This window comes from Nocardia sp. XZ_19_369, from assembly GCF_015355715.1.
Classification (GTDB): Bacteria; Actinomycetota; Actinomycetes; order Mycobacteriales; family Mycobacteriaceae; genus Nocardia.
The window spans coordinates 171,325-228,224 of sequence record NZ_JACVED010000009.1; the positions used below are offsets into that span (position 1 = coordinate 171,325).

Here is a 56,900-nt window from a genome sequence, read left to right on the forward strand (position 1 = left end):
TCCTTCGGCTCGAACTGCTTGTTGCCGCCCATGTACGGCGCGCCGCGCAGCCGTCCGTCGAGCCCGTACTTCCACAGGTGGTACTGGCAGGTGAAGGCGTCGGTGCGGCCCGCGCCCGGTTCGACGAGCGGCATCAGTCGATGGCGGCAGATCGGTGACATCGCGTGCAGCGCATCGTCTTTCGCACGGGTGACGACCACCGGTTCGCCGGCGATGGAGACGGCAACGTAGTCACCGGTGGTGGCGAGTTGATCGACGTGTGCGACGAGATACCAGCAGCGGTTGAAGATCCGCTCGCGTTCCATTTCCCAGAGTTCGGGTGAGGTGTAGGCGCTGGGCGGCAGGGTGAGCGCGGGCGGATCGTCGTCGCGGTACTGCTGCAGTGCCGCGAGAGCTTCCGCGGTGCCGGATGTGCTGAGCGTAGACATACTGGACCTCCCTGCATGGTTATCGATCGATAACCTCTGGATTCAGGTTATCAACCGATAACCATCCGTCAAGGGGTCGTCGGCAGCACGCAAAATCCGGCCACAGACAGCAGGTCCCGCGCTCCGTCGAAACATGAGCGCGGGACCTGAACAGCTACAGCACTATTGGTTGGTGCGCAGCGCCTCCTCCACGAACTTCGTCGTGTATGTCTTGTGCAATTCGATCCGGTCACGCACCGGCGCCACATTGCGCGAGTACTTGCCGAGGATGTTCAGCACGTTCTGCGCCCCTTCGGGTTTCATCAGACCGTCACCGTTGAACATGCCGACCGAGTCACGAATCGACTGGACGTAGAGGTCCTTTCCGGCGTTCGCGTACTGCGGCGGCATCTTGGCGGCGATCTCCTCCGGGGTGTGCTGCTTGATCCACTGCAAGGTCTGCACGAACGCCGCCGCCAGCTTGCGGACGATGTCCGGGTGCGATTCGACTGTCTCGCAACGCATGTACAGCGAGGTCGCCGGGTACAACCCGCCGAGCGCCACCCGGGTGCCCGCCTCGGTGCGCATGTCGACCAGGATCTCCGCCTCCCCCGAGTTGACCATCTGCGCCACCGTCGGATCGGTGGTCATGCCCGCGTCGATGCCGTTGTGGTTCATGCCCGCGATGAACGTCTGCCCCGCGCCGGCCCGCACCCGGGTGTAGTCCTTGGTGGTCATGCCCTCGATCCCGGTGAGCGCCTGGGTCAGGAAGTCGGTCGACGACCCGAACGAGGTGACACCGAGGTTGCGGCCGCGCAGATCGCGCACCGACTTGATGGTGCCTGCGTCCGCCTTGGCGACCAGCTCCACCTCACCGGGCACGTCGGCGAACTGCACCACCGAGGTGAGGCACTGCTCCTTGGCCTGCAGGTCGACGGTGTGATCGTAGAAGCCGACCACCGCCTGCACATCGCCGGTCAGCAAGGCGGTTTCGGCGTTGGCGCCGGACTGCTCGCCGAGCAGCGAGACGTCGATATCGTTCTTCTCGAAGAAGCCGAGCTGTTTGGTCAGCATGGCGGGCAGGTAGATCACCTTCTCCAAACCGCCGACCATGATGGTGATCTGCGGTCGCCCGTCCGACATCGGGATGGTGCGCGACTCGCGACACCCGGTCACCGCCAGCAGCGCCGCTACGGCGAGGACGACGATCGCGGAGTTCTTGATGTACCTCATCGCTCAGATCCCGTGACTCGACTGTGCCTGCGAGGGACGCCATTTCAGCAGCTTGCCCTCGGCCAGGCCGATCCCCCACTCCGCGAGCAGCGCGATCACCGTGATGATGATCATGCCGGCGTAGATGCCCGCCGAATCGAAGGTGCCCTGGGCGTTGCTGATCAGCAGGCCCAAACCCTTACTGGCACCGGCATATTCACCCACCACCGCGCCGATCAAGGCGAAGCCGAAGGCGGTGTGCAGGCTGGACAGGATCCAGGTAGTCGCGCTCGGCAACACGATCGCGGTGAGCACCTGACGCTTACCGGCGCCGAGGATGCGCGCGTTGTTGATGACGTTGCCGTCCACCTCCCTGGCACCGGTGAACGCGTTGAAGAACACCGCGAAGAACACCAGCACGACCACCGTCGCGACCTTCGAGCTGAGCCCGAGCCCGAACCAGATGATGAACAGCGCGGCGAGCACGATGCGCGGAACCGCGTTGAGCGCCTTGATGAACGGCGCGAGCACGTCGGCCCAGTACCGGCTGCGGCCGAGCAGGGTGCCGAGCACCACGCCCGCGACCGCGCCGATCAGGAAGCCGAGCACGGCCTCCTGCACGGTGGTGAAGATCTGCAGCCAGATCGAACCGAATTGGGTTCCCTCGGTGAACCATTCGACCAAGCGTTCCCAGATCAGCGACGGCTTCGAGTAGAAGAACGGATCGATCCACAGCGTGGCGGTGAGCTCCCACGAGCCGAGCCACACGGCGACCAGCGCGATGCGCAAACCCCAGGTACGCAGCCGCACGCGCCGGGCGTTGGTGCGCACTCGCGCGAGGATCTGCTCCTCGGTCTCGTTCTCCGGCACCGGCGCCGGGGCGGCATCCTTTTCGAGGACGTCATGCGACACGGGAGGCTCCCTTGGCTCGAGCCGCATCGACCTCGTCGCGCAGCGTTTCCCAGATTTCTTTGTAGATATCGCGGAACTCGGTGGTGAGCCGCACCTCTTCGACATTGCGCGGGCGCTCCAGCGCGACGGGGAAGTCGCCGCACACGGTCGCCGGGCTGGCCGTCATGACGACCACCCGGTCGGCGAGCACGATCGCCTCTTCCAGATCGTGGGTGACGAAGATGACCGCCGCGCCGGTGCCCGCCCACACGCGCAGCAGTTCGTCCTGCATGAGCTGGCGGGTCTGCACGTCGAGCGCGCTGAACGGCTCGTCCATCAGCAGGATCTCCGGGTCGTTGACCAGGGTTTGCGCCAGCGCGACGCGCTTGCGCATGCCACCCGACAGCTGATGCGGATAGTAGGTCTCGAACCCAGCGAGCCCGACCTTGTGCACCCACACCGAAGCCTGCTGCCGCGCATCGGCTTTCGACGCACCACGCAGGCGCGGGCCGAGGGCGACGTTGTCCAGCACGGTTTTCCACGGCAGCACCGCGTCCAGCTGGAACATGTAGCCGATGCCGTCCGGGATGCCGGTGACGTCCTTGCCGCGCACCAGCGTCCGGCCCGCCGAGGCGGGTTCGAGGCCGGATACGAGGGACAGGGTGGTCGACTTACCGCAGCCGGTCGGGCCGACGACAGCGACGAATTCGCCGGGGCGGACCGCAAGGTCGAGGTTCTGCACGGCGGTGTGGATGCCGCCACCGGTGCCGGGGAAACGCTTCGTCGCGCTCCGCAGCTCGATGAGTGGGTTGGTCATGGTGTAGCTCCTGCGAGATCGAGGTAGAGCGACCGTACGTGGGCCGGGTCACACCGCGGAGCTTGTGCGCACAAGCCGTGCAAAGTGCCGATTCGCTAGTTCTGCGCATTCTGCTCACGCTCGGCGCGGTGGTCTATGCTGCGCCAATGGCCACTGAGGGCGCGCGGGCCGTGCGATTGAGGACGCAGGTTCTGCTGTTGCAGATCGTGGTGGTCACCCTCACCCTCGGCGTCGCCTTCGCGGTTTTCGGCTACCTCAGCGATCAACGGCTGCGCGACGGATACGGGCAGCGGGCCCTCGCGATCGCGCGCACCGTCGCGGCCGATCCCGCGGTGCGCGACGAGGTGACCCGGTACGCGCCCGGGGCGATCAGCGCCGACCCGCTGCTGCGTGCGCGCCTCGCCGCCGGGCCGCTGGAACGGATCGCCGTCGACACGACGGAGCGGACCGGCGCCTTGTTCGTGGTGATCACCGATGATTCCGGGATTCGGCTGGCGCATCCGGACGCGGCACGGCTCACCGAGCATGTGAGCACCGATCCCTCCGGTGCGCTGGCCGGGCGCGAGGTGATCGCCGAGGAGCGTGGCACGCTCGGCGACTCGGTGCGGGCGAAAGTGCCGGTGCTCGAACCTGATTCGGACCGAATTGTGGGCGCGGTGAGTGTCGGTATTTCCACCGAGGCGGTGCGTGATCAGTTGCTCGACGACTTGCGGACCGCCGGTTTGCTCGTCGGCGCAGCGCTTTTGGTCGGGATCGCGGGATCGATGCTGCTGGCGCGTCGTTGGCGCGGGCTGACGCTCGGGTTGGAGCCCGCGGAACTAGCTGAGCTCGTGCGCGGACAAGCGGCGGTATTGCACGGCATCGGGCGGGGCGTGCTCGCGGTCGATTCTTCTTGGCGCACAACGTTTGTCAATGACGAGGCGCGCAGGCTGCTCGGGATCGACGCGGAGATTGGGCGACCGGTGGACGAGATCGGGCTGACGCCACGGGTACTGGAGGTTTTCCGCGGGCTCGACGAGCAACCCGCGTCGGCAACGGTCGGCTCACATATCGTCGTGGTGGCCGCGCGGCCGGTGCATCGGGACCGGCGCGACCTGGGTGCGGTGCTGACCGTGCGCGACCGGACCGATGTGGAGGCGTTGACCCGCCAGCTCGATGCGGTGCAGTCGATGAGCACGGTGTTGCGGGCGCAACGGCACGAGTTCTCCAACAAGATGCACCTGATCAGCGGACTTCTGCACGGTGGGCGGACCGAGGAGGCGTCGCGGTCGATCGACGAGATGATCGGGGCGGGGCCGCTCGGGGCTGCCGCGCCCGGCATCGACGCGATCCATGATGCTTACCTCCAAGCGTTTCTCGCGGCGAAGGCGGCGCACGCGCGGGAGAGCGGCGTCGAACTGGCCCTCGGGCCCAACACCTGGGTGGACGGCAGCCTGGTCGATCCCGTCGATGTGACGACCGTGCTCGGCAACCTGCTCGACAACGCGATCGAGGCGGTGCGGGCCTCGGGCAATCCGGTCAAGCAAGTGGAAGTAGAACTGGTGCAGGAAGATTCGACCTTGCATATCGTGGTGGCCGATAGCGGCGACGGTGTCGCGCCGGAGCTGATCGATGTGCTGTTCACCGAGGGGACCTCCACCCGCGACAGCCGTGACGTCCCCGGTGGACGCGGTGTCGGTCTCGCGTTGATTCGTCAGATCGCCCGCACGCACGGCGGCGACGTGCGGCTGGCCAGTCCGCGCGGCGACACTCCCCCGCTGACCGGTGCCGAATTCAATGCCCGCATTCCCGAAGTGCTCGTAGACAGCAAGGTGTCATGGCCCCATCAGATTTGACTGTTCTCGTCGTCGACGACGACTTTCGTGTCGCCGACCTGCATGCCGGAATCGTCGACTCCATCGCGGGTTTCGCCGTCGCGGGGACTGCCAACACCTTGGCCGCGGCGCGGGATGTGCTGGCAGCGGGCCCGGTCGACTTAGCGTTGGTCGACGTCTATCTGCCCGACGGTTCCGGTATCGACTTCGTGCGCGAATTACGCTGTGACGCAATGGTGCTGACCGCCTCCACCGACAGCACCGCAGTCCGCGCCGCCCTCTCCGCCGGTGCGCTCGCTTTCCTCGTCAAACCTTTCCCGCACACCGAACTCGCCGCCCGACTGGCCGCCTACGCCCGCTATCGCCGCGTCCTCGCCACCCCGCAGGTGGACAACGCCCGCGTCGACGCCGCCCTGCAAGCCCTCCGCCCGACCACCACCGCCAGCGCCCCCACCACCGTCGCCTCCCCCACCAAAGACCTTGTCCTGCATTCGATCCTCGAAGCAGGCCACCCCCTCTCCGCCGCCGAAGTAGCCACCGCCATCGGCATCTCCCGCGCCACCGCCCAGCGCTACCTCGCCACCCTCGTCGGCACCGGCACCCTCCGCATGAGCCTGCGTTACGGCAGCACCGGCCGTCCGGAACAGGAGTATTCGGCGGCGGGCAGCCAGGCCAGAACCGAGTGAAAGCTGCCCGGGTCGTGCCGGGAAGTGGCGAGCCCAAGGGCCGTGCAGGGGTATTCGGCGGATGCCAGCCAGGCCAGATCAGCGTGAGCGCCACCCGGACTCACGCCAGACGTGGCGAGACCCAAGTCCCCGCAGGAGTACTCGGCGGCGGTCAGCCAGGCTAGGACCGAATGGGGCCTGCGCAGATCACGCGGGGAAGCGGCGAGCCCAGGTTTCGTGGTCGAGGCGGGCGGTGTTGATCACAGTGCTGAGTAGGCGGTACCAGCCGGTGGTGGTGATCAGTTCGAGGATTTGGTCGTCGCGGTAGTGGCTGGTCAGGTCTGGCCACAGGGTGTCGGAAATGGTTGCGGTGTCGTGGATTTCGTCTACCAGGCGGATAAGGGTGGTGTCGTTGGGTGACCACGCCGGGTGGTCGGGGTTGCCTACGGTGGCGTCGATCTGTCCGGGGGTCAGGCCGACCTCGGGAGCTTGGAGTACGGCGTGGATGCCCCATTCGTATTCGGCGTTCGCGCGGGCGCAGGTGCGGAGGATGACGATCTCGCGGTCGCGGGGTGGGAGGCGGCCGTGGCCGAGGATGCCTGCGCCGAGGGGGCGCATTCGGCTGAAGAGGTCGTCGTGAAGGGCGAGGGTGCGGAACAGAGCCAGGGGTTCGATGGCCGTGCCGGGTGGCATCCATTTGCGGAGTTGCGCCTCGATATCAGGAGCGTACGGCGGGGATAGTGGCGTGATGCGCGGAATAGATTCGGTGCTCATGGTCGATCCTCATATCGGACGGCGGTGTATCCTTGCTTCGGAAACAAGAGCAAGGATGGTGGCGATGGTAGCTTCGGAATCCGAAGCAGGCAAGACTCCGGCCGTCGGCAGGCCGGTGCGCGGGTCGCAGACCGGGCGTCCGATCATGGTGTTGCTGGATCTGCTGGGCAGGCGGTGGGCGCTGCGGGTGCTGTGGGAGTTGCGGGACGGGCGGGCGGTGACGTTCCGGGAGTTGCAGACGCTGTGCGGCGGCGTATCGGCCAGCGTGCTCAACGATCGGCTGCGGGAACTTCGCGAGGCGGGGGTGATCGCCGCGGAGCCGAACGGCTACCAGCTCAGTGCGGACGGTCTCGATCTCGTCGCAGCGCTTGCGCCACTACAGGTTTGGGTGCAGCGTTGGTCGGACGAGCCGGAACCCTAAGCGGGAAAACACCATTGCCGCACACTTTCTGATTTGCCGCACAAGGAATCGCATGCGAATTCGTGTGCGTCAAATCAAAAAGTGTGCGGCAAACTGTGGGAGCGCCGCGCATCAAGTCGTGTGAGCACACCGCGGCCCGAATGCGTCACATCGAGCCGGGTGCGGGAGGTCGTGCGGTATAGGCGCAGCACGTCATGTGCGGCACACCAACCGTACGACTACTTCGGCGGAGTACCGATCATCCGCACTTTCTGCCCCTCCCAACGGAATTGGACATGGGTGACGGTGCCGTCCGGGCAGGCACTGCAGCTGCCTGGCGTCTTGTAGGTCAGTCCGACGGTGTCGTCGATGGTGCGGTCGACGTCCAGTGACGTGAACCCGTGCGCCTCGGGCGTCGCGGTCCCGATGTAGGCCCCCTTGTGGAACAGCAAGGCCTGGTTCGGTGAACTCCCCGTCGCCCCTTGCACCGTGATGATCACGGTGGACAAGGTGGCGCACGGGTCGAAGTTCCCCTCGAAGCCGCGCGGGTCGGTGGACCACGGCGCGTGCGTGACCGGTTCGGCGGGCAGCGCGGCGATGGCCGACTGGACCACCGGCGCCGAGAGGTCGACGCCGCAGCGGACGGGCGCACTCGAGGTGGTCGGCGCGGCATTGCGCACGCGGGTCTCCGATGACCCGGCACCACCGTCGGAGGCGCATCCGGCGACGCCCACCACGATTCCGGCACACACGACAAAGACAGGTCGAGCTATCCGCACCACGAGAGATCCTTTTCAGGTCCGCCGACAGATTCGAGTTAGCTCGGAACAGTCTCGCCTATGCGGTCGACGCGGTCGAGGCCGCATTGGCGACCGCGAGGTATTCGATGACCTGATGCAGGTCCGGGTACAGCCGGTGCGCGAGCCTGCGGGACTCGTCGGTCGGCTGCACCAGATCGGGCACGAGGATGCAGCGCAGGCCCGCCGCGCAGGCGGCACGTAGGCCGTTGGTCGAATCCTCCAGCGCCAGTGTGGTTTCCACCTCACCGCCGAGCGCCGCCATCGCCTTGAGGTACGGCTCGGGGTCGGGCTTGCCCTTGGTCACGTCCTGTCGAGTCACGACCACCTCGAACCGGTCGGCGATGCCGGCCAGTTGCAGGTGATGGTCGGCGCGCTCCCGCGACGACGACGTCGCGATCGCCTTGGGCACGCCTTGCGCGTCGAGCGCGTCGAGCAGCGCCACCGCGCCGGGCTTGGTGGTCAGCCTGCCGCCGTCGACGAGCTGGCGCAGGTGCACCTCGTGCAGGTCGAAGTACTCCTCCAGCGGGAATCCCCGACCGTACGCGGCCGCGGCGAGCGTGCGGCAGCGGTCGGCGGGCACGCCGATCATGCTGCGACAGAACTCGGGTGCCATCTCGTAGCCGAGCTCGGCGCCCGCGGAGACCAGCGACTCCATGGCCAGGCTCTCCGAGTCGATGAGCAACCCGTCCATATCGAAAACTACTGCGCGAACAGGGCTTTCGGCGTTCACCCCATGCTCCCTTCCGACTGCGGCGCCAACCGGCGCCGGACCGCGGCCGCGGCACCGTCGCGGGTCATTTCGGCCAAGGCGTCACCGACCTGCCGTTGCACGTTCTCCAGCTCCGGTAGCGTGCCGAAAATATCGGTGCGCTGCAAGAACGCCTGCGCACAGCGGTGCGGGTCGGCGTCGACCAGCACCGCGAGCGAATCTTCCCTCGGGTCGATCAGCTCCATCACCGCGCCGGGGGCGTGGCTCGCGGTGAACCACCGTATCCACGCGGCGATCAGCAAGGTCGCGCCAGGGGTGGGCCTGCCTGCGGCGATGTTGTCGCGCAGGGCGTCGACGACGCGCGGCATCATCTTGTCCGAGCCGTTGCGGCCGATGCGGGTCATGTCCTGGGCGATGGCCGGATTGCGGAAGCGGCGCATCAAATCGTCTACGGTCCTGCGTAATTCGGCGGCCGACAGGGCCAGCGTCGGCCCCTGTTCGTCCAGCATGAACTGGCGGGCCAGCGCCGCGAGTGCCGGATCGGCCGTCGCTTCGGCGATGGTGCGGTGGCCCGCGAGGCCGCCGAGGTAGGCGAGCAGCATGTGCGTGCCGTTGAGCAGGCGAAGCTTGGCCAGCTCGTAATCCTTGACGTTGGCGACGAATTGGGCGCCGCCGAGTTCCCACTGCGGGCGCTCGCCGTCGAAATCCTCGATGGTCCAGGTCATGAACGGCTCGGCCGAGACCGGCGCGAGGTCCTCGATGCCGCCGAGCCAGTTGCGGGCGACCGCGGCGTCGGTGGGCGCGGTCGGCTGCACGATGCGATCCACCACGCTGTTCGGGAACTGCACGTGCCTGGCGATCCACTCGGCGAGATGGTCGTCGCGCAGCAGGGCGAAATCGATGACGGCACGGCGCAGGGTGCTGCCGTTCGCGCACAGGTTGTCGCAGCTGATGATCACCGGCGGGGTGCTGCCCCGCCGGCGGACCAGTTCGAGACCCTGCGCGAGCATGCCGATCGGGGTGATCGGCCTGGTCGGGAAGCGGACGTCGTGGCGGACGCCGGGGCAGTCCACCTCCAACCGGCCGGTGACCGGCGATACGCAGTAACCGCTGGCGGTGACGGTGAGCGTGACGATCTTGACGCGCGGGTCGGCGATGCGCTGCGGCACGCCGATCAGGTCGGTCGGGGCGTGCACGGCCTCGGTGATCGAGCCGACCACCTCCACCCGTGCCGCGCCGTCCTCGTGCAGCAGCGTCGTGTACAGGTGGTCCTGCGCCCGCAGCGCGTCGACGACCGTCGGGCGGTTGATGGCGACGGCGGTGATGCCCCAGCGTGGATCGCCGGTCTCGTTCATCGCGTGCTGGGTGGCCAGGGCCTGGTGCGCGCGGTGGAAGGAGCCGCAGCCGAGGTGCAGGATCCCGGCGGTCAGGCTGCGCGGGGCGAAGCCCGGCCTGGCGACCGAGACGGGCAGGCGGGTGAGCATGTCGGTGGACAGGCGTGGCACCACCTTGCCCGGGATCCGGGACGTCAATTCTGTCCGAGTTTTCTTCGCCGTAATCAGCGGCACACGCATGTGCGGCCTCCGTTGGTTCTACAGAAGGGGCGATATCGAACGCCTTATCAGCATTGACTAAGCGACATTTCAAACGTAGGTGAGGTTGGCCAGTATTTCGACAGCAAACCCCGGATCAGGCAACTGAAGGCACGTTGCAGCAGGTCACCGGGTGTATTGCAAATATTCCGTAAAGCTCCACCTCAGAGCCCACGAATTGACGGTAACTAGCGGGAATACGCGTCGCCAAAATGCACACTCGTGACCTCTGTCACGCAGAGTTATTTCCGTTTTGCCCGTTAGGAAACGCTTTAAGTTTGCTCACAGATTTGCTGAGTAATTGCCGAAATTTGCCAGGAGAATACGGTGTAAACACAGCCGCCACGGGCGGGTGTGGCCGCGGAATGCACTGCGGCAGACCTATTTCCGAATGGAAGCATCCGCACTCCTGCTGACCTGAGGGGTCGCAAGGCGGGTGAGGTCGTAAGCAAGACTAAGGTTGCCTCACAGTTGCCGACGGGCAGTAGTGAGCGGTAGTCAGCGGCCCTTCGGGGCATGGCCCGAATTCCTGGGACGATCCGCTAGCGTCGAGGCATGACGCTCCAGGTCGCTGTTCTCGGGTACGGGTTGGCCGGGTCGGTTTTCCACGCGCCGCTGATCGCCGCCGATCCGCGGCTGCGGGTGGCGGTGGTGGTCACCTCGTCGGCCGAGCGGAAGGCGCAGGCCGAGCGGGAACATCCCGGTGTGCGGGTGGTCGCTACGGCCGACGAACTGTTCGCGAATACCGCCGGGATAGATCTCGTGGTGATCGCTACGCCCAACCGGACGCACGCGCCGCTGGCCAGGCAGGCGTTGGATGCAGGGCTGCCGGTCGTGGTGGATAAGCCGTTCGCGGTCTCGGTCGCCGAGGCCGAGGATTTGGTCGAGCGAGCCGAGCAAGCCGGGCTGGCATTGACTGTCTTTCAGAATCGTCGCTGGGACGGCGACTTCCTGACGGTGCGCGCCCTCACCGAAGCGGGCCGGCTCGGGCAGGTGCGGCGGTTCGAGTCGCGCTTCGAACGCTGGCGTCCGGTGCCGAAGGGCGGTTGGCGGGAGATGGGCGGCGTCGCCGATGGCGCGGGGCTGCTCTTCGATCTCGGTAGTCATCTGATCGATCAGGCGCTGACGCTGTTCGGGCCGGTGGCAACGGTGTACTGCGAGCTGGATCAGCGACGCGAGGGCGTGCAGACCGATGACGACGCTTTCCTCGCGTTGACGCATACCTCGGGCGTTCGATCGCACCTTTGGATGAGTGCTGTTGCGCCGCAACTGGGTCCGCGGTTTCGGGTGCTCGGTTCCCAGGCGGGGTATGTCAGCTACGGTCTGGATCCGCAGGAAAGCGCGTTGCGCGCCGGTCGCCGCCCGGACGACGGTAAGCCTTGGGGCACAGTCGAATCCGAGCACTGGGGCGTCTTCGGTGCCGAGTCCGCCGTGGAGCCGGTCCCCACCATCGCAGGCGACTACCCCGCCTTCTACGCCACACTGGCTACCGCTCTGCTCGACGGTGGGCCCGTTCCGGTCGACCCGCGCGACGCCGTGGCTACACTGCGCGTGCTGGAATCCGCGCGCCGATCTGCCGCCGACGGCGAGGTCGTCACAGCGTGAATCGGCGGCAATCTTAAGGCTCTGCCCACAGTATTTGGACTGGCGACGCGCGCCGCGGATCGATAACGTCGTCACTCGGTGTCGGCTGCGTGTGGGCCGACCGCTCGGCTGAGGAGGAGATCCGCATGGGTTCAACGATTTTCGCGGTGTTCCTGCCGCTGGCCCTGGCCTTGGTGATGTTCGGGCTCGGATTGACCTTGGCCGTGGACGATTTCGCCAGGGTGCTGCGCTACCCGAAAGCCGCGGTGATCGCGCTGCTCTGTCAGATGGTGCTGCTGCCCGCGGTCTGCCTCGGGCTGATCTATCTGTTCCGCCTCGAAGGGGCGCTCGCCGTGGGCATGCTGCTGCTCGCCGCGTCGCCGGGCGGACCGTCGGCCAACCTGTTCAGTCACATCGCGGGCGGCAATGTGGCACTGAACATCACGCTCACCGCGATCAATTCGGTGCTCGCGGTGTTCACCATGCCGCTGATCGTCGCGTTCGCGTTCAGCCGGTTCATGGACGGCGACGGGTCGTTCGGGCTGCGGCCGGACAAGTTCGCGCAGGTGTTCGCGATCGTGCTGGTGCCGGTGGCGATCGGCATGTGGGTGCACCGCCGGTTCACCGCGTGGGCCGAGCGGATGCGCGGAAACGTCAAGATCCTGTCGATCGTGGTGCTCGCGCTGGTCGTGCTCGCCGCCGTGGCGAAGAACTTCAGCACGCTCACCGAGAACATCGGCAAGCTCGCTTCGCTGAGTCTGCTGTTCGCCGTGATCAGCCTGGCGGTGGGGTATTTCGTGCCAAGGCTGTTCGGGATCGATGCTGATCAGGCGATCGCCTCGGCCATGGAGATCGGCATCCACAACGGTGCGATCGCCATCGCCATCGCGAGTTCGGTACTGCACAACGGTGCGATGGCGGTGCCGGGCGCGGTGTACGGCGTGCTCATGAACATCCCCGCGGCGATCGCGGCCTTCCTGCTGGCCAGGTATGTGCGGCACGACCGTTCGGCGCCGCTGTCCAGCGCAACGGCCACGTAGGCGCGACACGGTGACGCATGCCTGGTGAATCGGGCAACTGAACCAGACAGCGTGGCAAGCGGTAGGTAACCTTTCGATGTTCGACATTCGAAGGGAGCCGCATCGCGATGCGACCGCTCGGCGCAGACGATCCGACCCGGATCGGCGACTACCGGCTACTCGGCGTGCTCGGTGCGGGCGGGATGGGCCGGGTGTATCTGGGGCGCAATGCCGGTGGGCGGACCGTTGCGGTGAAGGTGATCCGGCCGGATCTGGTCGGTGACAACGAGTTCCGGGTGCGTTTCCGCCGCGAGGTGACGGCGGCGCGACGGGTCGGCGGCCGGTTCACCGCGCAGGTCCTCGATGCCGATGTCGATGCGAACCCGCCGTGGCTGGCGACTGGTTACGTGGCGGGGTTCTCGCTGACCGAGGCGGTCGAGGAGTACGGGTCGTTCACCGAGAGCCCGCTGCTGGTGCTCGCGCATGGACTGGCCGAGGCGTTGGTCGCCGTGCATGCGGCGGGGTTGGTGCACCGCGACCTCAAACCGTCCAACGTGCTGCTCGCCCTCGACGGGCCCAAGGTGATCGACTTCGGCATCGCGCGGGCGATCGAGGACAGTCAGCTCACCACCACCGGAAAGGTCATCGGCTCACCGGGATTCATGTGCCCGGAACAGGTGACCGGTAGTCCGGTCGGCCCGGCGAGCGATGTGTTCGCGCTCGGCGGAGTGCTGGTGTTCGCGGCCACCGGGCACGGACCGTTCGGGGTCGGCGAGATGGTGCAGATGCTGTGGCGGGTGGTGTACGAGGAGCCCGAGCTCGACGGGGTGCCGGATCGACTGCGGCCGCTCATCGCGGCTTGCCTCACCAAGGACCCCGCCGCGCGCCCAACCCCCGAGCGGATCATCGCCGACCTGCAAGCCCTCGGCATCCCCGGCCGCGGCGGCTGGCTCCCCGGTCCGGCGCTCGAGGAGGTCAGCAGGCGCGCAGTGGAATTGCTCGATCTGGACTCCGGGCCGTTCGACGTGCCTGAGGCGCTGGGCAAGATGGACGCGGATTCGGCGCGCGCCGCCGACACGGTGGCCCAGGCATTTCTCGACCCGAATGTGCGGGCCGCCACAAGTCTTCCAGGGTTCGGGCAAGCCGAACTCGCGCCGCGCTCGTGGTGGCAGGATGCGGGCGAGCCGCCGGGTGCGCCGCGTCCGCCAGGGCAGCCGGGTTCGCCGCAACTAACGGCGCACCCAACGGGGCAGACCCCGAATCCGTCAGGGCAGCCAGCACACCTGCCGGGGCAGCCTGCGAACTCGCCGGGGCAGGCCGCGCAACCGCCAGGACAAACCACAGACTCGCCCAAGCAGACAACGCATCCGCCAGGACAGGGCGCGCACCGGCCAGGACAAACCGCGCACCCGTCAGGGCAGACAACGCACCTGTCGGGTCAGACCGCGCACCCAACGGGACAGACAACACACCCGCCAGGACAAACCACGAACTCGCCGGGGCAGACGACACACCTGTCGGGTCAGACCCCGTACCCGGCAGGGCAGACGACGCACCTGCCAGGGCAGACCACGCCTTCGCCAGGGCGGACGACACACATGTCGGGACCTACCGCGCAGTCGCAGGGACATACGACCTTCATAGCCGGGCAGTCCGCAAACCCGTCCGACCAGACCTATTCCCGTGGCGCACAGGATGTCTCGGCCAACCCGCCGGACGCACAGCACCCCGCACCACGACCCAAGCGTCGCGCCGCAATCATCGCCGCCGCGCTCGCCCTGTGCCTCACAGTCGCCGTCGCCGCCTTCGTGATCACCAAACAGATCGCCCGCGGCCCCGCCGGTTCCGAAACCCAATACACCGACTCCCCCGGCACTCCCGCCGCCGACGTCCCGGACGCGTTCATCGGCGAATGGAAGGGCGTCGTGGAGGACAAACTCGGTAGCTACGACATCGTCTTGACGCTCAACGACGGAGCGCTCGGCACGGAAATCGGCAGTTCCGCCAACACCGGAAATGTCATCGGGCTGAAATGCGGTCGAGCAGAAACACTCACGGATGCGTCGTCGGACACACTCACGCTGATCGCCCGACTCACCGAGGACGGCGGCGGCTGCAACGACGAAGGGGCGACCACCACCGTCCGGCTACAGTCCGACGGCACCTTGTCGTACACCACCCACGGAGTACTCGGCGACATGACGGGAACCCTCACCAAAACCTCGTGACCCGCTTGTGCTACGAGGTTGCTGACGGAGTGGCAGACTGCGAATCATGGATGATGCTTCATCGACCCCGACCATCACTTGCGCGGGACGCGTCCGGTCGCAGGCCGAGGCGCACCAGCGCGCGGGACGGCTGGCGGCCGCGCTCGCGGAAGCGGGAGTGCAGCCCGGGAACCGCGTGGCGATCATGGTCCGCAACGACATCGAGTTCCTCGAGGTGTCGCTGGCCGTCGCGGCGTGCGGCGCGAACGCGGTGCCGATCAATACCCGCTGGCAGGTGCCCGAGGTAGCGCACGTGCTCGGCGACAGCAATGCCAGCCTGGTGGTCGCACACACCGAGTTCATCGATATCGTGGAACGGGCTGTGCCGCAGGACGATACGACCATTCTCGAGATCGTCATGCCGCGCGAGCTACTCGCCGAGGCCGGCCTGGACGCGGCGCTGGCCGAGCCGACCGGCAGGCACCCGACCCTGGAACAGTGGATCGACAGCCACCCCGAGCCGCTGGGCCGCATCGAGGGCGCGCGCGACGATTCGACCGGACTGATCTACACCTCCGGCACCACCGGACGCCCCAAAGGTGTACTGCGCGAACGGATGACGCCCCATCAGTGGTTGACGATCGCGGGCAGCGCGGCCAAGCGGCTCGGGCTCACGCCGCGCGGGCAGGCGGTGATTCCGGGGCCGCTGTACCATGCCAGTCCGAACGGGATCGCGACGCTGGCGATGCGGGTGGGCACCAACCTCACCATCATGACGCGCTGGGATGCCGAGCAGTTCCTGCGGCTGGTCGACGAGCGCCGCATCAATCAGGCCAAGGTTGTGCCGACCATGCTGTCCCGGCTGCTGTCGCTGCCCGAGGACGTGCGCAATCGCTACGACGTGTCCAGCCTGACCCACATCATTCACTCCTCGGCACCGTGCCCGCCTGCGGTGAAGCGGGTTGCGATCGACTGGTTCGGGGATGCGCTGATCGAGTACTACGGCTGTGCCGAAGCGGGCACGATCACGTGGATCTCCGCTCAAGAGTGGCTGGCGCATCCGGGTAGCGTCGGCCGTCCGGCGGACGGTGCGGCGGTGGTGGTCGTCGATGAGTCGGGCGAGCCGCTGCCCGCGGGCGAGACCGGTCAGGTGTTCGTGCGCGGCGCCGATTACTGGCCGCGGTTCCGCTACCTCCATGACACCGATGAATCAGCGAGTCCGGTGCCGGGTTTCCTCGCCGTCGGCGACCGCGGTTACCTGGACGACGACGGGTTCCTCTATCTCACCGGGCGGTCCAGCGAGCTCATCATCTCCGGTGGGGTGAACATCTATCCCGCCGAGATCGAGAACGCGATCATGGCGCTGGACGGTGTCGAGGATGTCGCGGTGTTCGGTATCCCGCACGCCGGTGATCTCGGCGAAGCCGTTGCCGCGCAAGTTGTTCCGCGTCCGGGAGCAGAGCTCACCGAGGAAGGTATTCGCGCGGCGCTGGTCGGGCAGCTCGCCTCGTACAAGGTGCCGAAGGCGCTGCGGATCGTGGCCGAACTCCCCCGCGACGATGCCGGAAAGATCTACAAGCGCCAGCTCCAAGCGGAGATGTCAGCCGCCGGTTGAGGCGCGCCCGGTGCGGCCGTAACCGTTAGAGTGCGGCGGTGGACAGAGCCGAATGGGTCGAACGTGGCACCTCCATCGTCGACCGCCTGACGACAACCCAAACCCAGCCGCCGTGGTGGTTGGTGGCAGGCGCCGGGGTGGTGGCGCTCGTACTGGTCGGATACACCCCGCTGTGGCGGTTCACCCGCAATATCGTGACCATCGCGCACGAGGGTGGGCACGCGCTGGTCGCGCTGCTCACCGGGCGCAGGCTCAACAGCATCCGATTGCATTCGGACACTTCGGGTCTCACCGTGTCGAGCGGAAAACCCTACGGGCTCGGCATGATTCTCACCACGATGGCGGGCTATCCCGCGCCGCCGCTGCTCGGGCTGGGGTTCGCCGCGCTGCTCGGCGCGAGCCGGATCACGCTGATGCTCTGGACCGCCATCTTGCTGCTGGCCGGGGTGTTGATCATGACGCGCAATGTCTACGGCATGCTGACTGTGTTCGCGGTCGGCGCGACCGTGTTCGCCGTGTCCTGGTTCGGCACCGACACGCTGCAGGCGGGTTTCGCCTACCTCGGCGCCTGGTTCCTGTTGCTCGCGGGTGCACGGCCGGTGATCGAACTGCAGCGCGGTCGCTCCCGGCAGTTGCGCAGCCGCTACCAGCAGGACGTCGCCTCCGACGCCGACCAGCTCGCCCGCCTCACCCACCTGCCCGGGCTGCTGTGGGTCGGGCTGTTCGGGGTGGTCGCGGTGGGCTCGCTGCTCGTCGGCGCGGGACTGCTGATCTCGGATATCTCCGGGGTCTGCCTGTCGAGTCTGTCCGGTGGGACCTGCACGTGATCGCGACGCGTCTGCCTAGGCCGACCTGCGCTGGAGCCTGTGGTCCGGGGCGCAGTGCCCACGTCGCCTTCGCGGTGCTTTCCCGACTCGGTGGCCGCCAGCGGGTTTAGCTTTCCGTTTTCGCGGCACGCCTACTCCTGGGACGAATGAAAGGAGTAGTCGGCATGTCGGACGAACTGAATGGGACGCGCGTACTGATCATCACGTCCAACACGGGTGTAGAGCGCGATGAGCTGCTGGTACCGCAGCGGGAGCTGAAGGAAAAGGGTGCCACCGTCGTGCATGCCGCGCCCAAGAACGAGCAGGTGCAGACGTTCGAGCACGACACCGAGAAGGACGTCACCGTGCAGCCGGATTCGGCGTTCGATGAGGTCGAGGTCGATGACTACGACGTGCTGGTGGTGCCCGGTGGCACGGTCAACGCCGACAAGTTGCGTGCGGAAGACCGGGCGGTCGAGCTGGCCAAGGGGTTCGCCGCGGCGGGTAAGCCGATTGCCGCGATCTGCCACGGGCCGTGGTTGCTCGTGGAGGCCGGTCTCACGCCCGACAAGACGCTGACGTCGTACTTCTCGCTGCGCACGGATGTGAACAACGCCGGCGGACGGTGGGTCGATCAACCGGTGGTGCGTTCCGCTGAGGGCGGTTGGGCGCTGATCACCTCGCGCAATCCCGATGATCTCGCCGACTTCTGCGGGGCGATCACCGAAGAGTTGACGGCGAAGGTGTAGATCAGGCGACGTACTCGGGGAGCCGGGCGCCTCGTCACGTGCGTCCCGGCCGCGTCGTCACGTGCGTCCCGGCCGCGTCCTCACGCGCGTCCGGCTGCCGCGTCATCACGCGCGTCCGGCTGCCGCGTCATCACGCGCGTCCGGCTGCCGCGTCATCACGCGCGTCCGGCTGCCGCGTCACCCGCGCAACGCTGCCGCGTCACCCGCGCAACGCTGCCGCCGTCTCGCGTGCCAGCTCCGCCGGATCTTCGGTTGCGTCGACTGCGGTGCCGCGCTCATCGTCGGCCAGCGGCTCGAGCGCGGCGAGCTGGGAGTCGAGCAGGCTCGACGGCATGAAATGTCCGGTGCGGTCGGCCATTCGGTGTGCGAGTTCTTCGCGGGGCGCGGTGAGATGCAGGAAGAACGCGGTGGGTGCTGCGGCGCGCAGTCGGTCACGGTAGGCGCGTTTGAGTGCTGAGCAGGTGATGACGCCGCCTCGCTCGCCGCGTTCGGCCATCCATGCGGCAACCGCGTCCAGCCAGGGCCACCGGTCGTCGTCATCCAGCGGGATCCCGGCTGCCATCTTCGCGATATTCGCCTCGGGATGGAAGTCGTCGCCCTCTGCGTATTCGACGCCCAGTTCGGCGGCCACCGCGCGGCCGACCGTCGACTTGCCGGACCCCGACACCCCCATCACCACGACGACAGGCAGGTCTCGCTCCGACACACCGGCTCCTTTGCTCGTTGCGCGCCACCTGAGGGTGGTGCGCCATGCCTGAACCGACATTAGCGCGGGCGTCAGCTGATCTGGTCGGGCACGTCGGCAGTACGAGCGGCCCGGCCGGGCCCGCTGGCACTACAACCGGTCTGGCCCGGCATGCCGGCACTCCAACCGGTCTAGCCCAGCATGCCGGCACTCCAACCGGTCCGACCGGGCACGTCGGTACTACACCAATTCGATCTGAACGGGTCCATGGGCGCTAGAACAGCCCCACGCGTGCGAGCTTCGGTTGGGCGTCATGGTATGGCGGCAGTGATCAGTTCGGCGATCGCGCGGCGAGTGTCGTCGTCCACCGGCAGCAGTGGTGGTCTCGGGTCGCCGGCGTCGATGCCGAGCGAACGCAGTCCCGCTTTGACGGTTCTCGGCAGTCCGTCGCGGGTCAACGCGGTGAGCAACGGCTCCAGTTGTTCGAAAAGCTTTGTTGCCGCTTCGGTTTCGCCAGCTCGCAGCAGTCGCCACACCTCGGCGATCTGCTCGGGCACCAAACATGCTGCGGCCGTGCACCATCCTGCCGCTCCGGCGTCGAATGCTTGCAGCGCGAGCCGATTACTGCCGTTGAAGAACGGCACGCTCATCCCACCGAGTTCCGCGATCCGGCGCATCCGCGCGATATCACCACTGGATTCTTTGATCATCGTGATGTTGTGCACGCCCGCAACGAGATCCACCAGAAACTCCGGCGACATGTCGATGCCGCTGGTGCCGGGATTGTTGTACGCCATGATCGGCAGCGCTACCGCCTCGGCTACCGCGGTGAAGTGCCTGCGCAGCTCGTTCTCGGTCAACCGCCAGTAGGCCACCGGCAACATCATCAGCGCTGTCGCGCCCAGCCGTTCGGCGAGCCGGGCGCGCGCAATCGTTCCCGCCGTGGTCAACTCCGACACCCCGACCACGGTCGGCACCCGCCCGTCGACCTGCTCCATACAGATTGATGCCACCGCCGCCCACTCCTGATCGTCGAGGTACGCGCTCTCCCCCGTACTCCCCAGCGGCGCAACAGCATCCACTCCCGCGTCGACCAGCCGATCCACCAGTGCCCGCAGCACCTCCTCATCGACCTTGCCACTATCGGCACTGAACGGCGTTACCGGATAGGCCACAATCCCCGAGACAGACTCACTCATCGACACTCTCCAATCCGCACCCCATCATCCCGGGGCCCCCGGCCGTACCGGATGGAAACGTTCTCGGGCACCATGGTGATCATGGACTTGCGCATCTTCACCGAGCCGCAGCAGGGTGCGAGCTACGACACGCTGCTGACCGTGGCCAAAGCCACCGAGGACCTGGGATTCGACGCGTTCTTCCGGTCCGACCACTACGCCGCGATGGGCGGCGCGGATGGCCTGCCCGGCCCCACCGATGCCTGGATCACCCTCGCCGGGCTGGCCAGGGAGACCAAGCGGATCCGACTGGGCACGCTGGTGACCGCTGCCACCTTCCGGCTGCCCGGACCGCTGGCGATCCAGGTCGCCCAGGTGGACCAGATGTCGGGCGGGCGGGTGGAGCTCGGGCTCGGCAGCGGCTGGTTCGCCGAGGAGCACGCCGCCTACGGAATCCCTTTCCCCGCAGACAAATTCGCGCGGTTCGAGGAGCAGCTCGCGATCATCACCGGCTTGTGGTCGACGAAGCCGGGTGACAAGTTCGACTTCGACGGCGAGCACTACCAGCTGACCGACTCCCCCGCGCTGCCGAAGCCGGTGCAGGATCCCGTGCCGGTGCTGATCGGCGGACACGGCGCCACCCGCACGCCGCGGTTGGCCGCACAGTACGCGACCGAGTTCAACATGCCGTTCTCCTCGATCGAGGACAGCGCTGCCCAGTTCGGGCGGGTTCGCGCGGCCGCCGAGGCGCGGGGACGCAGGGCCGACGACCTGGTCTACTCGAACGCGCTCGTCGCCTGCGTGGGTGCCGACGATGCCGAGGTGGCGCGGCGGGCCGCGGCGATCGGCCGCGAGGTGGACGAGCTGAAGACCAACGGGCTGGCCGGTTCGCCCGCCGAGGTGGTCGACAAGATCGGCCGGTACGCCGAGATCGGCGCACAGCGGATCTACCTGCAGATTCTGGACCTCGCCGACCTCGACCACCTCGAGTTGATCGCCGAACAGGTGCAAGCGCAGCTCTGACCGCAGCGAGATCGGACGCCCCATGGAGACCGGACAGCCGAGCCGGACGGCCCTCGCCACCGCGTACGCCCGCGCCTACCACCAGGTCGCACCCGAGCCACGGGTACTCACCGACCCGTTGGCGGCGGCGACCGCGGGGGTGCGTACCGAGGAGCTGAGCGAGGCGGCAGTCGCCCCGCCCGGCGAATCGGCGGCCGACGCCGCTCTGCAACGGCTACGACGCCTGTGTTTGGCGGCCCGGTCCCGCTTTGCCGAGGACACCATCGCCGACGCGGTGGCCGACGGAGTGCGGCAGGCGGTGAGCCTGGGCGCAGGCCTGGACACGTTCGCCTACCGCAACCCGCATGCCGGGCTGCGCGTGTTCGAGGTCGATCATCCCGCGACGCAGACGTGGAAGCGCAGGCGGCTGGCCGAGGCCGCGATCGAGGTCCCCGATTCGCTGACCTTCGCGCCGGTCGACTTCGAAACCGCCACGCTCGCGCAGGGTTTGGCGGCGGCGGGCTTCGCACGCGACGAACCCGCCGTCTTCCTCTGGCTGGGTGTCGTGATGTACCTGGCCCCGGACACAGTCCGGGGCACGCTGCGCTACATCGCCGAGCACGCGGCCCCGGTGCGTTTGGTCGCCGACTACATCGGCCCGCCGTCGGCGGCCGCGCCCGAGTATCGGGCGGCACTCGCGGCCAGGGCGGAGCGGGTCGCCGCCCTCGGCGAGCCGTGGCTGAGTTACTTCACTGCGCCCGAGATGACGGCGGAATTGCGTGCCGCGGGCTTCACCCACATCGACGACCGCAACTCGGCGGACGTGCTCGCCGACTTCATCGGCCGGGCCGAGCTCGGCCCGGACCCGGATCTGTTGAACTCCCGCATCGTCCGCGCCAGCCGCACCTGATCAACGATCAAGCGGCGCATGGTCGCTCATCGGCCAGGTGACGAAGCGGCGGACCGAAACGGGCTCGGGTGGTAGTCGGGTGTGCGCTCGACGGTGAGCGGGCGCCGGCTACTCCGCAGCGCCGGCAATGAATTCGCTGAGCGCTTCGGGCGCACCGAGCATTGCCGGTGGGGACTTCGATGGCGGTGGCGTTCATGCGGCCGGCCATGTCGCGTGAGCGAGTCCACGCGACTGTGAAATCGGGGTTCGCATCGGGGTGGTTCCCGATGCGGGCGCACTCGGCAGATCCGTAGCGTCGACGTCATGATCGATATGGTTCGTCGTCGATTCCGGGCGGGTGCAACACTTTTCGCATTGACCGCGACCTTCGCGACGTCAGCGTGCACGTCATCGACGACGGCTCCCGAGCGGCCGGTTGCGGGTCACAGCGGGAAAATCGAGACGGTTGCACAGCAGCGCCTCGACGAACGTACTGTCGATCTCACCGTGCGGTCGAATGCCCTCGCGCAGGACACCACGGTTCGACTGCTCACCCCACCCGGCTGGCACGATCGCACCCCGGAGCGCACCTGGCCGGTGCTGTACCTGCTGCCTGGCGGCGACGGCGACCACACCAGCTGGACCACCGACACCGGCATTGCCGAGACAGCGCAGCTGCGAGACGTCCTGATCGTGATTCCCGGAATGCCGATGTTCGGGTTCTACACCGACTGGGCCGCCGGCGGGTCGAGAATCGAGTCCTTCCACCTCGACGAGATGATTCCGCTGCTCGAACGCGACTTCGGCGCGAGCCGGAAGCGGGCGATCGCGGGTATCTCCCAAGGGGGTTACGGCGCACTGAAATACGCCGCCCTGCGGCCCGGTATGTTCGGCGCCGCCGCCAGCTACAGCGGCTGGCTGCACCCGCTTCGACGCCCCGAGGTGGTCCTCGGTGCCGCTACCTTCCTCGATATCGACGGCACCGCATTGTGGGGTGACCCGGTTCGCGAACGAGCGCGATGGATGGCCAACGACCTCTACCATCTGGCCGGCAAGCTGGTGGGGATCCCCGTCTACCTATCCAGCGGTGACGGCTCTCCCGGTGAATTCGACCCGCCGGACCTGCCACGTGAATCCCTCTTCCCGGCAATCGACAGGCTCGCGGGCGAATTCCCCGCCAGCATGGTCGACCCGACCGAGGCAGTCATGGGTGAAAGCACCCGGCTGGTCGCCGACCGCTTGCAGGCATTGCACGCCACCGTGACCACCCACCTGACCGCCGGCACCCACAGCCCGCCGTACTGGCACGACAACTTTCACCGCTCGCTGCCGATCCTGCTCGACGCGCTGGGGGTCCGATAGACCAGCACCATGCGTCGGGGGCGTCGATCGGCCCGTGGCCGTCACCAGATGCCAGTGGCTGCTCGGCCAGCATCACCCCAGCGGCCTGTTGGTCGGCAGATTCACGAAGCTCGGCGCGGCCGGATCCAGTTGCAGGGACTGCGGTTTCAGTTCGGTGTTGTTGAGCAGGGGCCGGAAAGGCAGTCCTTTCGGGGAGTTTCCGGCGAAGACGTCTACGCGTAGTCGATGTCCGGGCTGGAGTGCGGCTTGGATCGGGATGACGGCGATGTCCAGGGTGACGGGTTCGCCGGGTACCACGGGCAGCAGGGTGTCGAGGGTGATCGGGTTGTAGGGGGCGGTGTAGTCGCCGTTGGGTGCGCGGGTGCTTTTCGCCTCGTCCACGGCGCGCATCGATGCGGTGAGTTGGCCGGTGCTCAGCACGGTCGAAGTTCCGTCGGGGGCAACGTCGTTCACGGTGACTGCCCAGTATCCGTCGGTCGCGTCGTGCACGGTGTTGAGGTGCACGTTGATCGGGCCGGAGAGGGTGGTCCGTTCGGTGACCGGTGGGCTGGTGAAGGTCAGTGCGTTGCGTTCGGCGATGCGAGAGTCCTTGGCGCACATGTCCAGTACCGCGGTGATGCCTGCGGCGCCCTGGGCGGTGTCGCGGGAGCAGACGGCGGTGAGGCCGGGGGCGACGGTCAGCGTGCGAAATGCGGCGGGCTTTGTCGCGGACAGGGATCCGTCGTGCACGCTTTCGGCGGTGCCGCTGGGCTCGGCGGACAGGTAGACCCGTCGGTGGGTCATGTCGGTCTGCGGGAACTGTTTCATGGTGACCCAGCCGCCGCCCTGCTCCCAGACGGTCACCGGGCCGAATCCGTCGATGCCGTGGTCGATGTCTTTGAGCCACTTGTCGAACCACACGCGCTGCAAGACGTCCAGTCGCGCGGGGCCGCCGGGCGCGCCGGTGCCCGCGCCGGGATTCGCGTGATAGGTGTCGCCGACCAGTAGACGTTTCTTGTTGGCAGGCAACGGGATCGCGTTGAAGAGGGTGGTCGCGCTGTTGGCGAAGATGTCGTGCCAGCCGCCATAGACGAAGGTGGGCACCGTGATTCGTTCCGGATGGCCCAGAATGGCCTGCCGGAAGTCGCTGTCGTCGTCCAGCGCGGCGGCCAGCGTCTGCGGGATCTGGTCGAGCGACGGTGTGAGCAACGCCTGGGTGAGCAGGTCGACGTTGGTGGACGGATCGGCCAAACGGTCGCTCAACCAGCGCCAGTCGAAGGTGCCGTTGAGCATCGAGCGCACGTCGGGGATCAGCTTCGACTGGTTCACATTGCTCAGCCAGAGCGGCAGGAAGGTGGTGCCGACGCCGCCGCCGGGCGCGACGACGTCGCGCATCAGGTCGCTGCCCGGCTCCACCGGGAAGATGGCTTTCAGTGCGGGCGGGGCGTTCTCGGCCGCACGGAGCTGGTTGATCCCCGCGTAGGAGCCGCCGCTCATGCCGACTTTGCCGGTGGACCACCGCTGGACCGCGGCCCACTCGAGCACTTCGCGGGTGTCCTGCTGTTCGCGGGCGCCGAGGGTGTCCCAGATGCCCTGGGAGAAGCCGGTGCCGCGCACATCGGCGACGACCAGCGTGTATCCGCTGCGAATCAGGTTGCGGTCGAGGCCGAGGACGGTCTGCACGGTGCCGCCGTCGAGCGCGTGTAGTAGATCGCCGAAGCCGCTGATCGGCGTCCCAGTAAGGTTCATCCGGCGCAGCGAGTCCAGGACGAGCGGCTGCAGGCCAGGTGCAGCCAGCGCCGAGTCGACCAGGTTCGCTATCAGTTTGGTGTACGGGGTGAGGTTGACGATGGTCGGCAGTGGACGCTGTTCGACCACGCCGTCCGCGTTCACCGGGCGGTAGACATTCGCCTTCAGCACCACGCCGTCGCTCATCCGGATCGGCACGTCCCAGTCGATGTGCACGTCGGCGTACGGCTGTGGCCCGTCGTGCAGTGCCGTCCAGCGTTCGCTGTGCGTGCCGGGGTGGGCCGTGGCAGAGCCCATCGCAAACCCGCCGCCAACCACTACCATCGAAAGGACCGTCGCCAGTCGAGCCGCACGGACAAACCGTTGTGCCACTTGCTGCCCCGAAAACATCCTTCTCCTCGACCGATGTGCCGCTTGTTGATTGGGCTTCGCAATGTCGAGGCACAACATAGCAATCTGTTCGCAAATGTCCGGGAGGTACGGCCCGGTCGGTTTGTCGGGTTGTCGCGAGGCGGCTATCCGGTTGTGCGATATCGCATTTGCCCGAATTCGGCGTGGAGATACCAAGCGGTTGGGTTTAAGAATGTCGCCGGGTCGACACTGCTGCGCGGCTCAGTCGCGCCGTTGCCCGCAAAGCCGCGCGGAGTGCTGCGGCGAGGCCTACCTTGGTGGGCATGACGCCGCTGCAGCGCTATATCGCGGAAGAAATCGCAGCCGATCATGCCGACGGCCTCTTGAATCGCCGGGAGGCGCTACGCCGCCTCGGGCTACTCGGTTTCGGGGTTCCCGCGGCGGCCGCCTTGCTCGCCGCCTGTTCCAGCGGGGACAACGAGCAACCCGCTAGCTCACAACCACCCGCTCCCACAACGGTATCCGCGCCGCCAGGGTCGAGCTCCGCCCTGCCGACTACGCCGATTACCTTCCAGGGACCGGACAATCGCGAATTGCAGGGTGCCTGGGCCGGGAGTCCGGAGCCGCGCGGTGGCGTGCTCGTCATCCATGAGAACAAGGGTCTCACCGACCATATCCGTTCGGTGGCAGGGCGATTCGCCGGAGCCGGATACTCGGCCCTCGCCATCGACCTGTTGTCCGCGAAGGGTGGCACCGCGACGTTCACCGATCCGGCGGCGGCGACCGCCGAGCTCAGCAAGACCCCGCAGCAGCAGTTGCTCGCCGACCTGCGCGCCGGTCTCGACGAACTCGGGCGGCGGGTGCCGGGCAAGAAGCTGGGTGCCACCGGCTTCTGCTTCGGCGGCGGCCTGGTCTGGCTCCTGCTGACCGCCGGGCCTGCCGCCCTCGCCGCTGCCACGCCCTTCTACGGGCCCTTCCCCGACAACGGCGATTTCGCTGCGTCCAAAGCCGCTGTGCTCGGGGTCTACGCGGCGAAGGATGCTCGCATCGATGCGACCCGCCCGGCCGCCACGGCCGCACTCGAGCGGGCGGGCACGCCGCACGAGATCTGGGTCGCGCCGGATGCCGATCACGCGTTCTTCAACGACACCGGGCCACGCTATTCGCCTGCGGCCGCCGAGGAGGCTTGGCGGCGTGTACTCGGTTGGTACGGAACACATCTGGGCTGATCGGGCGGCGGGTCACCAGGTCAGGTAGTCCTGGATCGGCGCGGGATCTGTTGCCACAACGCCGATGTAGCCGTCGGGGCGGACCAGTACCAGCGTGCCTGGTCCAGCCGGATCGATGTCGTAGTTGCGGAAGGCCGAGCCGACGGTGAATGTGGCGTCGGTGGCAATACTCGGTTCGATCACTCGCGCTCGGACCCGATCACCTTGTGCACGAACGACTTCGGCGACCGACGAGGCAGTATCCGCGCCGAACCCTAGCAGCGTGCAATGGGGACCGCGGAACAGATCGAACAGGCGGCCCGCCGCGCACTGAGCGTCGGGCGCACGATCACCCGCCCGCACCGCGCCGGGGTTCTCGCGCAGATCCACGGCCAGCGGTCCGCCACGGTAATTGAGCTTCAGCTGGAAGATGTCCGGGCTCCCCTCCCCTGGCTCCGGTGCGCGGAAATTGCGACGGTGCGAGTGTGTCGTCACGTCGAGGACCTGTGCCGCGATCGGAAACCGCTCGTCCTCGTAGGTGTCGAGCAAACCGTCCGGGGCGCCGACAGCACGGCCGCCAACTTCCAGCCGAGGTTGTAGGCGTCCTGGATGCTGGTGTTCAGCCCCTGCCCACCGGCCGATGAATGCACGTGCGCCGCGTCGCCCGCCAGAAACACCCGGCCCACTCGAAAGCGGTCCACCATACGGACATTCACGCGGTACACCGAGATCCAATTCAGGTCGAACAATCGGATGTCCGATCGGCCGGACCGCTCGTCGAGCATCTTCCGCGCGGCCGCCACCGTCAGTTCGGGCACCTCGTCGGCGGTCATCGAAGCGACGAACTGGTAGTAGTCGGTCCCCGGCATCGACCACAGCGAAAAGCGTTCCTGCACATCGCCGGTGGTCAGGATGTGACAATAGGTGCCGGTCAGTCCCTCGGCCCTGACGTCGCCGATCAATGTCCGCTCGGTCTCGAAGGTTTCGCCCTCGAAGCCGACGCCGAGCGCCTTGCGCACGAAACTGCCGCCGCCATCCGCGCCGACCAGATACCGCGCGCGTACTCGTTCGAGTGTGCCGTTACGGCTGAGCGTCGCCGTGACGCCTGCGTCGTCCTGGACGAAATCGATCAGCTCCGTGGCCATTTCGACCCGGCCGCCGAGTTCGAGCAGCCGGTCCCTGAGCAGTTCGTCGGTGCGCCACTGCGGCAGCAGCCACGCGTCCGGATACGGCACGCCGTGGTCACGCTCGACCGGTGCGATCGCGAGCATGTCGTGCAGCGTCCGCGTCCACTGCATCTGTGTGCCCTGGTACATGCGGAACGACGGGAACGGCGCTCCCGCCGCCAGCACCGCGTCGAGCACACCGAGATCGTCGAAGACCTCCAGAGTCCTTGGCTGTAAACCCTTTCCGCGCGATCCAGGAAAGAGCCGCGTCGCCTTGTCCACCACCAGGCAGTCGATGTCGCGCCGGGCCAGCTCGCAGCCGAGCGTGAGCCCGGTGGGGCCGGCGCCCACGATCAGGACCTCGGTGGTCGTCATCTGTCTTCCTTCGTCGAAAAAGTGCGCGTGAGGATCGGGAGCAGTAGTTCATCGACCAGGTCGGTGAGGAACGCGCGGTCGAGCGGCTCGCCGAGAAACATCCGGCGCATGATCTGCCCCTCCGATACCTGGTGTGCCAGTTCGGTCGCGGCGCCTTCGGGCAGTTCGCCGCGCGCGACGGCGCGGTCGACGACGGTGCGGAACGGGCCGAGGTCCTCGTCGGCCACGTGGGCGCGCAGGGCGTCGCCGAGTTCGGAATCCACGCGCATGGCATGCATCAGGCCCGTCATCATGGTCACGTAGTGGTCGTCTACCTGCGCGGTCAACGCGACCAGGGCTGCGATCAGGTCGTCGCGCACCGTCCCGGTGTCCGGTATCTCCGCCACGTACGCCACGTCGTGCGCGTCCATCGCGGCCTTCACCAGGGCGGGCTTTCCCGGCCACCGCCGATAGATGGTCGCCTTGCTCGCCTGCGCCCGAGCCGCGACGGCGTCCATTGTCATTGCCGCGTAACCGATTTCGCCAAGCAGCTCGACGGTGGCGGCGAGTATCGCCTGTTCGCGTTCCGCGCCCCGGACCACAGATCCTCCAAGTGAACGGTACGGTTTCGTTCTCTTGGAAGGTAGCGCAAGTCCGCCGATCGGCACAAGGCCGACGGTGCGCTACGGAGTTTGATCGCCGAGTGCGACGTCCCGGCAAGCCGCCAGCAGCGGCTGCAACCGCTCCATAGCGTTGGTGCGCACGGCGAGCACCGTGGGCAGCGCGAGCACGCCGGGCGTGCAGACCGGCAGGAAGGCCACCCGGCTGCTGTGCAGCAGGCGAGCGTGCGGGGCGTAGAGGACGGTCCAGCCTGCGGCGCCCGCGCCGAGCGCGGCGAGGGTGTCCTGGATCGACACCTGCTCGGGGCCGAAGACCGGTTCGAATCCCGCCTTGCCGCAGGCGGTCAGCACGAGATCGTCGAGCAGGGCGTTGTTCTGCCGGTTGGTCAGGTAGAGCGGCAGCTCGGCGAGCTGAGCGAGATCGACACACCGGTCGGTGGCCGAGGGGTGGTCGGCGGGCAGCGCGACGACCAGTTCGTCGTACCACACCGGGATCTGCTCCACGCCCTCCGGCGCGGTCACCTCGCCGCGCAGAAAGGCCGCGTCCCATTCGTATTCGGACACTTTGCGCAGTCGCTGCCCCAGGGCCGCCGAGGTCAACTCCACCTTCACCCCGGGCGCGTGTTGTTTGAGGGCGACGAGCAGCCGCTCCAGCCGTTCGCCCATCCCCCGGCTGGTCCCGATGCGCAGCACGGTCGGCGGGGTGAGGAAGTCGGCGACGCTGGTCCGCGCGCGCTTCTCCGCCGCGAGCACCTTCTTCGCGGCAGGTAGGAACGCCGCCCCGGCCTCGGTGAGCCGGACGCTACGAGGCGAGCGTTCCAGCAGCACCACACCGAGCTCGCGTTCGAGCCGGCCGAGCTGCTGGCTGACCGACGATTGCACAATCATCAGTCGTTCCGCCGCCCGGCCGAAATGTAGCTCCTCGGCCACCGCGACGAAATACCTCAGTTGACGAAGTTCCATGACCTCAACGTGGTTCGGGGACAAGACTGGGTCAGGCTACCGCCCGTGCTGCGCGGCCAACCGATGCGGCTTCGTCCCGCGCGCCGCGGGCACTGGAAATGGTGTCGGAGGTGCCCACATGGGTATTAGGAATGTCATGTTTGCGCGTCGTGGTGCGGTCGGTGTGGTGGGCACCGTATTTCTGGTCGTCGTGCTGTGCGGGTGCGACAGCGCGGACCGGACCGAACCCGCTCCCCCGACGGTGCACAGCACCGCGCCCAGTGAGCCCTCGAGCGCGGCCGATCTCGGAGCCGCAGAGGAGATCGCGCACGGCATCGAGGTGCCGTGGGGGCTGGCCTTCCTGCCCGACGGCAACGCCTTGGTGGCCGAGCGGGATACCGGGCGGATTCTGCGGATCGGGCCGGGTCACCCGCCGGAACAGGTCTATGAGCTGCCCGGCGTCGTCGCGCGTGGCGAAGGTGGGCTGCTCGGATTGGCGTTGTCACCGCAGTACAACGAAAACCGCTACCTCTACGCCTATTTCACCGGGGACACCGACAATCGGATCGTACGATTCCGGCTCGATGGACGGCCGGAAGTGGTGTTCGACGGGATTGCCAAGGCCGGCAATCACAACGGTGGGCGGATCGCGTTCGGGCCGGACGGGATGTTATATGTCGGGACCGGCGACGCGGGACAGACCGCGCGGTCGCAGGATCCGGCGAGCCCCAACGGGAAGATTCTTCGGCTGACGCCGGAAGGAAAACCCGCGCAGGGTAATCCGACCCCGGGATCGCCGGTATACAGCCTGGGGCATCGCAATGTGCAGGGACTGGCGTGGGACCGCACCGGGCGGTTCTTCGCGGCGGAGTTCGGGCAGAACCGATTCGACGAGATCAATCTGATCGAGCCGGGACGCAACTATGGTTGGCCTGCGGTGGAGGGGAAGGGCGGCACGGACCGCGGATACGTCGAACCGTTGACGACGTGGACTACTGCGGAGGCGTCACCCTCCGGCATCGCGATCGCCGGAGACACACTCTATGTCGCAGCGTTGCGCGGTGCCCGATTGTGGACCGTGCCGCTGCGCGACGGCACCGTCGGGCGGCCCCGAGATATGTTGCGAGACAGATACGGTCGGCTACGCACAGTCATGGTCGCGCCCGACGGAGCACTTTGGCTCACCACCTCCAACACCGATGGTCGCGGCGATCCAGGCCCGAATGACGATCGCGTCCTTCGCTTCCCGGCGCGGTGAGCACCAGGACTCCTGGCCGCAGACTGTTTCGTCCTTCGGCACGGCGCCCTTATGCGGAATAGCCGAGGATGCGCCGAATTCCCCAGTTGAATTGTCGGTTATTCGATGCATAGTAATCGCTGCCGGAAGCGCGTAGGCTGAGTTCACTGCTCCAGCCGGCGACATCATCAATGTTTCCATTGCTGGCAGATGAGTCAAAGCGTGGAAGACTGTACGAGTGTGTCAATGTTTCGATATTCTATCGAGACACATCACGGACACACGCCGCAAAAATATGTTACCGAAAGTTTCCCGACGGCAACATGTTTCATAGATCGGCTGGAATCGTACCGGCAAAACACTCTCCGCTGAATCTCGATCTCCAACGCTGACGAAGACGGCGAATCAATGACTTGTCGATTGAATCGATGAGCCGGTGAATACGCCGTGGCACGCGTACTCGCATTCCTCCGTGTCGAACCGGAGGCATCAAATCTCGCCAGCTCGGCCGGTGCCGATACATCGGCCCCAGCGCATCAGCGCTTCAGCAATCGGAGAACGACCATGAATACAACGCTCACCACACGCACCCGCATCGCTGCCCTGCTGGGCGGCCTCGTGCTGACCACCGGCACCATGATCGCCGTGGCACCGCCGACCTTCGCGGCTGCCTGCGTCACCGTCCACGGCGCCAACGGCGCACCGGGCACCCCGACCAATCCAGCAGGCGGTGCGGGTGGCAACGGCAGCGCCGGTGCCAAGAACTGTCCAGGAGGTAACGGAGGCAACGGCGGCAACGGCTACGGCGGCGGAGCCGGTGGCGCGGGCGGCATCGGCGGCACTGGCGGACTCGGCGCCTCGGGTGTAGGCGGGTCCGGCGGCACCGGCGGGCTCGGCGGTCCGACCGCGGGCTCAGGCGGCGCGGGCGGCGCAGGCGGCAACGGCGGCGCGGGTGCAAACGGCGGCTCCGGCAGCGCAGGCGCGGCAGGCGGTGCGGGCGGCCTCGGCGGTAACGCCCTTGCCGTGGCAACCGGTGGCGCGGGCGGGCGTGCGGGCAACGGCGGCAACGCCAGCGGCACCAACAACAACGGTGGTGCGGGCGCTCGTGGTGGCAACGGCGGCAGCGGTGCCCTCGGCACCGGCGGAGCAGGCGGCAACGGCGGCAACGGCGGAGCCCAGACCGGCACCGGCACCCTCGGCGCGTGCGGCAGCGGCGGCAACGGCGGACCGGGCTTGGTCGCAGGGGCGCCAGGCTCCGACGGCAGCGGCAGCGGAGTCTGCTGACGCAAACACCCACCCCTGAGTACAGGCGGGCCACACCGCAACCGCGCGGTGTGGCCCGCTTTCCGGATTCATCCGAGGCGGTGCGAAAAAATTTCTCGCGGACAGCGATTAGTTCTCGCGCGGGGCTCCGTCCTATCCCTTGAACGCGCTTCCAACCCAGCGCGACCGACCAGAAGGACCAGAAATGACCACCGCGAACCCCACCGCCAACTTCTCCGACAACGCCACCTACCGTCCGGGCAAGGTCCGGAACCGTGTGCTGTGGACCCTGCAGATCCTGCTCGGCCTGTTCTTCATCATCGCCTCCGGCGGGCCGAAGCTCGTCATCCCGAACACCCTGATGGAGAACGCCCCCGAGAATCTGACCATCCCGCTCGGGCTGCTGATCTTCATCGGCGTGGTGGAGGTCGCGGGTGGTATCGGTCTGATGGTGCCGCGGCTCAGTGCCCTGGCCGCCGCGGGTCTGTCCGTGCTCACCGTGCTCGCCGCCGCGACACAGGCTTTCATCGCCGACAAGCCGGCGATGGCGATCTTCCCGCTGGTGCTTGCCGCGATCTTCGCCTGGATCGCCTACGAGCGCCGCGCCACGATCACCGATCTGCGCAACTCGCTCTCGCGATGACACATCTATAAAGCACGACCGGCGATCGGTGGCCTACCCACCGATCGCCGTTCGTGCGTTCGCGGATCGTCGCCGTCGGGTTGGCGGCGACCGATCCAGCGGCCATCTGGTCCGCGGTGCACCGGCCAGTTTCGGGCGCCGCGCCAGGTGGCCGTTGTCGCGTCCGACTGTGCTGCTTCGTTGGCAATCTCGTTGGGCAAGAAGGGCATCGGCCCCGGCAGCTCAGTCGAACATCGGGACGCGGACCGCACGACCCAGCCGCCAGACCGCGTAGGTCAATGGCACGCCGGGGCGGTAAGCCAGGTGGGTGACCGAGGGGGCGTCGAGGACCTGGAGGTCCGCTCGGGCACCGACCCGAATGACGCCGACGTCGTCGCGGCGTAGTGCCCGCGCGCCGCCCGCCGTGGCGGCGTGCACGGCCTCGGCTATCGAAAGTCCCATCTGCAGTACGGCGGTGGCGACGCAGAAGGCCATCGAGGTGGTGTAGGAGCTGCCGGGGTTGGCGTTGGTGGCCAGTGCGACGGTGGCGCCCGCGTCGAGCAGGGCGCGGGCCGGGGCGAGGCGCTGCCTGGTAGACAGGTCACAGGCGGGTAGCACGGTGGCGACGGTGTCGGAGGCGGCGAGCGCTTCGATGTCCTCGTCGGTCAGGTAGGTGCAGTGGTCGACGCTCGCGGCGCCGTGGCGCACCGCGAGTTGGACGCCGGGGCCCTCCCCCAGCTGGTTGCCGTGCACGCGCAGGCCGAGGCCGCGGGCGTGCGCGGCGCGCAACACCCGATCGGACTGGTCCTGGTCGAAAGCGCCTGTCTCGCAGAAGACATCGGCCCAGCGCACGTAGGGGGCGACGGCGTCGAGCATCTCCCCGCACACCAGGTCGACGTAGGCGTCGGCGTCCATGTCGGACGGGACGAGGTGCGCGCCGAGGAAGGTGACCTCGTCGGCGGCGGCCGCGGCGAGCCGGGCGGAGCGGAGTTCGTCGGCGACGCTGAGCCCGTAGCCGGTTTTGGTTTCCAGGCAGGTGGTGCCCTGGCGCCGCGCTTCGGCGATGTGGCGGGCCAGGTTGACCGACAGCTCGTCGTCCGAGGCGGCCCTGGTGGCGGCGACGGTGGTGGCGATACCGCCCGCGCGGTACGGCCGCCCGGCCATTCTGGCTTCGAATTCGGCGGTGCGGTCACCGGCGAAGACGAGATGGGTGTGGCTGTCGACCCAGCCGGGCAGGGCGGCCCGGCCGTCGAGGTCGATGCGGTCGTCGGCGGCGGGCGCGGCAGCGGCCGGGCCGATCCAGGCGAAGCGGTCGCCGTCGAGCACGACCGCGGCGTCGTGCAGCGGGCCGTCCTCGGTGTTGGTGGTGAGTTCGCCGATACCGGTGATCAGGGTCGACACAGTGCCTCGATTTCTTCGCGCAACACGGTTTCCGGGCGTTCGATTCGCAGGTGCCGGTGTTCGGACACGACGGGGCGGCCCGCGACGAGCACCGAGCGGACGTCGCTTGCGGTCGCGGCGAAAAGGGCGGCGGCGGGTGCAGTGCCCGCCGTGCGAATGGAGTCGAGATCGATGGTGACCAGGTCGGCGGCGGCGTCGGGGGCGATCCGGCCGACCTCGGGCCAGCCGATGGATGCGTGGTCGGTGGCGGCGCGGTAGAGCTCGGCCGGGGTGAAACGGCCACGGGCCCGGCTGGCGAGGCGCTCGTCGAGTTCGAGGGCGCGCCACTCCTCGAAGGCGTCGATCACCGCGTGGCTGTCGGTGCCGAGGCACAGGCCTACGCCGGCGTCCGAGAGCGCCCGGGCGGGGCCGATGCCGTCGCCGAGGTCGCGTTCGGTGGTGGGGCAGAAACACGCGCGGGTGCCGCCGTCGGCGAGCAGGGCGATGTCGGCGGTCGTGAGGTGGGTGGCGTGCACCGCGACCGTCTGCGGGCCGAGCAGGCCCGCCTCCGCCAACAGTTCGGTCGGTGAACAGCCGTGTGCGGCAAGGCAATCGGCGTTCTCGGCGGGCTGCTCAGAGAGATGGACGTGCACCGGGCGGCCCTCGGCCGCACCGGCGATCACCGGCAGGGCCGCTGCGGGCACCGCGCGCACCGAGTGCGCCGCGACGCCCGCCCGCACCAGCTCCGGTTTCGGCACGAACGCGGCGGCACGTTCGGCCCACGCGTCTACTGTGCCGTCACTGAATCGACGTTGATGCTCGCCCAGCTCGACACCGAATCCCCCTGCCAAATAACAGGTATCGAGCAAGGTGAGGCGGATACCGGCGTCCTCGGCGGCTGCCGCGAGTGCCGCGCTCATCGCGTTGGGATCCGAGTAGCGCGCGCCCCCAGGAGCGTGATGCAGGTAATGGAACTCGCCGACGCTGGTGTATCCCGCCAACACCATCTCGGCGTACACCGCGCGCGCCAGGCGGTAGTAGGAGTCGGGATTCAATTGGGCGGCAACGGCATACATGCGTTCCCGCCAGGTCCAGAACGTGCCCTGATCGTGCTGCGTGCGTCCGCGCAGCGCACGGTGGAAGGCGTGCGAGTGCGCGTTGGCGAAGCCGGGGATCGTCAGGCCGGGCAGCACCGTGCCTGTTCGGCCGGCGTCTAGGGTCACCGACCGGATCACCGCCCCGTGCACCTCGATCGCCACCGCCGCGGCCGGTCCGTCCGGCAGCCACGCGTGTTCCGCCCAGTAGACGGTCATCCGGCCAGTTCCTCGAGCACCCGCGCCAGACTCTGTGCGCCGCTGTCGATGTCGGCGGGCTCGGCGTACTCCTCGGGGGCGTGGCTGATGCCGGTCGGGTTGCGCACGTACAGCATGCCGGAGGGGACGTGCGCGGCGAGGATGCCTGCGTCGTGGCCCGCGCCGGTCGGTAGCGCGGGTACCCCACCGAGGACCTTGTCCATTCGGCTCCGGAGCGTTTCGTCGAAAACGACGTCGTCCGAATAGGACTCCTCGGTGACGGTGAGCTCGCACCCTTCCGCCTCGGCGGCCGCCCGCGCCGCTTCGGTGATGTCCGCGACCAGTGCCGCGGTACGGCCCTCCCCCGAAACACGGGCGTCCAGCCACAGATCGACGGTGGACGCGATGACATTCGTACCGCCGGGAGTAGGCACCAGCCTGCCGACGGTGGCGCGCGCGTCGGTCATCGCGGCGGCGGCCCGGCGTGCGGCGGCCACGACCGTCGCGGCGGGCAGCATCGGATCGTGCCGATCGGCGAGCCGGGTGGCGCCCGCGTGATTTCCCTGCCCGGAGAAGGAGAATCGGTAGCGCCCGTGCGCGATGATGCTGCTGCCGGTGGCGACCGGGCTGTCCAACTCGATGAGCCCCCGCCCCTGCTCCACGTGCAGTTCCACGAAACAGCCGATCTGGGCCAGTGATTCGGGATCGGCGCCGAAACGCTTCGGGTCGTGGCCCGCCTTCACGGCCGCTTCGGCGAGCGTCACGCCGTCGGTGTCCCGCAGGTTTCGCGCTCGATCGGCGTCGATGGCACCGGTGAGCAACCGGGAACCGAGGCACGGCACGCCGAATCGGCCGCCCTCCTCCTCCGCGAACACCAGCAGGGCGAGCGGCTTGGCCGGGGTGAAGCCCTTGCCCTGCAATATCTCCACCGCCGCGAGCGCGCTGGCCACGCCGAGCGGACCGTCGTAGGCGCCACCACCGGGGACCGAATCGAGATGGCTTCCTGTGACGACCGCGGCGCTGCCTGGATTTCCCCACCAAGCCCAGATGTTGCCGTTGCGGTCGGTATTCACGTCCAGTCCGCTGTCGAGTGCCTGGTCGATGAACCAGTCGCGCAGCTCGAAGTCTGCGTAGTCGTAGACGTGCCGGGAGTAGCCGCCGCGCCGGGCGTCCCGTCCGACGCCGGCGATCTCGCCCATCAGCTCATTCACGCCCACCGCGTTGCTCCTGTCGTGCCGTGCTCACCGGTGTGGTTCACGGCGCCTCGTGCATGGGGATGCGGACGCCGCGCTCGGCGGCCACGGTGCTGGCGCGCTCGTAGCCCGCGTCCACGTGCCGGATCACGCCGGTGCCCGGGTCGTTGGTGAGCACGCGCTCGATCTTCTGCGCGGCCAGTTCGGTGCCGTCGGCCACGCAGACCTGCCCGGCGTGGATGGATCGGCCCATGCCGACGCCGCCACCGTGATGGATGGACACCCACGTCGCGCCGGACGCGGTGTTGAGCAGCGCGTTCAGCAGCGGCCAGTCCGCGATGGCGTCGGAACCGTCGGCCATCGACTCGGTTTCGCGGTACGGGGAGGCGACGCTGCCGGCGTCGAGGTGGTCGCGCCCGATCACCACCGGCGCCGAAAGCTCACCGCTGGCGACCATTTCGTTGAAGCGCAAGCCGGCCAGGTGCCGTTCGCCGTAGCCGAGCCAGCAGATGCGGGCCGGGAGCCCTTGGAAGGCAACACGTTCGCTCGCCATCCGGATCCAGCGGCGCAGCGATTCGTTCTCCGGGAACAGGTCGACGATGGCGCGGTCGGTGGCGGCGATGTCCTTCGGGTCACCGGAGAGCGCGGCCCAGCGGAACGGGCCCTTGCCCTCGCAGAACAGCGGGCGGATGTAGGCGGGGACGAAGCCGGGGAAATCGAAGGCCCGCGCGCAGCCACCGAGGGCGGCCTCGCCGCGCAGCGAGTTTCCGTAGTCGAAGACCTCGGCGCCCTTGTCCAGGAAGCCGAGCATGGCGTCGACGTGCTCGGCCATCGATTCGCGGGCCCGCTCGGTGAACTCGTCGGGCTTCTTCGTGGCGTAGTCGGTCCAGTCCGCCACCGCGATGCCGCGCGGGAGGTAGGCGAGCGGGTCGTGCGCGGAGGTCTGGTCGGTGACGATCTCGGGATCGAGGCCGCGCGCGAGCAGCTGCGGCAGCACCTCGGCCGCGTTACCGATCAGGCCGACGGACAACGCTTTTCGCTGCCTGCGCGCGCTCGTCACCCGCAGCACCGCGTCGTCGAGGTCGGTCGCGATCTCGTCCAGGTAGCGTTCCTGCACCCGCCGCTGCGCCCGGGCCGGGTCGCATTCGATGACCAGCGCGACGCCGTCGTTCATGGTGACCGCCAGCGGTTGCGCGCCGCCCATGCCGCCGAGGCCTGCCGTCAGCGTGAGGGTGCCTGCGAGGGTGCCGCCGAAGCGCTTGTCCGCCACCGCCGCGAAGGTCTCGTAGGTGCCCTGCAGGATGCCCTGGGTGCCGATGTAGATCCACGAGCCCGCGGTCATCTGCCCGTACATAGTCAGCCCAAGCGCGTCGAGCCTGCGGAACTCCGGCCAATTCGCCCAGTCGCCAACGAGATTCGAGTTCGCGATCAGCACCCGCGGCGCCCACTCGTGCGTGCGGAACACGCCGACCGGCTTGCCCGACTGCACCAGCAGCGTCTCGTCGGACTCCAGGGTGGTCAGGCTCTGCGTGATCGCGTCGAAGCTGGCCCAGTTCCTGGCCGCCTTGCCGGTGCCGCCGTACACCACCAGATCCTCTGGGCGCTCGGCTACTTCGGGATCGAGATTGTTGTGCAGCATCCGCATCGCCGCCTCGGTCTGCCAGCTCTTGGCAGTGAGCTGCGCGCCGCGCGCCGCCCGGACTATCCGACTCATAGAACCAACCTCCGATGAAATTTCGCCGCGAGCGGGGCAGCGCCGCGGCAGATGTCTGAAAAGTCAGGACCCGTTCGAGGACGCCAGGTGGGGGGCGACCGCGCGGGTGAGTTCGCCGGAACGGATGAGTGCCTCGGCCGCGGCGATCTCGGGAGCGAGGTGGCGGTCGGGGCCGGGGCCGTCGACCTTGGTGCGCAGCAGCGCGCGGGCCGCGGCGGTGGCGGGGGCCGGGCGCAGCGGCGCACGGAAGTCCAACGCCCGTGCGGCCGTGAGGTATTCGACGGCCAGCACGGTGGTCAGGCCGTCCACCGCGGTCCGCAGTTTGCGGGCGGCGGACCAGCCCATCGACACGTGGTCCTCCTGCATCGCACTGCTCGGGATCGAGTCCACCGACGCGGGCACCGCCAGGCGCTTGAGCTCGCTCACCACGGCGGCCTGGGTGTACTGGGCGATCATGTGCCCGGAGTCGACACCGGGGTCGGCGGCGAGGAATGCCGGAAGGCCGTGCGAGCGTGCGACATCGAGCATCCGGTCGGTCCGGCGCTCGGCCATGCTGGCGACGTCGGCCACCGGGATGGCGAGGAAGTCGAGCACGTAGGCGACGGGCGCGCCGTGGAAGTTGCCGTTGGATTCTAGTCTGCCGTCGGCGAGCACCACGGGATTGTCTACGGCGGAAGCCAATTCGCGACCGGCGACCAGCTCGGCGTGCGCGACGGTGTCGCGGGCCGCGCCGTGCACCTGCGGGGCGCAGCGCAGCGAGTAGGCGTCCTGCACCCGATTGCAGTCCGGCCCACGGTGACTGGCCACGATCTCCGAACCGGCTAGGGCGGCGGCGATCCGCGCGGCCGAGCGGGCCTGGCCCGGGTGCGGGCGCAGCGCCTGGAGGTCGGCGGCGAACACCCGGTCGGTGCCGAGCAGCGCCTCCACGCTCATGGCCGCGGTGAGGTCGGCGATGTCGAGCAGCATGTGCAGGTCGGCGAGCGCGAGGGTCAGCATGCCGAGCATGCCGTCGGTGCCGTTGGTCAGCGCCAGCCCTTCTTTCTCGGCCAGCACTACCGGCTTGATGCCGTTGGCGCGCAAGGCCGTTGCCGCGTCCGACACATTTCCGGCAGCATCGATGACTTCGCCCTCGCCCATCAGTGCGAGGGCCACCGCGGCCAGCGGCGCGAGGTCACCGGAGCAACCGAGCGAGCCGTACTCGTGCACGATCGGGGTGATGTCGGCATTGATCAGCGCGGCGAGGGTGGCCGCGGTCTCCGGGCGGATCCCGGTGTGGCCGGTCGCCAGGGTGCGCAACCGCAGCACCATCAGCGCGCGAACCACCTCGCGCTCGACCGGACGACCCGCTCCGGCAGCGTGCGAACGGATCAGCGAACGCTGCAGGGCGGTGCGGCTCTCCTCGGGAATGTGGCGGGTCGCCAGCGCGCCGAAGCCGGTGGACACGCCGTAGGTCGGCACGGTGCCCGCGGCGAGCGCTTCGACGTGCGCCCGGGCCGCGGCCAGCCGGTCCTCGGTGGCCGCACTCAGGTGGACCTTGGCACCGAGTCGCGCGACAGCGACGACCTGCTCCCCGGTCAACGGTCCGTCGAGGGCGACGGTCGGTAGCTGTGCAGTTTCGGGCATGGGCACCATTCCACCGTCGCGGCGGGCAGTGGAGAATGAGGGTCGGTCCGAATCTGTCTGATATCCAAGACTCGCCGAGGAGATGGCATGGGAACGAGCAGCGACGTCCCGGCGTTGCGCCGCGGCTTGGCGGTGTTGCAACTACTCGCGGGCCGGGCCGGGCCCATCTCCGCCTCGACGATCGCGCGCGAACTCGGGCTGCCCCGGTCCACCACCTACCACCTGCTCGGCGAGCTGGAGGCGGCCCGTTTCGTCACCCGGCTGCCCAGCGAGCGCCGCTACGGGCTCGGCATCGCCGCGTTCGAACTCGGCTCCGCGTATCTGCGCCACGATCCGCTGGAGCGGCTGGCCGGGCCGCTGCTGCGCGAACTGGTCGAGGAGGTCGGGCACAACGCGCATCTCGGGGTGCTGCACGGCAACGAATTGCTGTATCTCATCAAGGAACGCCCGTCGCGGCCGGAAACCCTGGTCACCAATGTGGGGGTGCGGCTGCCCGCGCATCTGACGGCCTGTGGTCGGGCGATCCTCGCCTACCTGCCTGCCGCGCAGATCCGCGCGCTGTTCCCCTCGGCGTCGTCGTTCGTCCGCCGCACCGAGCGCGGACCCAACTCGCTGGCGTCGCTGCGCAGCATCCTGACGGTCGAGCGCAAGCGCGGGTGGGCGTGTGAAGACGGGCATGTGACACCGGGTTTCGCCTCGGTCGCCTATCCGGTCTTCGATCACAACCAGCGCCCGATCGCGGCGATCAGCGTCACGCTGCGCCATCACTGCGAGGCCACGCCGTGTCCGGCCGACTGGGCGCCGCTGGCAGGCCGGGTGCGGATCACCGCGGACAGCCTCACGCAGCGCATCGGCGGCCGGGCCACCTAGGCTTTGCGGCCGACGCCGCCCCACGCGGCCGACGGCGGTTCCGTGTTCACGGCCTCGGGATCCTCGGGGTGCCAGTGGTTGACCGGCACGATGCCGGGCGGCACCAACTCGAGATTCTTGAAGACTTCGCGGACCTGGTCGACGCTGCGCACATAGTACGGAACGGCACCAGTTTTGGAGTAATAATCCGAAAGGCGCACCAGCCGGGGATCTTCGTTGGTGCCCTCATACATTGCGAAATAGCTTCCGGACGGAATGGCTTCCTGCAGCGCGCCGGTGATCCGGATAACGTCGTCCCAGGTGCGTGCGTGGCCGAGAACACCCATGAACATCACGGCAATCGGTTTGTTGAAGTTCAGAATGTTGCGCGCTTCGGTGACCACCTGATCGGTGTCGTGGAAATCCGCTTCGATCAGAGCGGTCACACCTTCGTCGGTGGTATTGATCAACAGCGCGCGGGCATGGGCCAGCACGAGCGGATCGTTGTCCACGTAGACGATCTTGGAGTCCGGCGCGACACTCTGCGCGACCTCGTGCGTGTTCTGCATGGTGGGCAATCCGGTGCCCACGTCGAGGAACTGGCGGATGCCGCACTCGGCGGCGAGGTAGCGCACCATGCGTATCAAGTACTTCCGCGATTGCCGCGCCATGGTGCCGATTTCGGGATACACCGATTCGCCCGACTCACCGGCTATCCGATCGACTTCGTAAAAGTCCTGACCACCGAGCCAGTAATTCCAGATTCGTGCGGAATGCGGTACATCGGTGCGGATCAGCCGATCGCTTTCGCGGACCATGATGCGGCTCCTCGAGAGGTGGTACTTGCGGCTGACTGTACAAGCGTCCAAGGGCCCGCGTCGGCGAATTACGACATAAACACCGAAGAGTCAGATTGGACACGAGTCGCGCGTTCCGCCGAACGCGCGGGGGCGCTTCTCGCCAGCCCAGTGGGCTCCGACACTCTACATCTTTCGACGTTCGAGGCGGTGACCGGGAACACAGTGAGCTTGGTTGTGCACAATATAATTGCGGACTACGTTGTTGGACATGACCGATCATCTGACCCTCGATGAGCAGATCTGCTTCCCGCTGTATGCGGCGTCCCGGGCGATGACCGCGGTCTACCGGCCGAAGCTGGAACGGCTCGGGCTGACCTACCCGCAGTACCTGGTGATGCTCGCCCTGTGGGAACAGGACGGGCGTAGCGTCGGCGAGGTGTGCCAGGCGCTCGCGTTGGACTCCGGCACGCTGTCTCCGCTGCTCAAGCGGCTGGAGGCGGCGGGCCTGGTGCAGCGCAGGCGCTCGGCCGCCGATGAACGACGCGTCGATATCCAGCTCACCGAACGCGGGCGCGAGCTGCGGGCCCACGCCCGCGATATACCGGCCGAAATGGCTGCGGCCTGCGGCCTTTCCATGGACGAGTTCCTGGCGCTGCGCGAAACCCTGCGCAGGCTCACCGCCGCACTGGCGGCCTCAGGGAACGAACTGCCGGCTTCATCGAACGAAGGAGAATAGACATGCAGATCCTCTACACCGCGGAAGCCTTGGCGACCGGCGACGGCCGCAACGGACACGCCCGCACCACCGACGGCAAGGTCGACGTCGACCTGGCCGCGCCCAAGGAAATGGGCGGCAGCGGCCAGGGCACCAACCCCGAGCAGCTGTTCGCGGCGGGTTACGCGGCCTGCTTCCATTCGGCGCTGCGGCTGGTCGGCAAGCAGGCCAAGGCCAACATCGACGACTCCGCCGTCGGCGCGAAGGTCGGCATCGGGCCGAACGACGCGGGCGGGTTCGCCCTGGCGGTCACCCTCGAGGTGTCGCTGCCGCATCTGTCCCGCGAGGAAGCTCAAGCCCTCGCCGACAAGGCACACCAGGTGTGCCCGTACTCCAACGCCACCCGCGGCAACATCGACGTCGACGTCGTTGTCGCCGAAGACTGAACGAAGGAGCAGAGCATGCGTGCGGTAGTCATCGAGAGTTTCGGCGAGCCCAAAGACGTACTGACCACGGCGGAACGGCCGCTGCCCGAACCGGGCGAGGGCGAGGTGCGGCTCGAGCTGGTCCTCGCGCCCATTCATAATCACGACCTGGCGATCGTGCGCGGGGTGTACGGCTACAAGCCGCCGCTGCCCGCGATCCCGGGGACCGAAGGGGTCGGCCGGGTCGACGCGCTCGGTGCCGGTGTGACCGGATTGACTGTCGGGCAACGGGTTACCGTGTCCGGCGCGCAGAACGTGTGGGCCGATTATTTCGTCGTCAAGGCCGGTCAGGTGGTGCCGGTGCCGGATGCGGTGTCCGACGAGACCGCCGCCCAGTTGCTCGCCATGCCGCTCAGTGCGCTGATGCTGCTGGAGGATCTCGAGGTGGCCGCGGGTGACTGGATCGCCGTCAACGCCGCGAACGGCGCGGTCGGGCGGCTGGTCAATGTGCTTGCGCGGCAACGCGGTATCAACGTGCTCAATCTGGTGCGCGGGCCGAAGTCGGTCGAGGCCTTGCGGTCGGCGGGCTTCGAGCCGGTGTTCGACACCGAGGCCGAGGGCTGGCGGGACGAGGCCGTTGCCGGCACCTCCGGCGCGCCGATCGTGCGTGCGGTCGACCAGGTCGGTGGGCGGGCGGCCAGCGATGCGATGGCCCTGCTCGCGCCCAAGGGGCAGCTGATCTCGTTCGGTGCGCTGTCCGGTCAGCCGTTGACGCTCGGTCCCGGCGAACTCATCTTCAAGCAGATTGTGGTGAAGGGTTTCTGGGGTTCCAAGCGGATCGAGGAGACCTCGGCGGAGGACCGCAGGCGGTTGATCGGCGAACTCGTGTCCGCGGCGGCGCAGGGGGTGCTCCGGCTCGATGTCGAAGCCACCTATGCGCTGGATTCGGCGGCCGACGCGGCCGTGGCCACGGAGAGCCCGGGACGCAGCGCGAAGATCGCGCTAGCCCCGAAGGTCTGACGTTACGGACGTGGTTCGAGGACGGCCATGGCGGCATTGTGACCGGGGATGCCGCTGACCCCACCGCCTCGGACCGCGCCCGCGCCGCACAGGAACACATTGGGGTGGCCGGTCGAGACGCCCCAGCGCACGGCCGGATCGGTCGCGTCGTCCTCGGTGCGGTAGGGGAAAGCCAAGTCGCGGTGGAAGATATGGCCGCCGGGTAGGCCGACCTCCTGTTCGAGATCGAGCGGGGTCTTCGCCTCGAGGCACGGTGCACCGCGCTCGTCCACGGCCAGACACTCGCTGATCGGCTCGGCGAGCACCGAATCCAGCTGGGCGATGGTTGCTTTCACCAGTTCGGCCTTCACACCCGCTGGGTCCTTGGCGAAAAGTTTTGCCGGGGTGTGCAATCCGAACAGGGTGAGGGTGTGGGCGCCCTGTGCGGCCAGCTCCGGTGACAGGATCGACGGGTCGGTCAGTGTGTGACAGTAGATCTCCGACGGTGGCGCCGACGGAATCCGGCCGATCGCGGCCTCGCCGTAGGCCCGGTCCAGCTGTGAATAGGACTCGCCGATGTGGAAGGTCCCGGCGAACGCTTCCCTCGGATCCACGGAACTATCCCGCAGCCGGGGCAGTCTCGTAAGCAGCATGTTGATCTTCAATTGCGCGCCTTCGGGTTTCGGCTCCGCCGGTGCGCCGATGAGCCGGGCGAGTTCGGTCGGCGCGGCGTTCACCAGCACGTGTCCCGCGCCGACCACTCCGTCCGGATAGCTCACTTCGGCGGTGCGGCCGTCGGTTTCGATCCCGGTGACCGGGCAGTCGGTGACAATTTCCGCGCCCGCGGCGCGGGCCGCGTCGGCGAGCGCATCGGTGAGCGCGCCCATGCCACCCACGGGCACATCCCAGTCCCCCGTGCCATTACCGATCACGTGATACAGGAAGCAGCGATTCTGGCGCAGCGTCGGATCGTGCGCCTGGGTGAACGTGCCGATCAACGCATCGGTGAGCACGACACCGCGCACCGTGTCATCGACGAACTCCGACTCGATGAGCTCCCCCAGCGGCCGCTCGAACAACGCGGCCCAGGCGAAGTCGTCGTCGACCACCCGACGCAACTCCGCGCGCGACGGCAACGGTCGCGTCAACGTGGGAAACACACGCTCGGCCAGCCGTCCCGTCCTCGCGTAAAACCGTTGCCACGCAACGAAATCCTGATCCGAACCGGTGAGCCGCACAAAACTCTCGCGCGTACGCTCCGCCGACCCGGTATCCACCAGCAGCCCACCCGCCCCCACCGGCGTGTACGACGAGATCCGCCGCCGCCGCGTCACGAACGCCAACCCCAACTCATCGATGATCTGCCGCGGCAACAAACTCACCAGGTACGAATACCGGGACAACCGCGCATCCACCCCGTCGAACACCGCAGCCGACACCGCAGCACCCCCCGTACCCGCCTGCCGCTCCAACACCAGCACCGAACGCCCGGCCCGCCCCAGATACGCGGCAGCCACCAACCCATTGTGACCACCACCCACAACCACCACGTCATACGACGACCGAGTCGGCTTCATCCGTCCTCGATAGCACGAATCCAGCCGATCGACATCCGCAACACAGCGAAAACCCCGCCGCAGCAGGTCAGAGGTCAAGGACGAGCAGGTCCGACCGCGCTCGCGAGACGCACAGCATCATGGTGTCGCCGCGATCCTGCTCCGCCGCGGTGAGTAGCGAATCACGATGGTCGATATCGCCGGTGAGAACGGCTGTTTCGCAGGTGCCGCACGTGCCTTCGCGACAGGAGGTGACGATGCCGATCCCGGCCCGCTCCAGCACGTCGGCGATGGACTGGTTCGCGCCGACCCGGAAAGTTCTGCCGCTGCGTGCCAATCGGACCTCGAACGACCCGTTCGGCGCGAATTCCATCGGTCGTGGCACGAACCGTTCCAGGTGCACCGGTGTGCCGCGCCGCGCCGCCTCGGCCTCCACCGCGGCGAGTAAGGGTTCGGGCCCACAGCAGTAGACGGCGGCGGCGCTGTGCTCGGCCAGGATGTCGGCGATGGGTAACAGACCGTGCTCGTCTTGTGGCAGCAACCGAGCGGCCGGATAAGTGGTCGCGAGCTCGTCGGCAAACGCCATGTGCCCGCGGGACCGGCCGCCGTAGTACAGCGACCAGCGTGCGCCCGCGGCGTCGGCGGCGGCCACCATCGCCATGATGGGCGTAATTCCGATGCCACCCGCGACAAATACGTAATTCTCGCGCTCAACGAGTTCGAAATTGTTGCGCGGCAGCGATACTCGCAGCACCGAACCGGGTAGCGCGGTACGGTGCAGATGCTGCGAGCCGCCTCGACCGGCCTGCTCGTGCAACACCGCGATGCGCCAACGATCAGTCACCGCCGGGTCACCACACAGCGAATATTGCCGGACACCAGCGGTGCCTACTTCCACATCGATATGCGCACCCGGCGTCCAGCTCGGCAACTCCCTGCCGTCGGGTGCGGCCAATTCGAGTGAGAACACTCCCTCGGCCTCGTCGCGGCGCGCCGACACCTGTACCGGAAACTCTGTCATCTCGTCCCTCACCTGCGGTCGTCCTCCGGCTCACCGTCTCGGACATCCGCTGGCTACGGGACGGGCGAATCAGCAGTCGATTCGCACAATCGACGTTGACTATCGCCGCCGACGCCGCCGGGGCCGCGCCCTGAAACTTGCGCCATGACGACTGTGGGGCAATTGGTGGACAAGACCACCCGGTTCATTCGTGACCAGGTCGTTCCGGTGGAACGCGAGGTCATCGTCGACGGGCGGGTGATGGACGACGCGCTGCGCCTCGACCTGCAGAAGAAGGCCAAGGAGGCGGGGGTGTTCGGGCCGCTGTCGGACCCGAAGTACGGCGGGCTGGGCCTGGATACCCGCGCCCAGGCCCAGGTGCTGGAGGCGGCGGGGGCCAGCCTGCTCGGCCCGATCGCGGTGAACGCCTGGGCGCCCGACGACGGCAACATCCATCTGCTTGCCCATGTAGCGAATGCTGAGCAACAGGAGCGCTACCTTGCGCCGCTGGCGTCCGGGGAGGTGCGTTCGGCGATCGCGATGACCGAACCCGCCCCCGGCGCCGGTTCCGACCCCGGCATGTTGCAGACGGTCGCCGAGGAGACCGACGGTGGTTGGGTCATCAACGGCGCCAAGCATTTCACCACGGGCGCCCAGGGGGCCGCGTTCACCATCTGCGTCGCGCGCACCGGTGACGGGCCGACGATGTTCCTGGTGGACCAGGACAACCCGGGTCTGCGGGTCGGGCGCCGGATGCCGACGCTCGACCACACCAGCGCTCCGGGCGGACACTGTGAGGTCACCTTCGTCGACTGCCTGGTGCCGGACTCCGCGGTGCTCGGCGAGGTCGGCCAGGGACTGGTGCTCGCGCAGGTGCGGCTCGCCCCGTCCCGGCTGGTGTTCTGCATGAACTGGCTAGGGCTCGCGGTGCGTGCGCACCGGCTCGCCATCGAACACATCAGCACCCGAACGTCTTTCGGCATCCCGATCGCCGAGCACGGCCTGGCCCAGGGTCTGGTCGCGGACAACGAGATCGACCTCGCCGCCGCACGCGGCGTGATCCGCACCGCCGCGGAGACCATCGACGCACAGGGCCCCACCTCGTCGCAGGCGCGCCACGACGCGTCGATCGCGAAAACCTTCGTCTCCGAGGCGGTCTGGCGGGTGCTCGACCGCGCCGTCCAGCTGCACGGCGGCCTCGGGGTCTGCGAGGACTACCTGGTCGCCCGATTCCTGGTGGAGGCCCGGGCTTTCCGCATCTACGAGGGGCCGTCGGAAGTGCTGCGCTGGTCCATCGCTCGCCGCGCGCTGCGTAATCGCTGAAAGGGAGAACCGCATGACCACACGAGAGCTCGCCGGCTTCGCCGCCGCCTACCCCGAACTCGACGGTGCCGCCGTCGACTACGAATACCTGCGGGCCGTGTCGCAGGACATGGTGCCGTTCGGCCGCCACGTCGGCACCCGGATCACCGAGATCAGCCCGGAGCGCGCCGTCGTGGAGATCCCGGCCGTCGACTCCGTCCGCAATCACATGGGCACCGTGCACGCGGGTGCTCTGTTCACCGCCGCCGATATCGGCGGCGCGGCGGCGTTCGTCGGCGCGGCCGCGCCCCGGCTGTCCACCATCGAGCGCCTGGTGCTGCGGGCAGGCACGGCGTCCTACCGCAAGCCCGCCATCGGCCGGATCCGCGCGATCGCCACCGTCGACCAGCGCGAGCTCGCCGAGGTGCTGGCCGCGACCGTGTCGAATCGGTTCGAGTTGTCCGGAAAGGCTGCACTGGTCGATGACAGCGAGGTGGTCGTCGCCAAGTTCACCTTCGATTACGTCTGCGACGTGACGATCCCGGAGTCGGACCGATGACAACGGCGGCCAAGAAGGGCGCCGAGTTCGCGGCGCTCGAATCGACGACGGTCTCGACCGCCGACGGTGTCACCTTCACCGTCCGTTTCCTGCCTGCCAAGAAGGCCGACGCGCCGGTGGTGCTGATCCTGCCCGCCATGGCGATGAAGGCGAAGAACTACCTGCTGCTGGCGAAAGAGCTCAATGCCCAAGGGCTTTCGGTCGCCACCTGCGACCTGCGGGCACACGGTGAGGCACAGCCCGAACTCGGGCAGCACCGCGACTTCGGCTATCGGGAGATGCTGGAGATCGACATGCCCGCGATCGTGGCCGCGGTGCGGCAGCGTTTTCCGGACGCTCCGATCCACCTGTTCGGCCACAGCCTCGGCGGGCAGGTGGCCTTGCTGTTCGCCGCCGCCGAACCCGAGAGCGTCGCCGGCGTGACCGTCATCGGCACCGGCACGGTGTTCTGGTGGGCGTTCGGCCCGCGGCGCTGGTTCGAGGCGCTGAGTCAGATCCAGTGGATCGGACTGGTTTCGCGCTGGAAGGGCCACTGGCCGGGCGGCGTGCTGATCCCCGCGCCCATGCCGGGCGGCGTGATGCGCGACTGGGCGATGCACTCGCTGACCAGCTTCTACCGGCCGAAAGGTTCGGCGCGCAAGTACAACTCGCTGCTGCGCGATATGACGGCGCCGGTACTGGTCGTCTCGCTGTCCGACGATGTGCTCGGCCCGAAGTCCAATGTCGACTTCCTGGTCTCCCGGATGCCGAACGCCCGCGTCACCCAGTGGCACATCGACGAGGACTCGCCGGTCGCGCATCGCGATCACTTCACCTGGGTCAAGGATTCCCCGGCGATCGCGGCCCGTGTCGCGACCTGGATTGTCGCCGGCGAACTGCCCGGCTGAGGAGAACTGGTGGCAAGACTGCGAATTGACAAGGTGTCGAAGCAATTCGGCGCGACCTACGCGGTGCGCGAGGTGAGCCTCGACATCGCCGACGGCGAGTTTCTGGTGCTGCTCGGGCCGAGCGGATGCGGCAAGTCCACGCTGCTGCGGATGATCGCGGGCCTGGAGGATCCCACCGACGGCCTGATCCTGTTGGACGACAACGACATCACGCACCGCGCGCCGCAGCAGCGCGATCTGGCGATGGTGTTCCAGAGCTATGCGCTCTACCCGCATCTGACGGTGGCCAAGAACATCGGCTTTCCGCTGCGCGCCAGGCACACTCCGCGCTCGAAGATCACCGAGCGGGTGGCCGAGGTGGCCGCCGTGCTCGGGCTCGGCGAGTTGCTGCGCCGCAAGCCCGCCGCGCTCTCGGGCGGGCAGCGGCAGCGAGTCGCGCTGGCGCGGGCCATGGTTCGTGATCCCGGTGCGTTCCTGATGGACGAGCCGCTGTCGAACCTGGACGCCAAACTGCGCAGTGCGACCCGCGCGGAGCTGATCGCCCTGCACCGCAGGCTGGGAGCGACGTTCCTGTACGTCACCCACGATCAGGTCGAGGCGATGACCATGGCCGACCGGATCGCGCTGCTCAACGAGGGGCGGGTGGAGCAGGTCGGCACGCCGACCGAGCTCTACGACCGGCCGCGGTCCACCTTCGTCGCCGGGTTTCTCGGCGCCCCGCCGATGAACCTGTTCCCCGGGGTGGTCACCGAACGCGACGGCCGGCTGTTCCTGGTGGCCGACGGCATCGACGTCGAATTGGCCATCACCGCCGCTGATTTCGGGGCGAACCTCGAGGTGATCGCGGGCATTCGGCCCGAGCAGCTGCGCATCGACGCGACCGCCGCGCACATCCGCGGCCGAGTCACCATGGTCGAGAACCTGGGCAGCGAGGAACTGATCCACTGCACCACCGGCGACCACTCGCTCTGCGTCCGCGCGCCGCGCCCCGCCGACGTGCACGCCGACGACAGCATCGGGCTGCGCGTCGATCCCGCGCACCTCCACCTGTTCGATCCCGCGACCGGCCTGCGCATGACATGGCAAGAGCCGCAGCGCGATTCGGTAGCCGACAGCGTCGAGGAACCCGTAGCTGTCGCCTGACTCGTGACAACGCCGTCCGACACCCCCAATAATGAGGAGAACACCGTGAAACGCACCGCGCCCATCTTGGGCATGGTGTTCGCAACCACCGTCGCGCTCAGCGCTTGCGGCGGACTCGGGAGCACCAGCACCGATTCGAACTCCAGCACCGCGCAGATCCCGGACCTGACACCGGATCAGCAGGTGTCCATCGTGTTCGAGTCCTACAACTACGGGCTCGCGGGCGCGTGGACCGATACCTTCAACACGCTGATCGCCGACTTCGGCAAGAAGTTCCCGAACATCAAGGTGACGGCGCAGAAGCCGCAGGGCAACAGCCCGAACCCGGCCACGGACACGATCTCCAGCATCCAGAACCAGACGGTCGCGGGCACCCCGCCGGACGTCGCGCAGCTCGGTTTCAGCGACCTGGACTACACCATCCATCAGCTGGGCGCCAAGCCGCTGGACACGCTGGTCTCGCAGCAGGAGGTGCAGCGCAACTTCGACGGGGCCCAGCACCCGTACGCGCCGAAGGCCAGGACTCTCGCGGATTGGGACGGCCACACCTACGGCGTGCCGTTCGTGTTCTCCACCCCGGTGCTGTACTTCAACGCCTCGCTGTTCACCGCGGCCGGGCTCGATCCCGCCAAGCCGCCGAGCACCTGGCAGCAGGTCGCCGAGGCGTCGGCGGCCATCACCGGTAAGACCGGCAAGGGCGGCATCTATGTCGACTGCCTGACCAAGACCGCCAAGGACTGGTGCTTCCAGTCGCTGGTCCGGTCCAATGGCGGCCGGGTGATCTCCGAGGACCGCAAGACGCTGACCTTCGCCGACGCGCCCGTGGTCGAGGTCGCGCGGCAGCAGCAACAGCTCGTCGAGGCGGGCAGCATGCCGAAGCTGAACCAGAAGCAGGGTTACGAGGCGTTCGCGCGTGGCGACATCGGCATGATTCTGGAGACGAGTGCGATCCAGGGCACCTTCACCACCGGCGCCAAGGACAAGTGGGACCTGCGTTCGGCGCCCATGCCGAGCTTCGGGGCCAAGCCGACGGTGCCGACGAATTCCGGTGCGTCCCTGCACGTCCTGTCCAACGACCCGGCCAAGCAGCGGGCGTCCTGGGAGCTGATCAAGTTCCTCACCAGCGAAGCCGCCTATACCAAGATCTCGCAGGGCATCGGCTATCTGCCGCTGCGCACGGGGCTGATGGACGATCCGAACGGGCTGAAGGAGTGGTCGGCGAAGAATCCGCTGCTGGCCCCGAACGTCGCGCAGCTGGCGAACATGGAGCCGTGGATCTCCATGCCGGGCACCAACTATCTGCAGATCCGCGACGGCATGATGGACGCGGTCGAGGCGATCGTGTTCCAGGGCAAGGATCCCCAGTCCACCCTGAGCGCCGCCCGTGAGCAGGCCGCCAAACTGCTGCCCGCGTCATGAACCCGCCGGTCACGATCGTCCAGCTCACCGACACCCACATCCGGCCCGCCGGGGAACGGGTGCACGGCAAGGTCGACACCTACGAAAACCTCACGCACGTCCTGCAACAACTACGGGCCTCGCAGCAGCGGATCGACGCGCTGGTGCTCTCGGGTGACCTGACCGACAACGGGTCGCCGGAGGCCTACCGGCGGCTACGCGACGCGGTCGAGCCGGTGGCCGCCGAGCTCGGCGCGCAGACGGTGTACGTGATGGGCAATCACGACGACCGCGCGGCCTTCGGCACCGAACTGCTCGATACCGATTGCGCCACAGCCGATCCCGACTTCACCCACGATCATGTCACCGACGTCGCGGGGCTGCGGGTGATCGCACTGGACAGCACCACCCCGCGCCGCCACGACGGACGGCTGGAGCCCGAACAACTGGACTGGCTGGCCGAGCAGCTGCGGCAGCCCGCGCGGCACGGCACGCTGCTCGTGCTGCACCACCCGCCGATCCCGTCGCCGATCGCGGCCACCGAGTATCTGCGGCTCGAACAGCCGGAACTGCTCGACGAGGTGCTCGCGGGATCGGATGTGCGGCTGATCATCTGCGGGCACAACCATCTGACCGGTGCGGCCGCGCTCGGTGGCATCCCGGTCTGGATCGGACCGGCGCTGTCGTATCGGATCGATCCGATCGCGCCGATCGGGCGGCACCGCGGACTGCTCGGATTCGGTTACAGCCGGATCGATCTGCTCGGCTCGACCCTGGTTGCCACCGCGATCGAGGCCACTCCTGCCGAAACCCTGTACGACAGAACGGAACAGGACGTGCTCGAACAGCTCGCCGCGTTGGCCGCGGCGGAGGCCGGGTAGGTCGATGTTCGTCCTCGACATCTCCCGTGCCACCGAGGAAGTGACCGCGCCGGTCGCCGTCCCGGCGCCGCCGCGCCGCCTCGCCCGGTTCCGCCGGGCGGGGCGGCTCGTGGTGCCGTACCTGTATCTGGCGCCCGCGCTGTTCCTGCTCGTCGTCTGGACCTACCGGCCGCTGGTGCAGGCGTTCGAATTGTCCACCTACTCATGGAATCTGCTGCCGACCTCGCCGATGAAGCCGGTGGGTACCGTCAATTACGAACGGCTGATGGAGCTTCCGGCGTTCTGGAACTCGCTCGGTCGCACCGGTGCGCTGATCGTGGGCATGCTGCCGTTCACCGTGCTGCTGCCGGTGCTCATCGCGCTGGCGAGTCAGCGGGTGCAGGGACGGGCCAGAACGATCTACCAGGCCTTCATTTTCGTGCCGTTCCTGGTGGCTCCTGTTGCGGCAGCGGCTGTTTGGCGGTGGTTGTTGCATCCCGGCAGTGGGTTCGTCGATCAGCTGCTCGGCTCGGAGCGCAACTGGGTCTACGACGTGAGCACCGCGCACCTGGTGATCATCGGCATCACCGGCTGGCAGTTGCTCGGGTTCTCGGTGCTGGTGGTGTGGGCCGGGTTGGCCGGCATCAGTGGCGATTACCACGAGGCGGCGCGGGTGGACGGGGCGAGTCCGGCGCAGATCCGGCGCTGGATCACCCTGCCGCTGCTGTCGCCGACGGTGATGTTCCTGGTCCTCACCACCGTATTGCTCAGTCCCGTCCTGACTTTCCCGCTCATCGACTCGATGACGCAGGGCGGGCCCGCGCAGGCCACCACCAATATCTATTACCTGCTGTGGGATTACGCCTTCCACAGCTTCGACGCCGGGCTCAGCGCGGCGGCTGGTGTGCTGTTGTTCGCCGGATTCGGCGTGATCGCCGGGATCCTGGTGTGGATCTCGGAAAAGGTTGCCTTCCATGATGATTGATCGACTGCGCAGCGCGGGCAGCCATCTGCTGCTCGCGGTGACCGCCGTGGTGTGTATTTTCCCGATCTATTGGCTGTTCGCGACGTCGCTGCGCAGGCCGGAGGACGTCACCTCGCTGTCCCCGATCCCGTGGCCGATCTCGTTCGCCAACTACACCGACGCCGCCGCGAAGGTCGATGTGCTCGGACTGATCGGCAACACCTTCATCATCGCGGCGCTGTCCGCGGCGGGGCAGCTGCTCGTGGCGCTGCTGGCCTCCTATGCGTTCGCGATGTACACATTCCCCTTCCAGAAGGTCCTGTATCTCGCGTTCGTCGGCACCTGGCTCGTGCCGTTCCAGGTGACCATGCTGCCGAACTACGTGCTGCTCACCCAGCTCGGGCTGATCAACTCGCTGATCGGCGTCGTGCTGCCGACGCTGTGCTCGGCGCTCGCGGTGCTGCTGCTGCGTCAGCACATGGCGAGTTTTCCCAAGGAGCTCGTCGCCGCCGCCAAGATCGACGGGCGCTCGTCCTGGTCCATCCTGTGGACCGTGGTGGTGCCCAATCTGCGGCCCGCGCTGGCCGCGCTCGGCATCCTGCTGTTCATCAATGCCTGGAACGAGTACTTCTGGCCCGCGGTGGTGCTGCGGCAGTCCAACAGCGTGCTCCAGCTCGGGTTGCGCAGCTTCATGGGCACCGAGGGTGATCAGTGGGGGCCGATGATGGCGCTGGCGAGCCTGGCCTGTCTGCCCGTGCTGGTGCTGTACCTGTTATTGCAGCGCCACATCGTGAACGCCTTCGTCCGGTCGGGGCTTAAGTAGTTTCAGCTGGTCGGTAACGAATCGATAGGCAAACTGAGATTCCGGTCACTCAGCGGTGCGGAGACCGCGATCACAGGACATCCTGATCTTGCTGGACTGTCACGGCAGGTGCGTCGACCGGCCCATCGTCGGCACACAGCCAGTGGCTATGCGGGGGATCGAACGAGGTGCGCGGCAGAGTCGAAGGAGCGAATGGGACGTGCGTCCGAAGAGAGCATTGACGTGGGTTTCGCTGGCGGCGGCCGCGGTGCTGGTCGCCGCGAGTTGCGGGTCTTCCTCGGATACCGCGGCCGAAGCGCCGCAAAAGCCGGGCACGCTGCTCGCGCAGCGGCCGCTGACCAATGGTGGTCCCAAGATCTCGGCTGCCGCGGAGTCGGCGACCTATTTCCGGTACGTCTCGACCTCTCCGGACAACACGCCGATCGAGGTGTCGGGTGCGGTGTACTTGCCGAAGGGGAACGCACCGGACGGGGGCTGGCCGCTGGTGGCCTACGGGCACGGCACCTCCGGGGTTGCCACCGGCTGTGCGCCGACCAGTGATCCCGGGCTGTTCGGCAACGACGTCACGGTCGCCAACCTGCTCGACGCCCACAAGGCCGTGGTGATGACCAACTATCAAGGTCTTGACGGCCCTGGTTCGGCGCCGTATCTGCATGCGCAGTCCTCCGGGTATGACGTGCTCGACTCGGTCCGGGCCGCGCAGCAGTTGGGCCTGCCGGTGTCCAAAGAGGTTGTGCTGGTCGGGTTGTCGCAGGGTGGGCGGGCCACCGAGTCCGCGGCGGAGACTGCGAAGACCTACGCGCCCGAGCTGAAGATCCTCGGCAATGTGCTGCTGTCCCCCGCGCTGCGCAGCGAACTGGCGCTGGCCGCGGAGTCGCAGACGCTGACCATCGGCCAGTACCTGCTGCTGCCCTACCTGGTGGCGGCCGTCCGCTACGACAATCCGGACTACTCGTACGACAAGGTCCTGCACGGACCGCTGCTGTCGGCGGCGCCGCGGCTCGAAGGGCTCTGCACCGGGCAGTCCACGCTGAAGGACTTCGCCGTCGGACAGGCGGCGACGCCTGCGGCCGCGCAGTTCGTCGACGACGCGGCTCGGCAGGCGCTCGCCGACTACGAAGCCGCCGGTAACCTGCCCAAGGTGGCGACCGACATTCCGACCTTCATCTCGCGCGGCGACAAGGACGACCTGGTCAATACCGCCTGGGGTGACCAGGCCGTCGCCGATATGTGCGGGCTCGGCATCAACCTGGTGGACCACGTGCTGCCGGGCGGGCACGAGGCTTGGCGGGCCCGCGGCGATCTGGTGACGGCGTGGATCAACGACCGCTTCACGGGTGCGCCCGTGCCGGCCACGACCTGCCGCGCATGACCGGCCGGTTGAAAGCCGGTGCGGCGCTGCTGATCCTGACCGTCACCTATTACATCGCTCAGCTCGTCGTCGGCGGCCGATGGCAGGAACCGCACTCCTACAGCTGGTCCGAGAACATGATCAGCGACCTCGGTGTGCCCGAATGCTTCGGTGACATGGCGCAATACGGTGCCACGACGCCCCGCTATATCTGTTCACCGTGGCACGCGCTGATGTCCGCTGAGTTCGTCCTACTCGGCGTTCTGGTACTCGGGGCAGCCCTGCTGCTGCTCCCCTTGCTGCCCAAAAGCCCAGCAGCACGGGCAATCCCCTACCTTGCCGTGATCAACTGCGTCGGCATAGTCCTGGTCGGAACTTTTCCCGGCAGTGCGGGCGAAGTTCCCGGCGGCAACCAATTACGCGCGGTACTCCACCCGGCCGGTGCCTATCTGGAGCTCCTGTCCGGGCTCGTGATCATGCTCGTGGTGGCTCGCCTCTACCGAACCCATCGCGCTTATACCGCAGCCACTCTCGCGCTGATCGTCGTCACCGTCTTCGGCATGGTCGCCAGCCTCGCCCCGGACCACCTCGGCCTCGGTGCGGGCACCGCCGAACGCCTCGCCATCGATCCTTTCGTTGTCTGGCGAATCCTCACCGGCGTCGTCCTGATCGTCGCCCTGCCGCGCATTCAAGTCCCGGACCAGGCGGTCCGGTCTTCGAGCGCTGCGGCATGAGGGTGTAGCACTCCGCGACACCCTCGCCGGGCTGTGCCTGGTCTGTGGACGCGACCGCTGCTGATTCAGCGCAGCGTGGTGGTGAGCGCCGCCGAGTCGCGCTTGCTGGCCTGGCGTGCGGCGATGCGATCGCGGCGCTCCTCGAACTTGAGCATGTCCCGCTCGTACTTCGCGAGGTACTCCGCCAATTTTTCGCGGGTCTGCTCGCCGGCGGCGGTGAAATCGTTGCGCTCGAAGATCTTCCAGATGCGCAGTACCGGCATCACCACGTCTTCGAGGTGCTGGCGCATGTCGTAGATGGCGTGCTTGGCCATCAGCGCGCCGTAGCGGCGGAAGTTCGGGTTCTCCGCGCCCGGCATCTGGAAGTTCATCAGCGTCAACGCGATCGCCTCGATCGCCTGGTCGGGCGCGAGGTCCAGGGCGGCGCCGCACATGTTGCGGTAGAAGATCATGTGCAGGTTCTCGTCGGCAGCGATGCGCTGCAGCATCTTGTCCGCGATCGGGTCGTTGCACACCCGGCCGGTGTTGCGGTGGCTCAGGCGGGTGGCGAGCTCCTGGAAGGTCACGTAGGCCACGCCGAGCAGGAACCCGGCATCGGGGACCTCGCTGGGATCAATGGTGCCGTACTTGGCGACGGCCAGCGGATCGAAACCGGTGGTCATCGC

At 67.8% G+C, this 56,900-nt stretch carries 52 protein-coding genes and 1 pseudogene (2 of these 53 only partly in view); 30 read left to right on the top strand and 23 right to left on the bottom strand.

The window, feature by feature from the left end; translation table 11 throughout:
* The 4 genes from IBX18_RS31435 to IBX18_RS31450 form a co-directional block, all read right to left on the bottom strand.
* Positions 1 to 428: the start of an aromatic ring-hydroxylating dioxygenase subunit alpha gene (locus IBX18_RS31435; protein WP_194837127.1), read on the bottom strand. It extends 718 nt beyond the left edge of the window; 428 of the gene's 1,146 nt are visible here — the first part of the coding sequence; the start codon lies at positions 426 to 428; its stop codon lies beyond the left edge, outside the window.
* Positions 429 to 590: 162 nt separating this feature from the next.
* Positions 591 to 1,640 (bottom strand): ABC transporter substrate-binding protein, encoded by a 1,050-nt coding sequence (locus IBX18_RS31440; RefSeq protein ID WP_194837128.1) that lies wholly within the window; start codon positions 1,638 to 1,640, stop codon positions 591 to 593.
* 3 nt (positions 1,641 to 1,643) lie between these two features.
* Complete coding sequence (locus IBX18_RS31445) at positions 1,644 to 2,531, bottom strand: ABC transporter permease (protein ID WP_306796499.1); 888 nt, start codon at positions 2,529 to 2,531, stop codon at positions 1,644 to 1,646.
* Positions 2,521 to 3,327, bottom strand: a complete 807-nt coding sequence (locus IBX18_RS31450; protein WP_194837130.1) for an ABC transporter ATP-binding protein — start codon at positions 3,325 to 3,327, stop codon at positions 2,521 to 2,523. The genes IBX18_RS31445 and IBX18_RS31450 overlap by 11 nt, the downstream gene beginning before the upstream one ends.
* Positions 3,328 to 3,473: 146 nt before the next feature.
* On the opposite strand from IBX18_RS31450, the gene IBX18_RS31455 reads away from it, so the two are divergent.
* Together IBX18_RS31455 and IBX18_RS31460 are read left to right on the top strand one after the other, a co-directional pair.
* Positions 3,474 to 5,162 (top strand): sensor histidine kinase, encoded by a 1,689-nt coding sequence (locus IBX18_RS31455; protein ID WP_194837131.1) that lies wholly within the window; start codon positions 3,474 to 3,476, stop codon positions 5,160 to 5,162.
* Complete coding sequence (locus tag IBX18_RS31460; RefSeq protein WP_194837132.1) at positions 5,144 to 5,827, top strand: response regulator; 684 nt, start codon at positions 5,144 to 5,146, stop codon at positions 5,825 to 5,827. The genes IBX18_RS31455 and IBX18_RS31460 overlap by 19 nt, the downstream gene beginning before the upstream one ends.
* A gap of 186 nt (positions 5,828 to 6,013) precedes the next feature.
* On the opposite strand, the gene IBX18_RS31465 is transcribed toward IBX18_RS31460, so the two are convergent.
* A complete protein-coding gene (locus IBX18_RS31465; protein WP_194837133.1) occupies positions 6,014 to 6,580 on the bottom strand; it encodes a carboxymuconolactone decarboxylase family protein in 567 nt (188 codons plus the stop codon).
* Between the two features lie 64 nt (positions 6,581 to 6,644).
* On the opposite strand from IBX18_RS31465, the gene IBX18_RS31470 reads away from it, so the two are divergent.
* Positions 6,645 to 7,001 carry a helix-turn-helix domain-containing protein gene (locus IBX18_RS31470; protein WP_194837134.1) on the top strand — a complete coding sequence of 119 codons (357 nt, stop codon included), beginning with the start codon at positions 6,645 to 6,647 and terminating at the stop codon, positions 6,999 to 7,001.
* A 218-nt stretch (positions 7,002 to 7,219) separates the two neighbouring features.
* Here the strand turns inward: IBX18_RS31470 and IBX18_RS43235 are convergent, their stop codons facing one another.
* The 3 genes from IBX18_RS43235 to IBX18_RS31485 are packed head-to-tail and all read right to left on the bottom strand — an operon-like array spanning position 7,220 to position 10,063.
* On the bottom strand, positions 7,220 to 7,762 hold the full coding sequence (locus IBX18_RS43235) for an LppP/LprE family lipoprotein (RefSeq protein ID WP_194837135.1): 543 nt from the start codon (positions 7,760 to 7,762) through the stop codon (positions 7,220 to 7,222).
* Positions 7,763 to 7,817: 55 nt separating this feature from the next.
* Positions 7,818 to 8,510, bottom strand: a complete 693-nt coding sequence (locus IBX18_RS31480; protein WP_194837136.1) for an HAD family phosphatase — start codon at positions 8,508 to 8,510, stop codon at positions 7,818 to 7,820.
* Positions 8,507 to 10,063 (bottom strand): mannitol dehydrogenase family protein, encoded by a 1,557-nt coding sequence (locus IBX18_RS31485; protein WP_194837137.1) that lies wholly within the window; start codon positions 10,061 to 10,063, stop codon positions 8,507 to 8,509. The genes IBX18_RS31480 and IBX18_RS31485 overlap by 4 nt, the downstream gene beginning before the upstream one ends.
* Positions 10,064 to 10,636: 573 nt before the next feature.
* Between IBX18_RS31485 and IBX18_RS31490 the strand changes: the two genes are divergently transcribed.
* From IBX18_RS31490 to IBX18_RS31515, 6 genes are all read left to right on the top strand, one after another.
* Positions 10,637 to 11,686, top strand: a complete 1,050-nt coding sequence (locus IBX18_RS31490) for a Gfo/Idh/MocA family oxidoreductase (protein WP_194837138.1) — start codon at positions 10,637 to 10,639, stop codon at positions 11,684 to 11,686.
* 125 nt (positions 11,687 to 11,811) lie between these two features.
* The gene (locus tag IBX18_RS31495) at positions 11,812 to 12,705 is read left to right on the top strand and encodes a bile acid:sodium symporter family protein (protein ID WP_194837139.1); all 894 of its coding nucleotides are present in this window, start codon (positions 11,812 to 11,814) and stop codon (positions 12,703 to 12,705) included.
* A gap of 107 nt (positions 12,706 to 12,812) precedes the next feature.
* Positions 12,813 to 14,912 carry a serine/threonine-protein kinase gene (locus tag IBX18_RS42415; RefSeq protein ID WP_228542095.1) on the top strand — a complete coding sequence of 700 codons (2,100 nt, stop codon included), beginning with the start codon at positions 12,813 to 12,815 and terminating at the stop codon, positions 14,910 to 14,912.
* A 46-nt stretch (positions 14,913 to 14,958) separates the two neighbouring features.
* The gene (locus tag IBX18_RS31505; RefSeq protein WP_194837140.1) at positions 14,959 to 16,506 is read left to right on the top strand and encodes an AMP-binding protein; all 1,548 of its coding nucleotides are present in this window, start codon (positions 14,959 to 14,961) and stop codon (positions 16,504 to 16,506) included.
* Between the two features lie 38 nt (positions 16,507 to 16,544).
* On the top strand, positions 16,545 to 17,333 hold the full coding sequence (locus IBX18_RS31510; protein WP_194837141.1) for a M50 family metallopeptidase: 789 nt from the start codon (positions 16,545 to 16,547) through the stop codon (positions 17,331 to 17,333).
* A 164-nt stretch (positions 17,334 to 17,497) separates the two neighbouring features.
* A complete protein-coding gene (locus tag IBX18_RS31515) occupies positions 17,498 to 18,061 on the top strand; it encodes a type 1 glutamine amidotransferase domain-containing protein (protein WP_194837142.1) in 564 nt (187 codons plus the stop codon).
* Positions 18,062 to 18,260: 199 nt separating this feature from the next.
* On the opposite strand, the gene IBX18_RS31520 is transcribed toward IBX18_RS31515, so the two are convergent.
* Positions 18,261 to 18,767: a gluconokinase gene (locus tag IBX18_RS31520; RefSeq protein ID WP_306796500.1), complete on the bottom strand. Its 507-nt coding sequence runs from the start codon at positions 18,765 to 18,767 to the stop codon at positions 18,261 to 18,263.
* A gap of 290 nt (positions 18,768 to 19,057) precedes the next feature.
* The gene (locus IBX18_RS31525) at positions 19,058 to 19,945 is read right to left on the bottom strand and encodes a dihydrodipicolinate synthase family protein (protein ID WP_194837144.1); all 888 of its coding nucleotides are present in this window, start codon (positions 19,943 to 19,945) and stop codon (positions 19,058 to 19,060) included.
* Positions 19,946 to 20,026: 81 nt separating this feature from the next.
* Between IBX18_RS31525 and IBX18_RS31530 the strand changes: the two genes are divergently transcribed.
* From IBX18_RS31530 to IBX18_RS31540, 3 genes are all read left to right on the top strand, one after another.
* Entirely contained in the window at positions 20,027 to 20,947 is a 921-nt protein-coding gene (locus IBX18_RS31530) for an LLM class F420-dependent oxidoreductase (RefSeq protein WP_194837145.1), read from the top strand.
* A 22-nt stretch (positions 20,948 to 20,969) separates the two neighbouring features.
* A complete protein-coding gene (locus IBX18_RS31535) occupies positions 20,970 to 21,836 on the top strand; it encodes a class I SAM-dependent methyltransferase (RefSeq protein ID WP_194837146.1) in 867 nt (288 codons plus the stop codon).
* A gap of 303 nt (positions 21,837 to 22,139) precedes the next feature.
* Positions 22,140 to 23,177, top strand: coding sequence for an alpha/beta hydrolase family protein (locus IBX18_RS31540; RefSeq protein ID WP_194837147.1), 1,038 nt, complete (start codon positions 22,140 to 22,142; stop codon positions 23,175 to 23,177).
* Between the two features lie 72 nt (positions 23,178 to 23,249).
* Here IBX18_RS31540 and IBX18_RS31545 read toward each other — a convergent pair whose 3' ends face one another.
* Entirely contained in the window at positions 23,250 to 25,202 is a 1,953-nt protein-coding gene (locus IBX18_RS31545; protein WP_228542096.1) for a CocE/NonD family hydrolase, read from the bottom strand.
* 377 nt (positions 25,203 to 25,579) lie between these two features.
* Between IBX18_RS31545 and IBX18_RS31550 the strand changes: the two genes are divergently transcribed.
* On the top strand, positions 25,580 to 26,485 hold the full coding sequence (locus IBX18_RS31550) for a dienelactone hydrolase family protein (RefSeq protein ID WP_194837149.1): 906 nt from the start codon (positions 25,580 to 25,582) through the stop codon (positions 26,483 to 26,485).
* Between the two features lie 12 nt (positions 26,486 to 26,497).
* On the opposite strand, the pseudogene IBX18_RS31555 reads toward IBX18_RS31550, so the two are convergent.
* The 3 genes and pseudogenes from IBX18_RS31555 to IBX18_RS31565 form a co-directional block, all read right to left on the bottom strand.
* A pseudogene (locus IBX18_RS31555) lies at positions 26,498 to 28,005 on the bottom strand (FAD-dependent monooxygenase).
* Positions 28,002 to 28,586 (bottom strand): TetR/AcrR family transcriptional regulator, encoded by a 585-nt coding sequence (locus tag IBX18_RS31560; protein ID WP_194837150.1) that lies wholly within the window; start codon positions 28,584 to 28,586, stop codon positions 28,002 to 28,004. Before IBX18_RS31560 ends, IBX18_RS31555 begins: the two are co-directional and overlap by 4 nt.
* Positions 28,587 to 28,667: 81 nt before the next feature.
* Positions 28,668 to 29,567, bottom strand: a complete 900-nt coding sequence (locus IBX18_RS31565; RefSeq protein WP_194837151.1) for a LysR family transcriptional regulator — start codon at positions 29,565 to 29,567, stop codon at positions 28,668 to 28,670.
* Positions 29,568 to 29,703: 136 nt separating this feature from the next.
* Here IBX18_RS31565 and IBX18_RS31570 point away from each other — a divergent pair, with 136 nt between their 5' ends.
* From IBX18_RS31570 to IBX18_RS31580, 3 genes are all read left to right on the top strand, one after another.
* Positions 29,704 to 30,804 (top strand): sorbosone dehydrogenase family protein, encoded by a 1,101-nt coding sequence (locus IBX18_RS31570; protein ID WP_194837152.1) that lies wholly within the window; start codon positions 29,704 to 29,706, stop codon positions 30,802 to 30,804.
* A gap of 543 nt (positions 30,805 to 31,347) precedes the next feature.
* On the top strand, positions 31,348 to 32,067 hold the full coding sequence (locus IBX18_RS31575; RefSeq protein ID WP_194837153.1) for a hypothetical protein: 720 nt from the start codon (positions 31,348 to 31,350) through the stop codon (positions 32,065 to 32,067).
* Between the two features lie 184 nt (positions 32,068 to 32,251).
* The gene (locus IBX18_RS31580; protein WP_194837154.1) at positions 32,252 to 32,689 is read left to right on the top strand and encodes a DoxX family protein; all 438 of its coding nucleotides are present in this window, start codon (positions 32,252 to 32,254) and stop codon (positions 32,687 to 32,689) included.
* A 222-nt stretch (positions 32,690 to 32,911) separates the two neighbouring features.
* Here IBX18_RS31580 and hutI read toward each other — a convergent pair whose 3' ends face one another.
* The 5 genes from hutI to hutH all read right to left on the bottom strand — a co-directional run bounded on the left by hutI (position 32,912) and on the right by hutH (position 39,870).
* Positions 32,912 to 34,069 carry an imidazolonepropionase gene (hutI, locus tag IBX18_RS31585; protein WP_194837155.1) on the bottom strand — a complete coding sequence of 386 codons (1,158 nt, stop codon included), beginning with the start codon at positions 34,067 to 34,069 and terminating at the stop codon, positions 32,912 to 32,914.
* Positions 34,057 to 35,361, bottom strand: coding sequence for a formimidoylglutamate deiminase (locus tag IBX18_RS31590; RefSeq protein WP_194837156.1), 1,305 nt, complete (start codon positions 35,359 to 35,361; stop codon positions 34,057 to 34,059). The genes hutI and IBX18_RS31590 overlap by 13 nt, the downstream gene beginning before the upstream one ends.
* On the bottom strand, positions 35,358 to 36,557 hold the full coding sequence (locus IBX18_RS31595; protein ID WP_194837157.1) for an allantoate amidohydrolase: 1,200 nt from the start codon (positions 36,555 to 36,557) through the stop codon (positions 35,358 to 35,360). Before IBX18_RS31595 ends, IBX18_RS31590 begins: the two co-directional genes overlap by 4 nt.
* Positions 36,558 to 36,594: 37 nt before the next feature.
* Positions 36,595 to 38,247, bottom strand: a complete 1,653-nt coding sequence (gene hutU / locus IBX18_RS31600; RefSeq protein WP_194837158.1) for a urocanate hydratase — start codon at positions 38,245 to 38,247, stop codon at positions 36,595 to 36,597.
* A gap of 63 nt (positions 38,248 to 38,310) precedes the next feature.
* The gene (gene hutH, locus IBX18_RS31605) at positions 38,311 to 39,870 is read right to left on the bottom strand and encodes a histidine ammonia-lyase (RefSeq protein WP_194837159.1); all 1,560 of its coding nucleotides are present in this window, start codon (positions 39,868 to 39,870) and stop codon (positions 38,311 to 38,313) included.
* 87 nt (positions 39,871 to 39,957) lie between these two features.
* On the opposite strand from hutH, the gene IBX18_RS31610 reads away from it, so the two are divergent.
* Complete coding sequence (locus IBX18_RS31610; RefSeq protein WP_194837160.1) at positions 39,958 to 40,740, top strand: IclR family transcriptional regulator; 783 nt, start codon at positions 39,958 to 39,960, stop codon at positions 40,738 to 40,740.
* Here the strand turns inward: IBX18_RS31610 and IBX18_RS31615 are convergent.
* Positions 40,737 to 41,537, bottom strand: a complete 801-nt coding sequence (locus tag IBX18_RS31615) for an SAM-dependent methyltransferase (RefSeq protein WP_194837161.1) — start codon at positions 41,535 to 41,537, stop codon at positions 40,737 to 40,739. The two genes, IBX18_RS31610 and IBX18_RS31615, sit on opposite strands and share 4 nt — an antisense overlap.
* Positions 41,538 to 41,787: 250 nt before the next feature.
* Between IBX18_RS31615 and IBX18_RS31620 the strand changes: the two genes are divergently transcribed.
* Genes IBX18_RS31620 through IBX18_RS31630 form a run of 3 tightly spaced genes read left to right on the top strand, consistent with a single transcriptional unit; the run spans position 41,788 to position 43,679 of the window.
* Positions 41,788 to 42,255, top strand: coding sequence for a MarR family winged helix-turn-helix transcriptional regulator (locus IBX18_RS31620; RefSeq protein ID WP_194837162.1), 468 nt, complete (start codon positions 41,788 to 41,790; stop codon positions 42,253 to 42,255).
* Between the two features lie 2 nt (positions 42,256 to 42,257).
* Entirely contained in the window at positions 42,258 to 42,680 is a 423-nt protein-coding gene (locus IBX18_RS31625; protein ID WP_107656149.1) for an organic hydroperoxide resistance protein, read from the top strand.
* 15 nt (positions 42,681 to 42,695) lie between these two features.
* Positions 42,696 to 43,679, top strand: coding sequence for a zinc-binding dehydrogenase (locus IBX18_RS31630; protein WP_194837163.1), 984 nt, complete (start codon positions 42,696 to 42,698; stop codon positions 43,677 to 43,679).
* A gap of 2 nt (positions 43,680 to 43,681) precedes the next feature.
* Here IBX18_RS31630 and IBX18_RS31635 read toward each other — a convergent pair whose 3' ends face one another.
* Entirely contained in the window at positions 43,682 to 45,235 is a 1,554-nt protein-coding gene (locus IBX18_RS31635) for an NAD(P)/FAD-dependent oxidoreductase (protein ID WP_194837164.1), read from the bottom strand.
* A 67-nt stretch (positions 45,236 to 45,302) separates the two neighbouring features.
* Positions 45,303 to 46,235, bottom strand: coding sequence for a PDR/VanB family oxidoreductase (locus IBX18_RS31640; protein WP_194837165.1), 933 nt, complete (start codon positions 46,233 to 46,235; stop codon positions 45,303 to 45,305).
* A gap of 144 nt (positions 46,236 to 46,379) precedes the next feature.
* On the opposite strand from IBX18_RS31640, the gene IBX18_RS31645 reads away from it, so the two are divergent.
* The 10 genes from IBX18_RS31645 (at position 46,380) to IBX18_RS31690 (ending at position 56,235) form a co-directional block, all read left to right on the top strand.
* A complete protein-coding gene (locus IBX18_RS31645) occupies positions 46,380 to 47,537 on the top strand; it encodes an acyl-CoA dehydrogenase family protein (RefSeq protein WP_194837166.1) in 1,158 nt (385 codons plus the stop codon).
* A gap of 13 nt (positions 47,538 to 47,550) precedes the next feature.
* Complete coding sequence (locus tag IBX18_RS31650) at positions 47,551 to 48,075, top strand: YiiD C-terminal domain-containing protein (protein WP_194837167.1); 525 nt, start codon at positions 47,551 to 47,553, stop codon at positions 48,073 to 48,075.
* Entirely contained in the window at positions 48,072 to 48,962 is an 891-nt protein-coding gene (locus IBX18_RS31655) for an alpha/beta fold hydrolase (RefSeq protein WP_194837168.1), read from the top strand. The genes IBX18_RS31650 and IBX18_RS31655 overlap by 4 nt, the downstream gene beginning before the upstream one ends.
* 9 nt (positions 48,963 to 48,971) lie before the next feature.
* Positions 48,972 to 50,105 (top strand): ABC transporter ATP-binding protein, encoded by a 1,134-nt coding sequence (locus IBX18_RS31660; RefSeq protein WP_194837169.1) that lies wholly within the window; start codon positions 48,972 to 48,974, stop codon positions 50,103 to 50,105.
* Between the two features lie 45 nt (positions 50,106 to 50,150).
* Entirely contained in the window at positions 50,151 to 51,524 is a 1,374-nt protein-coding gene (locus IBX18_RS31665; protein ID WP_306796501.1) for an ABC transporter substrate-binding protein, read from the top strand.
* Positions 51,521 to 52,384, top strand: a complete 864-nt coding sequence (locus tag IBX18_RS31670) for a metallophosphoesterase (RefSeq protein ID WP_194837170.1) — start codon at positions 51,521 to 51,523, stop codon at positions 52,382 to 52,384. Before IBX18_RS31665 ends, IBX18_RS31670 begins: the two co-directional genes overlap by 4 nt.
* Positions 52,385 to 52,388: 4 nt before the next feature.
* Positions 52,389 to 53,348, top strand: coding sequence for a carbohydrate ABC transporter permease (locus tag IBX18_RS31675; RefSeq protein ID WP_194837171.1), 960 nt, complete (start codon positions 52,389 to 52,391; stop codon positions 53,346 to 53,348).
* A complete protein-coding gene (locus IBX18_RS31680) occupies positions 53,338 to 54,150 on the top strand; it encodes a carbohydrate ABC transporter permease (protein ID WP_135236825.1) in 813 nt (270 codons plus the stop codon). The genes IBX18_RS31675 and IBX18_RS31680 overlap by 11 nt, the downstream gene beginning before the upstream one ends.
* A gap of 199 nt (positions 54,151 to 54,349) precedes the next feature.
* On the top strand, positions 54,350 to 55,522 hold the full coding sequence (locus IBX18_RS31685; RefSeq protein WP_306796502.1) for a lipase family protein: 1,173 nt from the start codon (positions 54,350 to 54,352) through the stop codon (positions 55,520 to 55,522).
* A complete protein-coding gene (locus IBX18_RS31690) occupies positions 55,519 to 56,235 on the top strand; it encodes a DUF998 domain-containing protein (RefSeq protein WP_194837173.1) in 717 nt (238 codons plus the stop codon). The genes IBX18_RS31685 and IBX18_RS31690 overlap by 4 nt, the downstream gene beginning before the upstream one ends.
* A 65-nt stretch (positions 56,236 to 56,300) precedes the next feature.
* On the opposite strand, the gene IBX18_RS31695 is transcribed toward IBX18_RS31690, so the two are convergent.
* Positions 56,301 to 56,900, bottom strand: the 3' portion of a protein-coding gene (locus tag IBX18_RS31695; protein ID WP_135236822.1) for an acyl-ACP desaturase. 405 nt of this gene lie beyond the right edge of the window; only the last 600 of its 1,005 coding nucleotides appear in the window; the start codon falls outside the window, past its right edge; the stop codon is at positions 56,301 to 56,303.

Coding starts and splice junctions, on each gene's coding strand:
- IBX18_RS31440 (WP_194837128.1), bottom strand. CDS start 1,640: ATGAGGTACATCAAGAACTCCGCGATCGTCGTCCTCGCCGTAGCGGCG.
- IBX18_RS31450 (WP_194837130.1), bottom strand. CDS start 3,327: ATGACCAACCCACTCATCGAGCTGCGGAGCGCGACGAAGCGTTTCCCC.
- IBX18_RS31455 (WP_194837131.1), top strand. CDS start 3,474: ATGGCCACTGAGGGCGCGCGGGCCGTGCGATTGAGGACGCAGGTTCTG.
- IBX18_RS31460 (WP_194837132.1), top strand. CDS start 5,144: ATGGCCCCATCAGATTTGACTGTTCTCGTCGTCGACGACGACTTTCGT.
- IBX18_RS31465 (WP_194837133.1), bottom strand. CDS start 6,580: ATGAGCACCGAATCTATTCCGCGCATCACGCCACTATCCCCGCCGTAC.
- IBX18_RS31470 (WP_194837134.1), top strand. CDS start 6,645: ATGGTAGCTTCGGAATCCGAAGCAGGCAAGACTCCGGCCGTCGGCAGG.
- IBX18_RS31485 (WP_194837137.1), bottom strand. CDS start 10,063: ATGCGTGTGCCGCTGATTACGGCGAAGAAAACTCGGACAGAATTGACG.
- IBX18_RS31490 (WP_194837138.1), top strand. CDS start 10,637: ATGACGCTCCAGGTCGCTGTTCTCGGGTACGGGTTGGCCGGGTCGGTT.
- IBX18_RS31495 (WP_194837139.1), top strand. CDS start 11,812: ATGGGTTCAACGATTTTCGCGGTGTTCCTGCCGCTGGCCCTGGCCTTG.
- IBX18_RS42415 (WP_228542095.1), top strand. CDS start 12,813: ATGCGACCGCTCGGCGCAGACGATCCGACCCGGATCGGCGACTACCGG.
- IBX18_RS31505 (WP_194837140.1), top strand. CDS start 14,959: ATGGATGATGCTTCATCGACCCCGACCATCACTTGCGCGGGACGCGTC.
- IBX18_RS31515 (WP_194837142.1), top strand. CDS start 17,498: ATGTCGGACGAACTGAATGGGACGCGCGTACTGATCATCACGTCCAAC.
- IBX18_RS31525 (WP_194837144.1), bottom strand. CDS start 19,945: ATGAGTGAGTCTGTCTCGGGGATTGTGGCCTATCCGGTAACGCCGTTC.
- IBX18_RS31530 (WP_194837145.1), top strand. CDS start 20,027: ATGGACTTGCGCATCTTCACCGAGCCGCAGCAGGGTGCGAGCTACGAC.
- IBX18_RS31535 (WP_194837146.1), top strand. CDS start 20,970: ATGGAGACCGGACAGCCGAGCCGGACGGCCCTCGCCACCGCGTACGCC.
- IBX18_RS31540 (WP_194837147.1), top strand. CDS start 22,140: ATGATCGATATGGTTCGTCGTCGATTCCGGGCGGGTGCAACACTTTTC.
- IBX18_RS31545 (WP_228542096.1), bottom strand. CDS start 25,202: ATGGGCTCTGCCACGGCCCACCCCGGCACGCACAGCGAACGCTGGACG.
- IBX18_RS31550 (WP_194837149.1), top strand. CDS start 25,580: ATGACGCCGCTGCAGCGCTATATCGCGGAAGAAATCGCAGCCGATCAT.
- IBX18_RS31565 (WP_194837151.1), bottom strand. CDS start 29,567: ATGGAACTTCGTCAACTGAGGTATTTCGTCGCGGTGGCCGAGGAGCTA.
- IBX18_RS31570 (WP_194837152.1), top strand. CDS start 29,704: ATGTTTGCGCGTCGTGGTGCGGTCGGTGTGGTGGGCACCGTATTTCTG.
- IBX18_RS31575 (WP_194837153.1), top strand. CDS start 31,348: ATGAATACAACGCTCACCACACGCACCCGCATCGCTGCCCTGCTGGGC.
- IBX18_RS31580 (WP_194837154.1), top strand. CDS start 32,252: ATGACCACCGCGAACCCCACCGCCAACTTCTCCGACAACGCCACCTAC.
- IBX18_RS31590 (WP_194837156.1), bottom strand. CDS start 35,361: ATGACCGTCTACTGGGCGGAACACGCGTGGCTGCCGGACGGACCGGCC.
- hutU (WP_194837158.1), bottom strand. CDS start 38,247: ATGAGTCGGATAGTCCGGGCGGCGCGCGGCGCGCAGCTCACTGCCAAG.
- hutH (WP_194837159.1), bottom strand. CDS start 39,870: ATGCCCGAAACTGCACAGCTACCGACCGTCGCCCTCGACGGACCGTTG.
- IBX18_RS31610 (WP_194837160.1), top strand. CDS start 39,958: ATGGGAACGAGCAGCGACGTCCCGGCGTTGCGCCGCGGCTTGGCGGTG.
- IBX18_RS31615 (WP_194837161.1), bottom strand. CDS start 41,537: ATGGTCCGCGAAAGCGATCGGCTGATCCGCACCGATGTACCGCATTCC.
- IBX18_RS31620 (WP_194837162.1), top strand. CDS start 41,788: ATGACCGATCATCTGACCCTCGATGAGCAGATCTGCTTCCCGCTGTAT.
- IBX18_RS31625 (WP_107656149.1), top strand. CDS start 42,258: ATGCAGATCCTCTACACCGCGGAAGCCTTGGCGACCGGCGACGGCCGC.
- IBX18_RS31630 (WP_194837163.1), top strand. CDS start 42,696: ATGCGTGCGGTAGTCATCGAGAGTTTCGGCGAGCCCAAAGACGTACTG.
- IBX18_RS31635 (WP_194837164.1), bottom strand. CDS start 45,235: ATGAAGCCGACTCGGTCGTCGTATGACGTGGTGGTTGTGGGTGGTGGT.
- IBX18_RS31640 (WP_194837165.1), bottom strand. CDS start 46,235: ATGACAGAGTTTCCGGTACAGGTGTCGGCGCGCCGCGACGAGGCCGAG.
- IBX18_RS31645 (WP_194837166.1), top strand. CDS start 46,380: ATGACGACTGTGGGGCAATTGGTGGACAAGACCACCCGGTTCATTCGT.
- IBX18_RS31650 (WP_194837167.1), top strand. CDS start 47,551: ATGACCACACGAGAGCTCGCCGGCTTCGCCGCCGCCTACCCCGAACTC.
- IBX18_RS31655 (WP_194837168.1), top strand. CDS start 48,072: ATGACAACGGCGGCCAAGAAGGGCGCCGAGTTCGCGGCGCTCGAATCG.
- IBX18_RS31670 (WP_194837170.1), top strand. CDS start 51,521: ATGAACCCGCCGGTCACGATCGTCCAGCTCACCGACACCCACATCCGG.
- IBX18_RS31675 (WP_194837171.1), top strand. CDS start 52,389: ATGTTCGTCCTCGACATCTCCCGTGCCACCGAGGAAGTGACCGCGCCG.
- IBX18_RS31680 (WP_135236825.1), top strand. CDS start 53,338: ATGATGATTGATCGACTGCGCAGCGCGGGCAGCCATCTGCTGCTCGCG.
- IBX18_RS31690 (WP_194837173.1), top strand. CDS start 55,519: ATGACCGGCCGGTTGAAAGCCGGTGCGGCGCTGCTGATCCTGACCGTC.